Annotated in this window: 52 protein-coding genes (2 of these 52 only partly in view); 35 read left to right on the forward strand and 17 right to left on the reverse strand. The window is 71.4% G+C overall.

Features of this window, described 5'->3' with window-relative positions:
- On the reverse strand, window positions 1–1,331 hold the 5' portion of the coding sequence (locus tag QI633_RS03470) for a beta-propeller domain-containing protein (RefSeq protein WP_282428086.1). The gene continues 670 nt to the left of window position 1, outside the view; only the first 1,331 of its 2,001 coding nucleotides appear in the window; it begins with the start codon at window positions 1,329–1,331; its stop codon lies off the left edge, out of view.
- Window positions 1,328–1,846, reverse strand: a complete 519-nt coding sequence (locus QI633_RS03475; protein ID WP_282428087.1) for a SigE family RNA polymerase sigma factor — start codon at window positions 1,844–1,846, stop codon at window positions 1,328–1,330. Before QI633_RS03475 ends, QI633_RS03470 begins: the two co-directional genes overlap by 4 nt.
- A 67-nt stretch (window positions 1,847–1,913) precedes the next feature.
- On the opposite strand from QI633_RS03475, the gene QI633_RS03480 reads away from it, so the two are divergent.
- Window positions 1,914–3,113, forward strand: coding sequence for a saccharopine dehydrogenase NADP-binding domain-containing protein (locus QI633_RS03480; protein WP_282428088.1), 1,200 nt, complete (start codon window positions 1,914–1,916; stop codon window positions 3,111–3,113).
- A 167-nt stretch (window positions 3,114–3,280) separates the two neighbouring features.
- On the opposite strand, the gene QI633_RS03485 is transcribed toward QI633_RS03480, so the two are convergent.
- Window positions 3,281–4,984 carry a sigma-70 family RNA polymerase sigma factor gene (locus QI633_RS03485; protein ID WP_282428089.1) on the reverse strand — a complete coding sequence of 568 codons (1,704 nt, stop codon included), beginning with the start codon at window positions 4,982–4,984 and terminating at the stop codon, window positions 3,281–3,283.
- A 132-nt stretch (window positions 4,985–5,116) separates the two neighbouring features.
- Here QI633_RS03485 and QI633_RS03490 point away from each other — a divergent pair, with 132 nt between their 5' ends.
- Entirely contained in the window at window positions 5,117–5,698 is a 582-nt protein-coding gene (locus QI633_RS03490; protein ID WP_282428090.1) for a dienelactone hydrolase family protein, read from the forward strand.
- 6 nt (window positions 5,699–5,704) lie between these two features.
- On the opposite strand, the gene QI633_RS03495 is transcribed toward QI633_RS03490, so the two are convergent.
- The gene (locus QI633_RS03495; protein WP_282428091.1) at window positions 5,705–6,946 is read right to left on the reverse strand and encodes a hypothetical protein; all 1,242 of its coding nucleotides are present in this window, start codon (window positions 6,944–6,946) and stop codon (window positions 5,705–5,707) included.
- A gap of 53 nt (window positions 6,947–6,999) precedes the next feature.
- The gene (locus tag QI633_RS03500; protein ID WP_141800359.1) at window positions 7,000–7,845 is read right to left on the reverse strand and encodes an LLM class F420-dependent oxidoreductase; all 846 of its coding nucleotides are present in this window, start codon (window positions 7,843–7,845) and stop codon (window positions 7,000–7,002) included.
- Between the two features lie 89 nt (window positions 7,846–7,934).
- Between QI633_RS03500 and QI633_RS03505 the strand changes: the two genes are divergently transcribed.
- The 16 genes from QI633_RS03505 to QI633_RS03580 all read left to right on the forward strand — a co-directional run bounded on the left by QI633_RS03505 (window position 7,935) and on the right by QI633_RS03580 (window position 25,823).
- Complete coding sequence (locus QI633_RS03505) at window positions 7,935–8,489, forward strand: TetR/AcrR family transcriptional regulator (RefSeq protein ID WP_282428092.1); 555 nt, start codon at window positions 7,935–7,937, stop codon at window positions 8,487–8,489.
- Entirely contained in the window at window positions 8,489–9,742 is a 1,254-nt protein-coding gene (locus tag QI633_RS03510) for a cytochrome P450 (protein WP_282428093.1), read from the forward strand. Before QI633_RS03505 ends, QI633_RS03510 begins: the two co-directional genes overlap by 1 nt.
- The gene (locus tag QI633_RS03515; RefSeq protein ID WP_282428094.1) at window positions 9,742–10,527 is read left to right on the forward strand and encodes an SDR family oxidoreductase; all 786 of its coding nucleotides are present in this window, start codon (window positions 9,742–9,744) and stop codon (window positions 10,525–10,527) included. The genes QI633_RS03510 and QI633_RS03515 overlap by 1 nt, the downstream gene beginning before the upstream one ends.
- Entirely contained in the window at window positions 10,524–11,906 is a 1,383-nt protein-coding gene (locus QI633_RS03520; protein WP_282428095.1) for a cytochrome P450, read from the forward strand. The genes QI633_RS03515 and QI633_RS03520 overlap by 4 nt, the downstream gene beginning before the upstream one ends.
- A complete protein-coding gene (locus tag QI633_RS03525; RefSeq protein ID WP_282428096.1) occupies window positions 11,903–12,100 on the forward strand; it encodes a ferredoxin in 198 nt (65 codons plus the stop codon). Before QI633_RS03520 ends, QI633_RS03525 begins: the two co-directional genes overlap by 4 nt.
- A gap of 1 nt (window position 12,101) precedes the next feature.
- Complete coding sequence (locus QI633_RS03530) at window positions 12,102–12,719, forward strand: hypothetical protein (protein ID WP_282428097.1); 618 nt, start codon at window positions 12,102–12,104, stop codon at window positions 12,717–12,719.
- Window positions 12,716–14,173 (forward strand): aldehyde dehydrogenase, encoded by a 1,458-nt coding sequence (locus QI633_RS03535; RefSeq protein ID WP_282428098.1) that lies wholly within the window; start codon window positions 12,716–12,718, stop codon window positions 14,171–14,173. Before QI633_RS03530 ends, QI633_RS03535 begins: the two co-directional genes overlap by 4 nt.
- Before the next feature lie 117 nt (window positions 14,174–14,290).
- Window positions 14,291–15,046: an SDR family oxidoreductase gene (locus QI633_RS03540; RefSeq protein ID WP_282428099.1), complete on the forward strand. Its 756-nt coding sequence runs from the start codon at window positions 14,291–14,293 to the stop codon at window positions 15,044–15,046.
- Window positions 15,043–15,861 carry an NAD(P)-dependent oxidoreductase gene (locus tag QI633_RS03545; RefSeq protein ID WP_282428100.1) on the forward strand — a complete coding sequence of 273 codons (819 nt, stop codon included), beginning with the start codon at window positions 15,043–15,045 and terminating at the stop codon, window positions 15,859–15,861. Before QI633_RS03540 ends, QI633_RS03545 begins: the two co-directional genes overlap by 4 nt.
- A complete protein-coding gene (locus QI633_RS03550) occupies window positions 15,858–16,247 on the forward strand; it encodes a carboxymuconolactone decarboxylase family protein (RefSeq protein ID WP_141800352.1) in 390 nt (129 codons plus the stop codon). Before QI633_RS03545 ends, QI633_RS03550 begins: the two co-directional genes overlap by 4 nt.
- Before the next feature lie 57 nt (window positions 16,248–16,304).
- Window positions 16,305–17,048, forward strand: coding sequence for a 4'-phosphopantetheinyl transferase superfamily protein (locus tag QI633_RS03555; protein ID WP_282428101.1), 744 nt, complete (start codon window positions 16,305–16,307; stop codon window positions 17,046–17,048).
- Between the two features lie 234 nt (window positions 17,049–17,282).
- The gene (locus tag QI633_RS03560; RefSeq protein ID WP_282428102.1) at window positions 17,283–19,289 is read left to right on the forward strand and encodes an LPXTG cell wall anchor domain-containing protein; all 2,007 of its coding nucleotides are present in this window, start codon (window positions 17,283–17,285) and stop codon (window positions 19,287–19,289) included.
- Between the two features lie 369 nt (window positions 19,290–19,658).
- Entirely contained in the window at window positions 19,659–22,025 is a 2,367-nt protein-coding gene (locus QI633_RS03565; RefSeq protein WP_282428103.1) for a hypothetical protein, read from the forward strand.
- A gap of 116 nt (window positions 22,026–22,141) precedes the next feature.
- Entirely contained in the window at window positions 22,142–24,214 is a 2,073-nt protein-coding gene (locus tag QI633_RS03570; protein ID WP_282428104.1) for a tetratricopeptide repeat protein, read from the forward strand.
- Between the two features lie 45 nt (window positions 24,215–24,259).
- The gene (locus QI633_RS03575; RefSeq protein WP_282428105.1) at window positions 24,260–25,225 is read left to right on the forward strand and encodes a hypothetical protein; all 966 of its coding nucleotides are present in this window, start codon (window positions 24,260–24,262) and stop codon (window positions 25,223–25,225) included.
- Window positions 25,226–25,232: 7 nt separating this feature from the next.
- A complete protein-coding gene (locus QI633_RS03580; RefSeq protein WP_282428106.1) occupies window positions 25,233–25,823 on the forward strand; it encodes a flavin reductase family protein in 591 nt (196 codons plus the stop codon).
- 47 nt (window positions 25,824–25,870) lie between these two features.
- Here the strand turns inward: QI633_RS03580 and QI633_RS03585 are convergent, their stop codons facing one another.
- Window positions 25,871–27,508: a long-chain fatty acid--CoA ligase gene (locus tag QI633_RS03585; RefSeq protein ID WP_282428107.1), complete on the reverse strand. Its 1,638-nt coding sequence runs from the start codon at window positions 27,506–27,508 to the stop codon at window positions 25,871–25,873.
- Between the two features lie 130 nt (window positions 27,509–27,638).
- Between QI633_RS03585 and QI633_RS03590 the strand changes: the two genes are divergently transcribed.
- Window positions 27,639–29,006, forward strand: coding sequence for an NAD(P)/FAD-dependent oxidoreductase (locus QI633_RS03590; RefSeq protein ID WP_282428108.1), 1,368 nt, complete (start codon window positions 27,639–27,641; stop codon window positions 29,004–29,006).
- Between the two features lie 146 nt (window positions 29,007–29,152).
- Here the strand turns inward: QI633_RS03590 and QI633_RS03595 are convergent, their stop codons facing one another.
- The 6 genes from QI633_RS03595 to QI633_RS03620 form a co-directional block, all read right to left on the reverse strand.
- Complete coding sequence (locus tag QI633_RS03595) at window positions 29,153–30,625, reverse strand: APC family permease (protein WP_282428109.1); 1,473 nt, start codon at window positions 30,623–30,625, stop codon at window positions 29,153–29,155.
- Window positions 30,626–30,725: 100 nt separating this feature from the next.
- Window positions 30,726–31,841, reverse strand: coding sequence for a Zn-dependent alcohol dehydrogenase (locus tag QI633_RS03600; protein ID WP_282428110.1), 1,116 nt, complete (start codon window positions 31,839–31,841; stop codon window positions 30,726–30,728).
- 14 nt (window positions 31,842–31,855) lie between these two features.
- The gene (locus QI633_RS03605; protein ID WP_282428111.1) at window positions 31,856–33,205 is read right to left on the reverse strand and encodes an NAD-dependent succinate-semialdehyde dehydrogenase; all 1,350 of its coding nucleotides are present in this window, start codon (window positions 33,203–33,205) and stop codon (window positions 31,856–31,858) included.
- A complete protein-coding gene (locus tag QI633_RS03610) occupies window positions 33,202–34,587 on the reverse strand; it encodes an FAD-binding oxidoreductase (RefSeq protein WP_282428112.1) in 1,386 nt (461 codons plus the stop codon). Before QI633_RS03610 ends, QI633_RS03605 begins: the two co-directional genes overlap by 4 nt.
- A complete protein-coding gene (locus tag QI633_RS03615; protein WP_282428113.1) occupies window positions 34,584–35,966 on the reverse strand; it encodes a flavin monoamine oxidase family protein in 1,383 nt (460 codons plus the stop codon). Before QI633_RS03615 ends, QI633_RS03610 begins: the two co-directional genes overlap by 4 nt.
- Window positions 35,963–36,664, reverse strand: a complete 702-nt coding sequence (locus tag QI633_RS03620) for a hypothetical protein (RefSeq protein ID WP_282428114.1) — start codon at window positions 36,662–36,664, stop codon at window positions 35,963–35,965. Before QI633_RS03620 ends, QI633_RS03615 begins: the two co-directional genes overlap by 4 nt.
- Window positions 36,665–36,892: 228 nt before the next feature.
- Here QI633_RS03620 and QI633_RS03625 point away from each other — a divergent pair, with 228 nt between their 5' ends.
- From QI633_RS03625 to QI633_RS03635, 3 genes are read left to right on the forward strand one after another with little or no spacing between them, the layout of a single operon-like run.
- Window positions 36,893–38,404, forward strand: coding sequence for an NAD(P)/FAD-dependent oxidoreductase (locus QI633_RS03625; protein WP_282428115.1), 1,512 nt, complete (start codon window positions 36,893–36,895; stop codon window positions 38,402–38,404).
- Complete coding sequence (locus tag QI633_RS03630) at window positions 38,397–39,335, forward strand: alpha/beta hydrolase (protein ID WP_282428116.1); 939 nt, start codon at window positions 38,397–38,399, stop codon at window positions 39,333–39,335. Before QI633_RS03625 ends, QI633_RS03630 begins: the two co-directional genes overlap by 8 nt.
- A 53-nt stretch (window positions 39,336–39,388) precedes the next feature.
- Window positions 39,389–40,624 (forward strand): helix-turn-helix domain-containing protein, encoded by a 1,236-nt coding sequence (locus QI633_RS03635; protein ID WP_282428117.1) that lies wholly within the window; start codon window positions 39,389–39,391, stop codon window positions 40,622–40,624.
- A gap of 158 nt (window positions 40,625–40,782) precedes the next feature.
- On the opposite strand, the gene QI633_RS03640 is transcribed toward QI633_RS03635, so the two are convergent.
- Window positions 40,783–40,917 (reverse strand): hypothetical protein, encoded by a 135-nt coding sequence (locus QI633_RS03640; protein WP_282428118.1) that lies wholly within the window; start codon window positions 40,915–40,917, stop codon window positions 40,783–40,785.
- Between the two features lie 195 nt (window positions 40,918–41,112).
- On the opposite strand from QI633_RS03640, the gene QI633_RS03645 reads away from it, so the two are divergent.
- The 5 genes from QI633_RS03645 to QI633_RS03665 all read left to right on the forward strand — a co-directional run bounded on the left by QI633_RS03645 (window position 41,113) and on the right by QI633_RS03665 (window position 45,183).
- Window positions 41,113–41,286 carry a hypothetical protein gene (locus QI633_RS03645; protein ID WP_282428119.1) on the forward strand — a complete coding sequence of 58 codons (174 nt, stop codon included), beginning with the start codon at window positions 41,113–41,115 and terminating at the stop codon, window positions 41,284–41,286.
- 11 nt (window positions 41,287–41,297) lie between these two features.
- The gene (locus QI633_RS03650; protein ID WP_282428120.1) at window positions 41,298–42,554 is read left to right on the forward strand and encodes an aminotransferase class III-fold pyridoxal phosphate-dependent enzyme; all 1,257 of its coding nucleotides are present in this window, start codon (window positions 41,298–41,300) and stop codon (window positions 42,552–42,554) included.
- Between the two features lie 34 nt (window positions 42,555–42,588).
- Complete coding sequence (locus QI633_RS03655; protein ID WP_282428121.1) at window positions 42,589–43,497, forward strand: phytanoyl-CoA dioxygenase family protein; 909 nt, start codon at window positions 42,589–42,591, stop codon at window positions 43,495–43,497.
- A gap of 2 nt (window positions 43,498–43,499) precedes the next feature.
- On the forward strand, window positions 43,500–44,522 hold the full coding sequence (locus QI633_RS03660; RefSeq protein WP_282428122.1) for a hypothetical protein: 1,023 nt from the start codon (window positions 43,500–43,502) through the stop codon (window positions 44,520–44,522).
- A gap of 64 nt (window positions 44,523–44,586) precedes the next feature.
- Window positions 44,587–45,183, forward strand: a complete 597-nt coding sequence (locus tag QI633_RS03665) for a TetR family transcriptional regulator (RefSeq protein ID WP_282428123.1) — start codon at window positions 44,587–44,589, stop codon at window positions 45,181–45,183.
- A 166-nt stretch (window positions 45,184–45,349) separates the two neighbouring features.
- Here the strand turns inward: QI633_RS03665 and QI633_RS03670 are convergent, their stop codons facing one another.
- Complete coding sequence (locus QI633_RS03670; protein WP_282428124.1) at window positions 45,350–45,955, reverse strand: TetR/AcrR family transcriptional regulator; 606 nt, start codon at window positions 45,953–45,955, stop codon at window positions 45,350–45,352.
- 140 nt (window positions 45,956–46,095) lie between these two features.
- Here QI633_RS03670 and QI633_RS03675 point away from each other — a divergent pair, with 140 nt between their 5' ends.
- The 8 genes from QI633_RS03675 to QI633_RS03710 are packed head-to-tail and all read left to right on the forward strand — an operon-like array spanning window position 46,096 to window position 53,222.
- Complete coding sequence (locus QI633_RS03675; RefSeq protein WP_282428125.1) at window positions 46,096–47,310, forward strand: acetyl-CoA C-acetyltransferase; 1,215 nt, start codon at window positions 46,096–46,098, stop codon at window positions 47,308–47,310.
- Window positions 47,307–48,086 carry an SDR family oxidoreductase gene (locus QI633_RS03680; RefSeq protein WP_282428126.1) on the forward strand — a complete coding sequence of 260 codons (780 nt, stop codon included), beginning with the start codon at window positions 47,307–47,309 and terminating at the stop codon, window positions 48,084–48,086. The genes QI633_RS03675 and QI633_RS03680 overlap by 4 nt, the downstream gene beginning before the upstream one ends.
- Entirely contained in the window at window positions 48,083–49,066 is a 984-nt protein-coding gene (locus QI633_RS03685) for an NADPH:quinone oxidoreductase family protein (protein WP_282428127.1), read from the forward strand. Before QI633_RS03680 ends, QI633_RS03685 begins: the two co-directional genes overlap by 4 nt.
- Window positions 49,063–49,722 carry an HAD family phosphatase gene (locus QI633_RS03690; RefSeq protein WP_282428128.1) on the forward strand — a complete coding sequence of 220 codons (660 nt, stop codon included), beginning with the start codon at window positions 49,063–49,065 and terminating at the stop codon, window positions 49,720–49,722. Before QI633_RS03685 ends, QI633_RS03690 begins: the two co-directional genes overlap by 4 nt.
- Window positions 49,719–50,480 carry a 3-oxoacyl-ACP reductase FabG gene (gene fabG, locus QI633_RS03695; RefSeq protein WP_282428129.1) on the forward strand — a complete coding sequence of 254 codons (762 nt, stop codon included), beginning with the start codon at window positions 49,719–49,721 and terminating at the stop codon, window positions 50,478–50,480. The genes QI633_RS03690 and fabG overlap by 4 nt, the downstream gene beginning before the upstream one ends.
- Window positions 50,477–50,929, forward strand: coding sequence for a MaoC family dehydratase (locus QI633_RS03700; protein ID WP_282428130.1), 453 nt, complete (start codon window positions 50,477–50,479; stop codon window positions 50,927–50,929). The genes fabG and QI633_RS03700 overlap by 4 nt, the downstream gene beginning before the upstream one ends.
- Window positions 50,930–50,949: 20 nt before the next feature.
- The gene (locus tag QI633_RS03705; RefSeq protein WP_282428131.1) at window positions 50,950–52,134 is read left to right on the forward strand and encodes an acyl-CoA dehydrogenase family protein; all 1,185 of its coding nucleotides are present in this window, start codon (window positions 50,950–50,952) and stop codon (window positions 52,132–52,134) included.
- A complete protein-coding gene (locus QI633_RS03710) occupies window positions 52,131–53,222 on the forward strand; it encodes an acyl-CoA dehydrogenase family protein (RefSeq protein WP_282428132.1) in 1,092 nt (363 codons plus the stop codon). Before QI633_RS03705 ends, QI633_RS03710 begins: the two co-directional genes overlap by 4 nt.
- A gap of 81 nt (window positions 53,223–53,303) precedes the next feature.
- Here the strand turns inward: QI633_RS03710 and QI633_RS03715 are convergent, their stop codons facing one another.
- The 3 genes from QI633_RS03715 to QI633_RS03725 form a co-directional block, all read right to left on the reverse strand.
- On the reverse strand, window positions 53,304–54,683 hold the full coding sequence (locus QI633_RS03715; RefSeq protein ID WP_282428133.1) for an MFS transporter: 1,380 nt from the start codon (window positions 54,681–54,683) through the stop codon (window positions 53,304–53,306).
- Between the two features lie 364 nt (window positions 54,684–55,047).
- Entirely contained in the window at window positions 55,048–55,953 is a 906-nt protein-coding gene (locus QI633_RS03720) for an NAD(P)-binding domain-containing protein (RefSeq protein ID WP_282428134.1), read from the reverse strand.
- 93 nt (window positions 55,954–56,046) lie between these two features.
- Window positions 56,047–56,408: the 3' portion of a TetR/AcrR family transcriptional regulator gene (locus QI633_RS03725; RefSeq protein ID WP_282428135.1), read on the reverse strand. 277 nt of this gene lie beyond the right edge of the window; the window shows 362 of its 639 coding nt (coding positions 278–639); its start codon lies off the right edge, out of view; its stop codon occupies window positions 56,047–56,049.

The following is a 56,408-nucleotide window of genomic DNA, read 5'->3' on the forward strand; positions in this document are numbered from 1 at the left end:
CCGGCCTCGTCCAGCGACCACCGGTCGCGGATCGCGCCCTCGACCTCGCCGGAGGCGACGTGGGTGGCGCGGGTGCCGTCGAGCGCGAAGTCGAAGAGGTACGACGACCCGGCGGTCCCGCCGCCGGGGAACACCCGCATCGTCCGGTCCACCGCGGCACCGCACCAGTCGGTGCAGCCCCACGCGCCGGCGCCCGCGCTGGCGAGGTAGAGGTGGTCGGCCGACTCGTAGGCGATGTCGGTGAGGCCACTCAGCCCGATCGCGTCGAGCCGGTCCGCGGAGCCGGCGTCGAAGCCGACGACGCTGGTGGTGCCGAGGGCCAGCTCGTCGGGCGCGAGCGCGACGTCGCGGCAGTCGAGCAGCTGGCGGGGCTTGGCGTCGCCGGCGGTGACGGTGGGCAGCCAGTCCTCGAGGGTGCTGTCCTCGACCGCCTTGCGGTTGTGGGCGAGCGCCTCGTCCTCGCTGCGCTTGCCGGTCGGCTCGACGAAGTCGAGGTCGGGCAGGCCGCTGGCGAGGACCAGGCGGACCGTTTCGCCGTGCTGGCGCACCGAGAGCCGGTCGGCGTCGTAGCTGACGTCGTCGACGACCTTCGGCGCGGCCGGGTCGGCGAGGGAGACCGTCAGCACCCGGGTGCCGGGTGTCTCGGGGGTGCTGCCGGCGTCACGGCCGAGGGCGACGACGGTGTCGCCGGCCAGCAGGATCTCGGTGTCGTCGACGCGGGGGAGGGAGACCGAGGAGACCTTCGCGGTCGAGGAGCCGGCGACGTCGTACACGTCGAGGCGCTCGTGGCGCACCACGACCATGATCTTGCCGTCGGTCTTGACCGTGTCGGGCTCGTCGACGCCCGCCTCCTGCACGTTGGTGCCGGTCTCGCTGCTGGTCTGCCGCTCGGTCTGCGGGGTCCGGGCAGCGCCCGAGGCAGCCGAGTCCGCCATCTCGGGCACCTCCACCTGCTTGCGCAGGAGGTCGCCGCCCTCGGCGTACATGATCGGGCCGCCCCAGCCCCACGGGCCGACGACCTGCAGTGCCCGGTCGACGTACGACGTCCGCAGGTCCTCGCACGACGCCGCCGGCTCCAGGTCGGCCTGGAAGGCGACATGGCGGGGCAGGGTGCCCGGGCCTCCCGGTCCCGCGGCCGGCCCGTCGCCCCCGCCGCCGTCGACGAGCGTGCCGGCGACGAACGCGCCGGCGAGGGCCATCACCGCGGCGGCGGTCAGCACCGGGCGCACCAGCAGCCGGCGGTGCGGTCGCGAGGCCGTGGCGGCGAGGATCGCGCCCACCGGCGCGGGGTCGGTGGGGTAGTCGTCCCAGAGTCGTTCGAGGTCGGTCACCTGGTGCCTCCGGTGAGGTCGAGGAGGTGGTCGTCGGCGGCGAGGTGCGCCAGCGCGCGGGACAGCCGGCTCTTGACCGTGCCGGCGGGGATGCCGAGCGCCTCTGCGGTCTGGCGCTCGGTGAGCTGGACGAAGTACCGCAGCACGACCACCTCGCGGTTGGGCTTGCTCAGCGCGCCGAGGGCGCGGTGCACGGCGTCGGCGACGGCCACCCGGTCGGTGGCGTCGGGCTCCGCGGTGCGCGGCCCGTCGAGGGGGGCGTCGTACTGCCGGTCCTTCCACCAGCGGGTACGACGCACGTCGCGCAGGCAGTTGAGCAGCATCCGGTAGACGTACGCATCGCGGTTGTCCGCGCTGCTGACCTTCCCCCAACCGGTGTAGCAGCGCACCAGCGTGGTCTGGGCGAGGTCCTCGGCCTCGTGCGGGCGGGCGCCGAGGAAGACCGCGGCGCGGACCAGGCTCGGCCAGCTCTGCCGGACGTACTCGGCGTACGTCGCCTCGGTGTCGGGTTCCACGTGCCTATGACGGGCGAGGGGACCGGGAGGGTTCCATCGGGTTCGGGGGCGATGGAAGAGTGGGGGCATGGCTGACAGCACGCGCCCGTACGACGTCGTCCTGTTCGGAGCCACCGGCTTCACCGGGGGACTCACCGCCGACTACCTCGCCGAGCACGCCCCCGCCGGGCTGCGCTGGGCGCTGGCCGGACGCAACGAGCAGAAGCTCGCCGCCGTCCGCGACCACCTCGTCGCCGCCAACCCGGCGAACGCCGCGCTCGCCGACCTGCCGCTGCTGGTCGCGGACGCCGCCGACGCGGACGCGCTGGCCGAGGTGGTCGCGACGACGAAGGTGGTGGCGACCACGGTCGGCCCCTACCTCGAGTACGGCGGCCCGCTGGTCGCCGCGTGCGCCAACGCCGGCACGGACTACGTCGACCTGACCGGCGAGCCGGAGTTCGTCGACCGCACCTACGTGGAGCACAACGCCGCCGCCGAGGGCTCCGGTGCGCGCCTCGTGCACTCGTGCGGCTTCGACTCGATCCCGCACGACCTGGGCGCCTACTTCACGATCAAGGAGCTGAGCGAGGAGGTCGGTGGCGAGATCACGACCCCGGTCACGATGCGCGGCGTCGTCCGCGCGGGGGCGGGCTTCTCCGGCGGCACCTTCCACTCCGCCCTCACCGCGTTCTCCCGCGCCCGGCAGATGAAGGAGGCCTCGACCGCACGCCGCCGCCTCGAGCCGCGCCCCGAGGGGCGCCGCTCCCGTGCCGTCGCCGGACGTCCGCGCCGCGACCACGAGCTCGGCTACTGGCTGCTGCCGCTGCCCACCATCGACCCGTTCGTCGTGGCCCGCAGCGGCGCCCACCTGGCGTCGTACGGTCCCGCGTTCAGCTACTCCCACTTCGCCGGCACCAAGACCCTGCGGTACGCCGCCGGCGGCGCGGTCGGCGTCACCGGCCTGACCCTCGCCGCCCAGGTGCCGCCGCTGCGCAACGCCCTGCTCAAGCGGGTCCCGCAGGGCGAGGGCCCCTCCCCGAGCCGGCGCGAGAAGTCCTGGTTCACCGTCGACTTCGTCGCCGAGACGGACGGTGCGAAGGTCCGCACGAGGGTGTCGGGCGGCGACCCGGGCTACACCGAGACTGCCAAGATGCTGGCCGAGTCCGCGCTGTGCCTGGCCCTCGACGAGAACCCGAACGTGGCCGGCCAGGTCACCACCGCCACCGCGATGGGGGACGCGTTGCTCGGTCGGCTGCAGCGGGCGGGGATCACATTCGAGCGGCGCTGAGCCGCCGCGACGTTGCTGATCCGGCCCGCTGTAACACGCTGTCCACCGCACTGGCCGCCGGTTCTCAGCACGACACGCCGACGACACGCCGTGGCTGCTGCTGACAACGCTCGGGTAGTCGGGTGGACAGCGTGTTACAGCAGTGATGGACGGCCGCGGCAGGCTGGTCAGCCCGGGCAGGGGAGCGTGGTGAACTCCGTCGAGCGGGTCGTGGTGTGGCCGGCCCCGTCGACCGCGGTGACGGTGGCGGTGACGGTGCCGCCGATCGGGAACGGGCCGATGCTCGCCGTCCAGCCGCTGCCGGACCCGGTCATCGCCTTCTGGCCGTTGCCGCTCGGTCCGCTCCAGGCGACCCGGACCGACCGGAGCGTCGCGTCGCCGACCGTGGTCGTGAGGTCGCGGCCCGAGCAGTCGGTGGGACCACCGACCTGGATCGCGCCGATCACGGGCGGGTTGTCGACCGTGACGTGCACGGACACCAGGACCGTGCCGCCGGACCACGCGATCGCGACGGTGCCGGTGCTGCTGCCCTCGGCGAGGGTGGCGCGGTCAGCCGTGACGGACAGGCCGGAGTCCGCGCCGGGCTGCAGGGACCCCTTCGACCGCGACACCGACAGCCACGCCACCCGCGACTTCACGGTGTAGTCCAGCGCGGTGCCGCCGGCATTGCGCAGCTGCACGGTGCCGCTGGACCTGGTGCCCAGGCGCAGGGTGCGGGTCGAGACGCGGAGGTCGCCCGGGGCGGCCACGGTGGCGTCGGTGGTGGCGCTGGTGGGATCGGTGGGGGTCGCGTCGGTGGTCGCGGGAACCGACGGATCCGCGGGTACGACGGTCGTCGGGGTCGCCGTGGCGATCGCCGTCGTCTCGCTCGCCTGCGTGGTCGGGAGCGAGCTGCTCGTCGCCGGGTCGGTCGCGATCGCCGACTCCTCGTCGGGCCACCAGGCCAGGCCGGCGGCACCGCCGAGGCCGAGCAGCAGCACGACCAGGCCCACGACGAGCAGCACGCGCCTCGTCGTACCGCCCGCTCCGGCTCCGGCCGGACCGGGCAGCACCGGGTCGTCGACGTAGTAGGCGACCAGCCGCTCGTCCTCGAGGACCCGCTCGCGCAGGGCCGCGGGGGCGGCGAAGGCCGGGACGCCGGCGAGCAGGGCGAGCGGGCTGACCATCAGCCTGCGGCGGGTCTCGCAGGTCTCGCAGCCGTCGATGTGGCGGGCGACGCGCTTGCGGATCAGCGGTGAGAATCGCCCGTCCCAGTCGCCCAGGATGCCGGACAGCTCGCCGCACAGCTCGCTGCCGCGGCGCGCGATGAGCAGCGCCCCGAGCGAGCGCTCGACCTGGTCGCGGGCGCGGCTGAGCATGACGTAGGAGTTCTGCGTCGTCACGTCCATGGCGGCCGCGAGCTCGGCGCCGTCGAGGCCCTGGCGCAGGTGCAGGTCGAGGAGGGCGCGGTCGCGGTCGTTGAGACCCTCGATCGCCGCCCAGACCAGCTCGCGCAGCTCGTCTCGGACCGCGGCGTCGGTGACCTGCTGCTCCGGCCCGCTCCCGAGGTCAGGCATGGCTTCGAGCCACTCGTCGTCGTGGGCCTCCCGGGCCCGGCCGCGCAGGGTGCGCAGGCACTCGTTGCGCACCACGGAGTACAACCACGGCCGCAGCCGTGACGGATCGCGCAGCTGACCGACCTTCTCCGCCATCAGCACGAACGAGTCCGCCACGCAGTCGGCCGCCTCCTCGCGGTTGCGGAGCATCGAGTACGCGAAGTCGTGCAGCCGGTCGGCGTAGCGCTCGTAGACCCCGGCGAAGGCGTGCCGGTCGCCCGCGAGGACGCCCGCGACCAGGGTCGCGTCGTCCGCGGGCGGGCCCGAGACAGTCATGGCGTGATCGTAGGGACACAGGGGTGTGAGCGCCTACGGATCGAGAACTTGCAGGTTTTCCGGGACCGGGTTGTCCCCGGTCGCCACTAGCGTCCTCAGGGTCCCCCACCACCGATCGTCAGGAGTGAAGAGATGGCCGAGGTCGTCCTGTTCCACCACGCCCGCGGGCTCACCGACGGCGTCCGGGAGTTCGCCGAGGCGTTGCGCTCCGCCGGACACGTCGTGCACAGCCCCGACCTGTTCGACGGCACCCTCCCCGACAGCCTCGACGCCGGCCTGGCCCTGATCCGCGAGCTCGGTGACGAGCTGGACGCGCGCGCCGACCGCGCCGTCGAGGCCCTGCCGCCCGAGCTGGTGTACGCCGGGTTCTCCGTGGGCGAGGCCGCGGCCCAGCGCCTCGCCCAGACCCGGCCGGGCGCGCGCGGGGCCCTGCTCTACGAGTCCTGCATCCCCGTCACCGGTGAGTGGGCCTTCGGTCCCTGGCCGGCCGGCGTGCCGGTCCAGGTGCACGGCGGCGAGGGCGACGAGTTCTTCGCCGAGGACCTGCCCGCCGCCAAGGAGCTGGTCGAGGCGGCCGGGCCCGAGCTGGGCGAGCTGTTCCTCTATCCCGCCGACGGTCACCTGTTCACGGACAGCTCGCTGCCGACGTACGACGCCGCGGCGGCCGGTGTGGTGCTGGAGCGGTCGGTGGCGTTCCTCGCGCAGCTCGGTTGAGTCGCCTCAGGCCGGGGTGATCGGGATCGACCTGCGCGGCTCGAACACGAACGACGCACCCGTGCTGAACCGGGTGACCGCGACCTCCTCGGCCTCGGGGCGCTCCTCGCCTGCGACGACCTCGACCTGCCACCCGCCGCGCGGCGACGCGGTGACCCGGGCGTCGAGGTGGGGGTCGACGGCGCCGGCGATCGCCCGGAGCGCGTCGGGCCAGTCGGGGCCGCACAGGGAGATCCAGGCCGCGTCCTCGTCGGCAGGTCCGGGGGCGACGGTGATCGCGGCCGCGTCGGCGGATGCCGCGACGTACGCCGCCGGGTTGAGCAGCGGGTGCAGCCAGATCGCGCGCAGAGCGCCTGCGGGGTCGCGAGGCAGGTCGAGGGCGCGGGCCAGCCGCTCGGCGCCGATGCCGGCGATGCCGGTCAGCTGCTTGCGGCGCAGCTTGAGCAGCTCGGCGTCGGTCTCCACGCGCTCGGCCACCGCGAGGGTGAAGCCCCGGTCCAGCAGGTGCATCTGCAGGCAGACCTCGTCGGCGATCCGGACCAGCGCGGAGTGCGAGAACGCGGCGAAGTCGACGTCCGACAGCAATGGTCCGGCGTAGTCGGCGAGGCCCTCGTCGGAGGGGTCGATCGGCGCGAGCTCGAGCAGCGCGGCCCGGGAGCGCTCGTTGACGGCCAGCGCCGGCACCGGCGCCGGCTCGGGGAAGGCGGGGTCGATCGTCACGGTCCAGGCGCAGTGCGGGCTGCGGTCGGCGGGCACGCGCGGCGGCCGGTGGATCGGACGGACCTGGGCGTGCGGGTTGGTGGCGATGGCGGTGGCGTCGAAGGTCGGGTCCTCGATGTCGTGACACATGCCCCGCACGTAGTCGGCGCCCATCGGCTCCACGTCGACCAGCGCGCCGCAGTGGTCGAGCCGGAACTCGCCGTGCCACGGGTCGTGCACGGTGTAGCGGAAGTCCATGAACTGCGGCGGAGCGCCGATGTCGAGCTGCAGGCCCTTGAAGATGGTGACCACGTCGCCCTGCCCGGGTACGGCGGGCGCGTACCCCAGCGCCTGCTGCATCCGCCGCGTGTAGATGGGCGACGCGGCCGCCCACTCCTCGATCGCGACCTGCAGCATCTCCTCGCGCCCGAAGGCCGCGATGCACCACGCCATGCCGGAGCGGTCGATCAGCTGGCCCATGAGCAGCAGCTCGGGAACCAGTGTCGCCAGCTCGGCGCGGCTCAGCTCGGCGTACCGGCTGCACCCCATACGAATCGGCTGCGATTTGCCCGGTTCGGGGACCAAATCGAATGGGGTGCCGTTCATACGAGACCCAGCCGGGCGGCCATCTTGTCGAGGTAGGTCAGCACGGCGGACTCGTCGGAGTCGGGCACGCCCCAGATCAGCTCGGACGCGCCGGCGGCCATCCAGTCGGCGAAGTCCTCCTCCGTGGGCCGCTTCGCGACCAGCACCCGGACGTCGGGCTCGCCCTCACGACCGGCCTCGGCCCACTCCTTGCGCAGCAGGCCGGCGCTGGCGGCGACGTCGGTCGAGGTCGGCGTGGTCATCCAGCCGTCGGCGTGGGTGGCGATCCACTTCATCGTCTTCGGTCCGGCGCCGGCGCCGATGATGACCGGGATCCGGCCCTGCGGGGGCTTCGGGTAGGCCCAGCTCGGGCCGAACGAGACGAACTCGCCGTCGTACGACGCCTCGTCCTGCGTCCACAGCGCCCGCATCGCGCCGAGGTACTCCGCCAGCACGGTGCGGCGCTTCGCGGCGGGCACGTGGTGGTCGGTGAGCTCGTCGGTGTTCCAGCCGAAGCCGGCGCCGACGGTGACCCGGCCGCCGGAGAGGTGGTCGAGGGTCGCGAGCGTCTTGGCGAGGGTGATCGGGTCGGACTCGACGGGCAGCGAGACGGCCGTGGACAGGCCGATCCGGGTGGTGACCGCCGCGCAGGTCGCGAGCGAGACCCACGGGTCGAGGGTGCGCAGGTAGCGGTCGTCGGGCAGTTCCTCGCCGCCGGTCGGGTGGAGCGCGTCGCGACGGACCGGGATGTGGGTGTGCTCGGGCACGTAGATCGTGTCGAAGCCCCGCTCCTCGGCCGCCTGGGCCAGTCGGGCCGGCGTGATGCCGCGGTCGGAGGTGAAGAGGACGATCCCGTTGCGCATGCCCACAAACTAGAACGAGTTCTAAGAAATGTCTTGCGCCCGACGGATGCGTCTCCTATGTTGGACATGTGTCCAGTCAGGTGTTCGAGATGCCACGCCAAGGGTTGAACCCCCGGCAGGCCGAGACGGTGGAGAGGCTGCTGGCCGCCGGGCTCGAGGAGCTGCGGGCGGTCGGCCACGAGGCGTTGACGGTCCGTACGGTCGCCCAGCGGGCGGGGGTCTCCCCGGCGACCGCATACACCTACCTCGCCTCCAAGAACCACCTCTTCGCCGAGCTCTTCTGGCGCCACCTGACGGCGACGGAGATCGCCCAGATCGCCGCAGGTTCGGCGACCCAGCGGCTCCAGGCCACGATGCGGGCGCTCACCGCGCGGATCGTCGAGGAGCCCGAGCTGGCTGCGGCGGTGACCCCGGCGCTGCTCGGCACCGACCCCGACGTCGCGCGACTGCGGCTGCGGATCGGCGCGGAGTTCCTGTCCCGCTTCGAGACCGCGCTCGGGGACGAGGCCGACCCCGATGTCCTCGAGGTGCTGGTGCTGACCTTCTCCGGGGCGCTGCTCCAGGCCGGGATGGGACTGATGACCTACGACCAGATCGCCGAGCGGCTGGTCGCCGCCGTCGACGTGATCATGCGAGGCAACTGATGGTTTCGACAGGCTCAACCACCGGCGACCGGTCGACCACCTCGGAGCTCGTCTTCGACCCCTACGACTACGCCTTCCAGGACGACCCCTACCCGACCTACCAGCGGCTACGCGACCAGGCGCCCGTCTTCCACGCGCCAGCCGACGACATCTGGGTGGTCTCGCGCCATCAGGACGTCTTCGACGTGCTGCGCAACGACGAGGTCTTCTCCAACCGGATGGGCGTCTCCCTCGATGCGTCGGCGTGGAACCCCGAGGCGCACCGGGTGATGAGCTTCCTCGGACTCGACGGCGCCGAGCAGTCGCGGATCCGCAAGCTGGTCTCGGCCGCCTTCACCCCGCGCCGGGTCCGCGAGCTGACGCCGCAGGTGCAGGCGCTGACCGAGCGCTACCTCGCGCGCACGCTCGCCGCCAACGCCGAGCACGGCGAGGCCGACTGGATCGCCGACTTCGCAGGCAAGCTCCCGATGGACGTCATCTCCGAGATGATGGGCGTGCCGGTGACCGACCGCGACGAGGTACGACGACTCGCCGACCTCGTCGTGCACCGCGAGGACGGCGTGCGCGACGTACCGCAGGCCGGCATGGAGGCCTCCTTCGCGCTCTTCGGCTACTACGGCGAGATGGTCGCCCAGCGCCGCACGGCGCCGACCGCGGACCTCACCTCCGCCCTGGTCGCGGCCGAGGTCGACGGCGACCGGCTCACCGACGGCGAGATCATGGCGTTCCTGTTCCTCATGGTGGTGGCCGGCAACGAGACCACCACCAAGCTGCTCGGCAACGCGCTCCTCCACCTCTCCGCGAGCCCGGCGCAGAAGGCGCAGGTCCTCGCGGATCCTGCGCTGGTGCCGGCGTGGATCGAGGAGACGCTGCGCCACGACACGTCCAGCCAGATGCTGGCGCGCTACGTCGTGGAGGACGTCGAGGTCGGCGGCGTGCTGATCCCCGGGGGCTCGAAGGCCCTGGTCCTGCTGGGCAGCGCCAACCGCGACGAGCGGGTGTTCACCGACCCGACCGTCTTCGACATCGGCCGCGAGAAGGCCGAGCTGTCGCAGATCCTGAGCTTCGGCACCGGCCGGCACTTCTGCCTCGGCGCCAACCTGGCGCGGCTCGAGGCCCGGGTGGTGCTCGAGGAGCTGGTACGACGCGTCGCCGACCTCGAGGTGCACGCCGACCGCGCGGTCCGGGTGCACTCCACCAGCGTGCGGGGCTTCGCCTCGCTGCCCGTCACGTTCACGGAGAGGAGCGCCTGATGGGAGCCTCACGCAAGCCCGTCCACCCCGACCGCCGCCCCGCCGTGGTCGCCGGAGCGTCATCGGGGATCGGCGCCGAGACCGCCCGCGCCCTCGCGACGGCCGGCTTCCCGGTCGCGCTCGGTGCGCGTCGCGTCGACCGGCTCGAGGAGCTGGCCTCGGAGATCCGCGGCGACGGCGGCGAGGCCTTCGTGCACCCGCTCGACGTGGCGTCGACCGAGTCGGTCGAGAAGTTCGCCGCCGCGGCGACGGCGGTGCTCGGCGACATCGAGGTCGTGGTCAGCAACGCCGGCCTGCTCGCCCCCGGCTCGATCCTCGACGCGACGACCGACCAGCTCGCGGCCGAGTTCGACGTCAACGTGCTCGGCGCTCACCGCCTGGTCCGCGCCTTCGGAGCCGGGATGGTCGAGCGGCAGCGCGGCGACCTCGTCTTCGTCTCCTCCGACACCGCCCTGCGAGCACGGCCGTTCATGCGCGGCTACAGCGCCACGAAGTCCGGGCTGGAGGGGCTGGTCGAGGCGCTGCAGATGGAGCTCGAGGGCTCCGGCGTCCGGGCCTCGGTCGTGCGGCCCGGACCGACCTGGTCGGAGATGGGCTCCGACTGGGACGCCGAGGCCGGCGCGAAGGTCCTCACCGAGTGGGTCAGGTGGGGTCACGCCCGCCACTCCCACTTCCTCAAGGCCACCGCGATCGCCGACGCCATCACGACGGTCGTCAGCGCGCCCCGCGGCGTGCACCTGAGCCCCGTCGACGTGAACCCCGAAGCGCCCCTGGAGAAGAAGTGACCCTCGCCGACATCCCCGAGGTCTCGACCGTCCTCGACGACCAGGGCGCCGACGTACCCGCGCTCATCAAGGGCACCGGCCACCTCCCCGAGATGCGGGTCGACCCGATCGCCCTGTTCCACCGGGTGCGCGAGGAGTGCGGCGAAGTCGGCCGGTTCCGGCTCGCCGACAAGCAGGTCGTGCTCGTCACCGGCGCCGAGGCCAACGAGGCCTTCTTCCGGGCGCCCGACGACGTGCTCGACCAGGCGGCGGCGTACCCGTTCATGACCCCGATCTTCGGCAAGGGCGTGGTCTTCGACGCCTCTCCCGAGGAGCGCCAGCAGATGCTCAAGAACCAGGCCCTGCGCGGCGACATGATGCGTGGGCACGCGCAGACGATCGAGGCCGAGATCCGCCGCATGGTGGCCGACTGGGGCGACGAGGGAGAGATCGACCTGCTCGACTTCTTCGCCGAGCTGACCATCTACACGACCTCGTCGTGCCTGATCGGCAAGCCCTTCCGCGAGCAGCTCGACGGGTCGTTCGCGGAGGTCTACCACCGCCTCGAGCACGGCACCGACGCCATCGCGTACGTCGACCCGCACGCCGACATCGACAGCTTCCGGATCCGCGACGAGGCCCGCGAGGAGCTGGTCGCGAAGGTGCAGGCGATCATCGCGGCGCGGATCGCCCGGGCCGAGTCGATGGGGGGTGAGATCCCCAAGCAGGACAGGGATCTGCTCGACGTCCTCATCGCGGTGGGGTACGACGCCGAGATGGTCACCGGCATCTTCATCTCGATGATGTTCGCCGGCCACCACACCTCGTCGGGCACGGCCTCCTGGGCGATGATCGAGCTGCTCCGCAACCCCTCCGTGATGGACGACGTCGTCGCCGAGCTGGACGCGCTCTACGCCGACGGGTCCGAGGTCTCGTTCCAGGCACTGCGGTCGATCCCGGTGCTGGAGGCGGCGCTCAAGGAGACCCTGCGGCTGCACCCGCCGCTGGTCATCCTGATGCGGCTCGTGCAGGAGGACTTCGACCTGCTCGGTCGCACCATCCCGGCCGGCACGGTGCTCGCGGCCTCGCCGCGGGTGTCGAACCGGATCGAGGCGGACTTCCCGAAGGCCGACTCCTTCGACCCGGGGCGGTACGTCGACCCGCGCCAGGAGGACCTGCAGAACCGCTGGACCTGGATCCCGTTCGGCGCCGGCAAGCACCGCTGCGTCGGCAACGCCTTCGCGATGATGCAGATGAAGGCGATCTTCTCCGTCATCCTGCGCGACTTCACCTTCGAGCCGGTGCAGGAGCTGGACTCCTACCGCGACGACTTCACGAAGATGGTCATCCAGCTCGCCCAGCCCGCCCGGGTCCGCTACCGCCGCCGGGCGTCGCGATGAGGGTCGTCGCCGACACCGGGCTGTGCCAGGGGCACCAGCTCTGCCAGGGCGAGGCCCCGGACGTGTTCGGGTTCGACGACGACGCCGACGTCGTCACGCTGCTCGACCCACACCCGGCCGAGGAACGTCGTACCGATGTCGCCACCGCCGTGAAGTACTGCCCTGCTTTCGCCCTTTCGATCGAGGAGGACTGACATGAGTGACCTGACGCGGGCCGAGATCGAGGAGTTCTGGGACTCCTGGCTGCAGATCAACCGGGAGGCCGAGCAGAGCGGCGACTGGCGAGTGATGGCCGAGTGGTTCGCGCAGGACGCGACGTACGGCTGGATGTACTCGCACGACGAGCACTTCATGGCCGTCGGCCGCGACCAGATCCGGGACTGGGCGATCGGCATCGAGATGGACGGCCTCGACGGCTGGCACTACGACTACGTCTGCACCGTCATCGACGAGCAGAAGTCGATGATCGTGGGCTTCTGGAAGCAGCGCTCCGGCATCCTCGACGACAACGGGGAGGAGTACGAGATCCTCGGGCTCGGCGGCTCCTGGTTCGGCGTGGAGCGCCAGACCTCCGGTGCGGACGCCGGGCAGGTCAAGATCGCCTGGCAGCGCGACTGGTTCGACATGCCCTCGACCGCGCACACCTTCTTGTCGATCATCGAGGCCGGCAAGGCGCCCGACACCCTGCTCAAGCGGATGTCGGTGACCGGCCACGACGTGCCCGGTCACTACCGCCGCAAGGACCTGCCCTCGACCGTCTGGCCGCCGCCGGTGGAGCGCGGCGACTACGTGACGCAGGAGCCGGTCTCGTGACGCTGCCCCCCGCTGCTCAGCAGCTGATCGACGGAAAGCTGGTCGCGGCGTCGTCCGGGGCGACGTACCCGATCGTCAATCCCGCGACAGGACAGGAGATCGGCGTCGCACCGGACGGTACGGCGGCCGACGTCGACGCCGCGATCGCCTCCGCCCGCCGCGCCTTCGACGAGTCGACCTGGTCGACCGACCGCGAGCTGCGGGTGCGCTGCCTGCGCCAGCTGCACGCGGCACTGCTCGAGAACGCCGACGCCTTCCGGGCCCTGACGACGGCCGAGGTCGGGATGCCGGGGTTCATGATGGGAGCGGCCGGCTTCGACGTACCCGTGGACGGGTTGAAGTGGGTCACCGACCTGCTGGAGTCCTACGCGTTCTCGACCGACCTGGGGGTCGCCTCGCCGATGGGGATCCCCTCGCGCCGGACCGTCCACCGCGAGCCGGTCGGTGTCGTCGCCGCGATCACGCCGTGGAACGTCCCCACCCAGATCAACCTCGCGAAGGTCGGCCCGGCGCTGGCCGCCGGGTGCACGGTCGTCCTCAAGCCCGCGCCCGACACCCCGTGGGTGGCGGCCGAGCTGGGCCGGCTCGCCGCCGAGCACACCGACCTCCCGCCGGGCGTCCTCAACGTCGTCACGCCGCGCTCCAACGAGGTCGCGTCGGTGCTCTCGTCCGATCCCCGCATCGACATGGTGTCGTTCACCGGCTCCACGGCGGTCGGGAAGGCGATCATGGCGGCCGCCGCACCCACCTTGAAGAAGGTCTTCCTCGAGCTCGGCGGCAAGTCCGCCGCGATCGCCCTCGACGACGCCGACGTCGCCGCCGTGGCGGGAGGTACGGCGTTCGCCGCGTGCATCCACGCCGGCCAGGGCTGTGCGATCACGACCCGGCTGATCGTGCCGCGCGACCGCTACGACGAGGCGGTCGCCGTCGCGGCGTCGACCATGGAGTCGATCGGTGCGCGCGATCCGCAGGACCCGGGGGCGATCTGCGGCCCGGTGATCTCCGCCGTGCAGCGCGACCGGGTGGCGGCGTACTTCTCGATCGCGCTGGAGGAGGGCGGCACCTTCGCCACCGGCGGCTCGGTCATCGACCAGGACGGCTTCTGGGTGCAGCCCACCGTCGTCGCCGGCCTCGACAACTCCTCACGCCTGGCGCAGGAGGAGATCTTCGGGCCGGTGCTGGTGGTCATCGCGCACGACGGCGACGACGACGCGGTGCGGATCGCCAACGACTCGGCGTACGGGCTCTCGGGCTCGGTCGACTCCGCCTCGCTGGACCGGGCGAAGGCCGTGGCGGCACGGATCCGCACCGGCACCCTCGCCGTCAACGGTGGCGTGTGGTTCAGCCCGGACGCGCCCTTCGGCGGGTACAAGCAGTCCGGCATCGGCCGGGAGATGGGCGTCGCCGGGTTCGAGGAGTACCTGGAGACGAAGACCGTCGCGGAGCCGGCGTGAGCATCGTGGGAGTTTCACCGGCCGGCCGGTGAAACTCGCGCTTGGACGATGAAACTTCCTCGTCCAAGCATGAGAAACACCGGTCAGCCGGTGAAACTTGTGATGGATGGGGATGAAGTGAACAAGCGGTTCGAGAACAAGGTCGTCGTCGTGACCGGCGCGGCCCAGGGCATCGGTGAGGCCTATGCGCGGGCGCTGGCGAACGAGGGGGCGGCGGTCGTCGTCGCGGACCTCAACGCTGAGGCGGGGGAGCAGGTCGCGAAGCAGATCGAGGCCGACGGCGGTCGCGCGATCTTCGTGCCCTGTGACGTCTCCTCGGCCGAGTCGGCCGACGCGCTCGTCGCAAGGTCCGTCGATGAGCTCGGCGGCATCGACCACCTGGTCAACAACGCGGCCATCTACGGCAGCATGGAGTTCAACCTGCTGATCAGCGTCGACTGGGACTACTACAAGAGATTCATGGCGGTGAACCTCGACGGCGCGCTCGTCATGACGCGCGCGGTGTACCCCGAGATCGCCAAGCGCGGTGGGGGAGCGATCGTCAACCAGAGCTCGACGGCGGCGTACCTCTACTCCGGCTTCTACGGCCTCGCCAAGGCCGGCATCAACAGCCTCACCCAGCAGCTCGCCCACGAGCTCGGCGGACAGCGGATCCGGGTCAACGCGATCGCCCCCGGCCCCACCGACACCGAGGCGACCCGCACCCAGGCCGGCGACGCCGCGAAGGACATCGTCCGCAACAGCCTCGCCATCAAGCGGATGGGCTCGGTCGACGACATGGTCGGCGCCCTGCTGTTCCTGCTCTCCGACGACGCGTCGTGGGTCACCGGCCAGATCCTGGCGGTCGACGGCGGCCAGACCTTCCGGCTGTGAACCGGCCCGTGACCCGGGTCGGGTTCGTCGGCCTCGGCAACATCGGCAAGCCGATGGCGTTGCGGTTGGCGGCGGCCGAGTCCGTCGACCTGGCGGTGTACGACGTCGCGCCCGACCCGGTCGCCGAGCTGGTCGCCGCCGGGGCGCGTGCCGTCGGCTCCGTCGCCGAGCTCGACGTGGACGTGGTGTGCGTGATGGTGCGCGACGACGACCAGGTCCGGGCGGTCGCCGCCGACGTACCTGCGGGGACGGTGGTGGTGATCCACTCGACGGTGGCGCCCGAGACGCCGGCCGCCCTGGCCGCGGACGGACGCCGCGTGCTCGACGCGCCCGTCAGCGGCGGCCCGATGGGTGCTGCCGACGGCAGCCTGGCGATCATGGTCGGCGGCTCGGAGGCCGACGTCGCGGTGGCCCGCCCGGCCCTGGAGGCGATGGGCAGCACGGTCGTGCACGCCGGCCCGGTCGGCTCCGGCACCCGGATGAAGCTGGCGCGCAACCTGATCCACTTCGTCGCGTTCACCGCCGTCACCGAGGCGCAGCGCCTCGCCGAGGCCGCCGGCCTCGACCTGGTCGCGCTCGGCGAGGTCGTCCGCCATACCGACGCGATCACCGGCGGACCGGGCGCGATCATGCATCGCACCACCACGGCGCCGATCGCCGAGGACGACTTCTGGCACGGCGTCTTCTCCCACGTCGCCGCGCTTGGGGAGAAGGACCTCGGCTTCGCGATCGCCCTCGCGGACGAGCTCGGGGTCGACGTACCAGTGGCGCGCGAGGCGCTGCCACGACTGGGGAAGGGACTGGGAGTGCGATGAGTGACAAGTTCGACGACCTGCCGGAGCTGCGGGCCAAGGGCCTGCGCAGGATGGAGCAGGTCTACGGCTTCGACATGACCGACGGCACCGGCGACTTCTTCCGCTACACCGCCGACCACCTCTTCGCCGACATCTGGGAACGCCCGGGGCTGAGCGACCGGGACCGCCGGCTGCTGCTGATCGGCATGCTCGCCGGCCAGGGCGCCGCCGACGTCCTCGGCATCCAGGTCCCCGCCGCCCACGCCGCCGGCGAGCTCGACGACGACGCGCTGCGCGAGATCGTGGTCTTCCTCAGCCACTACGCCGGCTGGCCGCAGGGCGCCCGGCTGAACTCGATCGTCGAGGACACGATCGCGAAGGCGAAGCGCAACAGGGCCGGGTCCTGAGAACCGGCGGATGGGCGCGGTGAGCCCGCTCACACCCACTTGTTAGCCTCAGGAGTGATGACGCGCGACGTGGCGAAGGCCGTACCGGACCAGCAGGCCGAGCCGGTGACCCCGGACGTCCTCGACTCCCTTCTCAACACCTCGGTGGCCCGGGGTGCGGGTCCGGTCGCGGTCTGGCGGGTCCCGACGGAGTCACTGGCCGACGCGGAGCTCGCGGTCGCCCGCGACTGGCTCGATGAGGGCGAGCGGCGGCAGGCGTCGTCGTACGTCCGCGCGGAGCTGCGTCGTGCCTACGAGATCGCCCACGCGGCCGCCCGCCTGGTGGTCGGCGCCGTGTCCGACACCCCGCCGGAGAAGGTGGTCTGGGGCCGGCACGCCTGTCCCGGCTGCGGCGAGCCGCACGGCCGTCCGCGCGCCGAGGGCTCCGGTGTGGAGTTCTCGCTGAGCCACACCCCCGGCCAGGTGCTCGTCGCCGTGGCCGACGTCGCGGTCGGCGTCGATGTCGAGCGGCACCCCGACGACCCGGTGGCGCTGGCCAAGCTGCTCCACCCGCGCGAGCTCGAGGAGATCGAGGCCGCCGCGCACGGCACGCTCGACGGCGGCCGGGCCACCGTGCGGTTCACGCGCGCCTGGGCGCGCACCGAGGCCTACCTCAAGGGGATCGGGATCGGCCTGGGCCGCGACCCCCACCTCGACTACCTCGGCACCGACGGCGCGCCGAGCCGGAGCCTGGGCGCCTGGACGGTGCGCGACGTCGTCGTACCCGAGGGATACGGCGCCGCGCTGGCCCTGCTGGTCTAGACCGCCCCGGAGGATCTCCGCGTGACGACAGCCCGTTGAGTTAAATCTTCGGCCGGGCGCGTGTCCTCGTGAGACCTTCCGGTCCGCGAGCCGTTGATCGGTCGTCCGGCCACCGTGCTGCTCGGGACGTGGGGATGGCCTGGCGGGTTGCGCACGACTCGGGTCCGCGGTGGGGCGCGGGCAGGACCGGCGCTTCCCGTGGCTGTCCGATCCACCCGATCCATGATGGCGGTCGTGGCCCCCCTCGCCCTGGCTGCCGGGGGAGTCCTGCCCATGTCTCGTTCGCCGCGCCGCTCCCGGCGCCACCTGATCGCACTCGCACTACCGGCAGCCGTGCTGCTGAGTACGGCGTTCGGCGGCCCTGCGCTCGCTGACGACGTCGGCGACCCGTCGACGCCCGTCGACACGGCGCAGTCCGCACCGTCGCCCGACCCGGCGTCTGAGCCCGAGCCGACGCCTGAGCCCGAGCCGGCGCCTGAGCCCGAGCCCGAACCGGCCCCCGAGCCCGAACCGGCCCCCGAGCCCGAACCGGCCCCCGAACCCGAGCAGCAGCCCGCGTCGCCGACCGAGGAGGCCGCCCCGGCCGCGGCGCCCGAGGACGAGGTCCCGGCCGGGAAGGAGGCCGACGAGGGCGCCGACCTGGTCACGGCGGCCGCGCCCGTCGCGGCGGCGCCGTCGGGCAAGAAGGCGGCTCCCTCGCTGGCGGCAGCCGTGGACCCGATCAACACGAAGAAGTGGGTGGTCTGCAAGTACTCCGCGACCCCGGTGACGGGTGAGAAGGCCCAGACCGTGCTGATCAACGACGTCCCGAAGAACTTCGACGGCACCTTCCCGGAGTACTTCAACGACGCGCAGGGCGCCTCGATCGCGATCCGCTACTCCAAGCTGGGCGAGCAGTCCAAGGACCTGACCCCCGACAACTGCCCGCTGTACGGCGACCCGATCCCGGCCGACCCGCCGTCCCCGGTCCCGTTCGACCCCTGCGGTCCGGCGAACGCGTACTTCCCGCAGGACGAGGTACCGGTCACCGGCGAGCAGTACACGGTCGTCACCGAGGGCTCGCCCGTCACCAAGATCACCGTGACCGTCAAGGACGGCTTCATCTTCCCGGGCGGCGTGACCGAGCTCGTCTTCCTCGCCTCGGACGGCGAGTCCGGAGCGCCCTGCGACGCGACACCGCCGCCCAAGCCGCCCGTGAACGACCCCTGCGGTCTCGCGAACGCCTTCTTCACCGCGGTCCCGCCGAGCACGCAGGCCTACACGGTCGTCCCGGAGGGCGACCCGGTCACGAAGATCACGATCACCGCCAACCCGGGCTTCGAGTTCGACCCCGACGAGCCGGTGGTCTACACGGCGCCCGACTCCGGCGACCTGTGCGTCGCCGACGTACCGCCCGCTCCGGAGCAGACCGACCCGTGCGGCCTGGCCAACGCGTACTTCTCGAGCGACGCGGTCACCGCACTGCAGGACTGGGTCGCCGACGAGGAGGACGCCTGGGACGCCGACGTGTACGACGTCGTCACTGACGGCCCTCCGGTCACGAAGATCACCATCACCACGACGGCGGACTTCGAGTTCCCGGACGGGACCACGAAGCGGGAGTTCATGGTCGACGACGCGGGTGCCCTGTGCCCCGCGCCCGTGCCGGCGAAGCCCGTGGTGAGCGACCCGTGCGGCCCGGCGAACGCCTTCTTCGCCGACGCGGACCTCGCCGCCATCAAGGCGCTGGACCCGGCGGTGTACGTCGTCACGCTCAGCGGGAACCCGGTGACCAAGGTCGAGATCAGCACCACCGCGGACTACGAGCTCGAGGGCGGCGTCACCCCGCCGCTGGTCTACGAGGCCACCGACTCCGGCACGGCATGCCTCGTGGCCCCCGCGCTGGCGCCGAACGACCCCTGCGGTCCGGCCAACGCCACCTGGGTCGTCCCGGCGCCGACCGCGGACTTCACGGTCTCGATCGTCGACGGCGTGATCAAGCTGATCGCGGCGACGGGCAAGGCGTTCGAGGGCAACCAGCCGACGTACACCTATCCGGCCACGGCGCCGGTCGACACCAACGCCGCGTGTGCCGTCGGAGGCGTGGAGGAGACCAAGGACCCGCCGAAGGACGAGGTCGCCGCCGCGGCCACCTCGCTGCCGAACACCGGCGGCCCGGCGGGGTGGCTGATGCCGCTGGGTGTCGGGCTGGTCCTGGCGGGTGCCGGCCTGGTGCTCGGCAGGCGCGGCCGGCAGGCCTGATCCGGGCCGGGCGCCCGGGCCGGGGCCACCCCTCGGCACGGGCGCCCGGACCCGAGCAGGTGCGTCGCGCCAGATCCTGTGGCGCCGGTCACGTGCGAAGGTTAAATCTCCGGTCCCCGTGGCTGTTTTACTCGAAATCCGCCCGACCGGGACTTTGGTCCTGCTTAGGCTGCTGGCTTGGGTTCTGGTCGCCCTTCCCGCTCGGGAGGTGCGGACGACCGGAGCGACGAGAGCTGGACCCGGGTTCGCGGTGGGGCGTGGACATCGGGTCTCCAGTCGCTGTCGTGCGTCCTCGGACCGCCCGTGTCCTCACCTTTGCAATGGTCGCGACGGCCCCCCTCGTTGCGACGCAATGGGGGTAACCCGCAGATGTCCAGTTCCTCGCGCCTCTTCCGGCGCCATTCCGAGCCGACGAAGGTCGAGAAGACCCGTCGGCGTCGGCACCAGCTCGCACTCCTGCTGCCGGCAGTCGTGGTGGTGAGCACTGTCCTCAGTGGTCCCGCGTACGCCGACGACGTGAACGACCCGGCGCCCACGACGCCGGACACCGCGCAGTCCACGCCGACGCCCGACCCGGCGCCGAGCGCGGACCCGAAGCCGGACCCGAAGCCGGAGCCCACGCCGGACCCGAAGCCGGAGCCGAGCCCGGACCCGAAGCCGGAGCCGAAGCCGTCGGCCGACCCGACGCCGTCGGACCAGCCGTCGGAGCAGTCGTCCGGCCAGTCGTCGGACTCCGGAAAGCCGGACGAGGCGAAGTCGTCCGAGGACGCCGCTGCGCAGCCGGAGGCCGCGACCGGGCAGGCTCCTGAGCAGGTGAAGGTGCCGGTCGCCAACAAGGCGCCGAGCACCTCGTTCGCCGCCGCAGCGGCGGCGGTCAACACCAAGAAGGTCGTGGTCTGCAAGTACGTCTCGACGCCTCCGGGCGTGCTGCACCACATCGTCATCCCCAGCGTGAGCTCGCTGCCGGGCTTCCCGGGCACCTTCCCGTGGGCGTTCGCCGACGCGCAGATCTCGGTCGCGATCCGGTACGCCAACGACGGCGAGCAGGCCAAGGACGTCGCGCTGTCCGAGTGCCCGCAGCAGATGCCGGTCCCGCAGGTCCCGGTCGACGACCCCTGCGGTCCGGGCAACGCGGTCTACGGCCAGGTGCCCGCGGGCAACTACATGGTCGTGCGCAACGGCGACGGCTCGATCACGCTGGTCGCCAACGCCGGCTACCTGTTCTTCGGCGGCTCGCCGACGGCGACCCTGCCGCCGCCGACCGAGACCTTCACCGCGCCCTGCCCGACGCCGATCCCGGTCCCGACGGTGCAGTGGCAGGACCCCTGCGGGCCCGACAACATCCACGCGCTCTCGCCGGTCCCGTCGACCCAGCAGTACGACGGCGTGATCGAGGCCGACGGCTCGGTGACCTTCACGATCAAGCCGGGTGCGGGCGTCACCTTCCCGAACGGCCAGACGTCGGTCAACGTGCCGAAGCCCGCTGACAGCGGTGTCGCCTGCGCCCAGGGTGAGATCCCGGTACCGGAGATCCCGGCCACGGACCCCTGCGGCCCGAACAACGCGGCGTACACCCTGCCGCTGCCGACCGCGCCGAACGGGGAGTGGACCGCCGTCCTCAACCCGAACGGCTCGGTGACCATCACGGCCGGTGCGAACACCACGTTCCCCGGTGGCGACACCGAGGTGACCCTGCCGAAGCCGACCGACACCAACTCCGCGGCGTGCCCGAAGAAGATCGTGGTGTGCAAGTACGTGTCCACCCCGCCGGGTGTGCTCGACCACATCATCATCGTCAGCGTCAACGCGGCGGACTGGCCCGACGGCACCGTCTTCCCGACCCCGTTCAACGACGAGCAGAACTCGATCGCGATCCGCTTCGCCGAGCCGGGGGAGCAGGCCAAGGACGTGGACGTGGCCGAGTGCCCATCGGAGGCGACGGTCCCGAACGTGCCGAAGGTCGACCCGTGCGGCCCGGACAACGCCACCTTCGGCACCGTGCCGCAGGGTCCGTGGACCGTGACGACCAACCCGGACGGCAGCATCACGCTGACGGCCACCGGCAACGCCTGGTTCCCGAACATGCAGAAGCAGGTCACGATCCCGGCGCCGACCGACAGCAACATCGCGTGCATCGTGGTCCCGCCGCTGGACAAGAAGGACCCCTGTGGCCCGAACAACGCCACCTGGGTGCTGCCGGCCGAGACCGACGAGTACTCGGCGGCGATCGTGCAGGGCCAGATCGTGCTGACCGCCAAGGACGACTACCGCTTCGACGGTGACGCGACGACGTACACGTACCAGGTGGCGGCGACGCCGACCGACAGCGGTACGGCGTGCCTGGTCGCACCGGCCATCGCGTCGAGCGACCCGTGCAACCCGACCGGCGTCACGGCCAACGCGAGCTGGGTCCTCCCGACCGAGACCGCGGACTACACGGTCTCCGTCGTCAACGGTGTGGTCACCCTGATCGGCAAGCTCGGCAAGGTGTTCGACGGCGACAAGCCGACCTACACCTACGACCTCGCGGCCACCCCGCCCGACTCGGGCGTCGTCTGCGAGGTCGGTGGGGTCGAGGAGACCAGCCACCAGTCGACGGACGAGGTCGACAGCGCGCAGGCCGCGACGGGCCTGCCGAACACCGGTGGTCCCGTGGGCTGGCTGATGCCGCTGGGCGTCGGCCTGGTCCTGGCCGGTGCGGGCCTGGTGCTCGGCCGGCGGAGCCGGTCGGCCTGAGACCGGACGGCCCTGAAGGGCTGACGGCCTGAACACGGAGCCCGTGCCGAGGAATCCTCGGTACGGGCTCCGTGCGTTCGCCGTACGATGCTCGGAGCCGGGCGAGATGGGGGTCGATGGACACGGCGGTGCGGCAGGCGTTGCGCAGCGGCGAGGCCGCGGCAGTGCTGGCTGCCCTCGTCGAGGAGACCGAGGAGGTCCTGCTCACCGCCGATCCCGAGATCCTGCTGCGCGCACGAGAGGTCTGCGCCGACGACGCGGACGGGCTGCCGGTGGCGGCCGCTTGGCGGCTGGGGCTCGGCCTGCACTTCAACGGCCGGTTCGCCGAGGCGCTGGAGACCTTCCGCCGGGCGCGGGTCGAGGAGAACGCCGATCCGGCCGACCGGGCCGAGCTGCACGCCGCCCTGGCCTCGTCGCTGTGGGGCCGCGCGGAGGTCGACGAGTGCGTCCGCGAGGCGGACCTGGCCCGGCAGGAGGCCGAGGTGGCCGGCCAGCCCCGGCCCCGTGCGTCGGCCTGGATCGCCCGGGCGCTCGTGGCCGCCCATGCCGGTGACCGGACCGCCAGCCGGACGGCGTACGAGCACGCGCTCGCGCACGCCGAGGTGGCCGGAGCCCGCTCCGTGCTGATCCGGGTGCTGACCAACCTCGCGTCGCTGGAGAACGAGGAGGGCCGGTACGACGCCGCGCTGGCCTGGGTCAACCGTGCCCTCGACCTGTGGGGTGCCGACGACGGCCCGATGCGCTGCATCACCGCCTACAACCGGGCCGACGCGCTGCTCGCCCTCGGACGGCTGGAGGAGGCGATCGCCGACCTGCGCAGCTCCCAGGCGTCGGCGCGGGCGGTCGACGCCCCGTTGCTGGCGGTCGCCCTGCACGGACTGGGCGAGGCCTACCGACTGCGGGGTGACGCGGCCCGCGCCGCTGCGGCGTACCGCGAGGCGGTCGCGACCGCCGAGCGCACCGACCAGGCGCAGGTGATCGGCGACGCGCTCGCCGGCCTGGCCCGCACGACCGTGCTGGAGGGCCTCGACGCCGCCCGCGCCCTCGCCGAGCGCGGCAGCCAGGTGCCGACGGCCCTCGGCCGGGTCGCGCCGCTGCTCGCGTCGGGCTGGATCGAGCTCCTGGCCGGCCGGCCGGCGCTCGCCCAGGAGCACGCCGCGCGGGCGGTGCTCGAGGCGGGCCGGCGCAGCGACCCGGTCGGCCTCGCCGAGGCCCTGGAGCTGCAGGCGCTCGCGAGCGACCCGGTGCCGCTCGACCCGATCCGGGAGGCCGCCGGGCTGTGGGCCGAGGCCGGGCACCGGATCGGGACGGCCGACAACGCGGTGATCGCCGCGGTCCTCACCGGCGACCGCGAGGGCGAGCGGACCGCCCGCCGGCACCTGATGGAGCTGGGGGTCCGCGACGACGCGACCCGGATCGCCGGTCCGCGCCAGGCGGTGCGCGGCCGGTCCGTGCCACTCGTGTCGGTCCACCTGCTCGGCTCGTTCGCGGTGCTCGTGGGGGAGCGACCGGTGCCGGCGTCGGCCTGGGGGTCGCGCAAGGCCCGCGACGCCGTGAAGTATCTCGCCGTGCGCGGCGGGCGTCCGGTCAGCCGCGACGCGCTCGCCGAGGTGCTCTGGCCCGGCCAGCGCGGTACCTCGGCGCGGCTGTCGGTGGTGCTCTCGACCCTGCGCTCGGTCCTCGACCCCGACAAGGCCCACGACCCCGACCGGTTCGTGGTCGCCGACCGGGCCACCGTCCGGCTCGACGCCGAGGTCGTCGAGCTCGACGCCGTCGCCTTCGAGACCTCCGCACGCCGCGCCCTCGACCTCTCCGACCGGCCCGGCACCGACGCCGTCGAGGCCCTGCAGGAGGCGATCGCGCACTACAACGGGCCGCTGCTCGACGACGACCAGGACCAGCCGTGGACCGACGAGCCGCGCGAGCACCTGGCCCACCTCGCCCGTGAGGTACGCCGCCGCCTGGCCATCCGGCTCGGCGCCGACCAGCCCGAGCGGGCGGTGCCCTGGCTGGTCTCCCTGCTCTCCGAGGACCCCTACGACGAGCCGTGCCACCTGCTGCTCATCACCTCGATGCTCCGCCTCGGGCGCTACGGCGAGGCGCGGCGCGCGCACACGGCGTACGCGAGCGCGATGGCCGAGCTCGATCTCCCGGTGACCCCGCTGGCGGACCTCGCCCGCGACCTCTAAGGCTTCCCGAAGGATTCCGGAACGGGTGCGCGCGACCCTCGGCGCATGTCCGGTCTCACGCCCCGTGTCGATGTCGATCTCACCCGCGCCGTCGAGGCGCTGGGCGGCCTGCGGGACGCCTGTCCCGACGCCGTCGTCCACTACCGGGTCGCCGCGAACGACTCGCCCCGGCTCCTGACGGCCTTCGCCGAGGCCGGCTGCGCCTTCGACGTACGCAGTGCCGAGGAGCTGCGGGCCGTCGTGCACCGGGGCGTGGCGGGGGACAGGATCCTGTCCAGCCATCCCGTGAGCACCCGCGCGGCACTGGCGCAGGCCGCGGGGGCAGGGGTGCGCGGATTCGTCGTGGACTCGCTGGCCGAGGTGGCCAAGCTCGCCGAGGTCGCACCAGGCGGTGGGGTCCTGGTGCGGCTTCTGGCGAGCGGGTCGCGCTGCCCCTCGGAGCGCCGCAAGTTCGGGTGCCCGGCGGACCTGGCGCCCGACCTGCTGCTGCGCGCCGCCTCCTGCGGCCTGCAGCCGAGAGGGGTCTCGGTCCCGGCGGGCTGGGCCGCCACCGAGGCCGCGGTGCGGACCGTCGACGAGGTGCGGTCCCGGGCCGCCGCCCTCGGCATCGACCTGGCCGTCGTCCACGTCGACGACGTCCGCGCGGGCGCAGCGCTGCCCGCCCGTGGCCTCGCCGGCTCCTCGGCGCTGTGGGTGTCGGCCGGCCACTCGCTGGCCGCGCCCGGCGGGGTGCTGGTCGCGAGCGTGGTCGCGGTCGTCGAGCGCGCCGGGCGCCGCTGGGTCCACCTCGACGGCATCGCGGCCACCGAGTCGGTCGAGATCCGCACGACCCGCTCCGGGCCGGTGGTTCCCAGCGTCCTGGCCGGACCGGCCGACGCCGGCGACGACGTGCTGTTCGCCGCGCACGCGGTCGCGCTGCCGGCCGCGCTGCGCGAGGGCGACCACGTCCGCTTCACCCATGCCGGCCCGCGCCCGTGGTCCCGCCCGATCGAGGAGCGGGTGACGGCATGATCGACCCATGGCCCACGAGCACCGCGTCCTGCGTCCCGGCGTCGACGGAGTCAACGGCTACCGCCTGCTGACCGCGCTCGTCGCACCTCGTCCGATCGCCTGGGTGTCCAGCACCTCCGCCGCCGGCATCGGCAACCTGGCCCCGCACTCGTTCTTCACCGTCGCGAGCGCCGATCCGCCGATCGTGCAGTTCACCTCGGTCGGCGCCAAGGACACGCTGCGCAACGTCCTCGAGACCCGCGAGTTCACCATCAGCCTGGCGAGCCGGCCGCTGATCGACGAGGTCAACGCCTCCAGCGCCGCGTTCGAGCACGGCGTCGACGAGGCGCGGGAGCTGGGGATCGCCATGGCCGCGAGCGTCGAGGTCGGACCGCCGCGCGTCGCCGCCTCGCCCGCCTCGCTGGAGTGCCGGCTGCACGACACCGTCGCCGTGGGGGACTCGACCCTCGTCCTCGGTCTGGTGGTCGCGGTGACACTCGACCCCGACGTGCTGGTCGAGGGCCGCCCGGCGTTCGACCTGTTGGCGCCGCTGTCCCGGCTCGGCGGGAACGAGTGGGGCCTGCCGCCCGAGGTGGTCAGCCGGGCGCGTCCGCGCTGACCGCAGGACGTCCGCGACGTGGCGCCCGCGGCCGCGCCGGGCGCGGGTCAGCCCGCGACGGCGATCTCGAGGTCCCCGCTCGCGTACCGCCGGCGTAGCACCTTCTTGTCGAACTTGCCGACGCTGGTCTTGGGGACCTCGCCCACGAACGCCCAGCGCTCGGGGAGCTGCCACCTCGCCCAGCTGGTGGCGAGGTGGGTGCGGAGGGCGTCGGCGTCCCCGACCGCACCGGGGCGCAGGACGACGGCCACGCAGGGGCGCTCGTCCCACTTGTCGTCGGGTACGCCGAACACGGCTGCCTCCGCCACGTCCGGGTGGGACATGACGTCGTTCTCCATCTCCACCGACGAGATCCACTCGCCGCCGGACTTGATGACGTCCTTGGCGCGATCGACGAGCGTGAGGTAGCCGTCGGGAGTGATCCTCCCGATGTCGCCGGTGCGCAGCCAGCCGTCGTCGAAGGCCGACGGGTCGACCGGCTCGGAGCCCGGTGTGTAGTAGGAGCCGGTGATCCAGGGACCGCGGACCTGCACCTCGCCGAGCGAGGTGCCGTCGAGGGGGACCTGCGCGCCGGCGTCGTCGACGAGGCGGTGCTGCACGAGCGGCGGGAACTGCCCCTGGGTGACGCGGTAGTCCCACGCCTCCTCCTCCGACGCCCACGCCGGGGGGTGTGCGACCGAGCCCAGGGCGGAGGTCTCGGTCATGCCCCAGCCATGGACGATCGTGACGCCGTGGCGCTCCTCGAAGGCCTTCATCAGCGCGGGCGGTACGGCGGATCCGCCGACGACCGCCTCGCGCAGGTGGCTGATGTCCTGCGGGTGCTCCTCGAGCCGGGCCAGGATGCCCGACCAGACCGTCGGTACCGCTGCGGCGCAGGTGGGACGACCCTGCGCCATCAGGGCGAGCAGCGGCTCGGGCTGGAGGTACTGGTCCGGCATCAGCAGCGAGGCGCCCGACATCAGGGCGGCGTAGGGCAGGCTCCACGAGTTCACGTGGAACATGGGCACGATCGCGAGGCAGGCGTCCCTGGTCGACAGCCCGAGGGCGCTGGGCGTCGTCACGTGCATCGCGTGCAGGTAGAGCGAGCGGTGGGAGTACACGACCCCCTTCGGGTCGCCGGTGGTGCCGGACGTGTAGCACATGGCAGCGGCGGAGCGCTCGTCGATCACGGGGAAGTCGTACGACGGAGCCTCGCTCGCGAGCAGCTCCTCGTAGTCGTGGACCACCACGCCCGCGGGAGCATCGATGGCCGCGAGGTCGCCGTCGACCACGACGACGTGGCGCACCGTCCGCAGCTCGGGCAGGAGCGGCGCGAAGGAGCCGACGAGCGAGCCGTCGACGACGACGACCCGGTCCTCGGCGTGGTTGGCGATGTAGACGACCTGCTCGGGGAACAGCCGGATGTTGAGTGCGTGGAGGACCGCGCCCATGGCGGGGACCGCGCTGTACACCTCGAGGTGCTCGTTGTTGTTCCACATGAAGGTGGCGACCCGGTCGAAGGGCCCGACGCCGAGGCGCCTCAGCGCGTTGGCGAGGCGGGCCGCTCGCGCGGCGACCTCGTGATAGGTGCGGCTACGGGTCCCGGTCCCGGTCCAGGTCGTCACGGTCGACCTGCCGTGCGCCTGCCCGGCGTACTGCAGCAGGCGCCCCAGCGACAGCGATTCGTCCTGCATCGTGCTCAACATTGCTGCCTCCTGTGATTGACGAACGACCCGGGCGGTCCTAGTGTGATCAAACGATCAAGTCGTATGACTGTAGTCACGTTTGCGACACGGGGCAATAGGTCCGGCCGGTCCGGACAGGAGCAGTCGGCGCATGGAGCAACGTCCTGAGCAGCACGACGTCGTCATCGTGGGAGCGGGCCTGTCCGGCATCGCCGCCGCGGTCCAGCTGAGGACCGACCATCCCGAGCGCTCGTTCGTGGTGCTCGACCAGCGCGCTGACCTCGGCGGCACCTGGGACCTGTTCCGCTACCCGGGGATCCGCTCCGACAGCGACATGTACACGCTGGGCTACGCCTTCAAGCCGTGGACGTCGGAGAAGGCGATCGCATCGGGTGACGCGATCCTCGGCTATCTCCACGAGACGGTCGCGGAGCACGACCTGGCGTCGCACCTGCGTCTGGGCCGACGGGTGCGCTCGGCCGACTGGTCGGAGGGGACGCGGAGCTGGACGCTCGAGGCCGAGGGGCCCGACGGTCCGGAGTCCTTCACCTGCTCGTTCCTCTACCTCGCGTCCGGCTACTACGACCACGACGGTGGTCATCGTCCCGAGCTGCCCGGCGTCGAGCGGTACGGCGGCCTGCTCGTCCACCCGCAGGAGTGGCCCCTGGACCTCGACTGCTCGGGCAAGCGGGTGGCGGTGATCGGCTCCGGGGCGACCGCGATCACCCTGGTGCCGGCGCTGGCCGAGGTCGCCGAGAAGGTGACCATGGTGCAGCGCTCGCCGACCTACGTCGCCATCGACTCCGACGTCGACGACGAGGCGCAGCGCCTGCGTCACGAGGTCGGTGACCGGGCCGCGTTCGAGATGGTTCGGCTGCGCAACCTGCAGAACCAGCAGGAGCGCTACCAGGCGGCGCGTGCGTACCCGGAGGAGTTCAAGAAGCCGCTCTTCGACGCCATCGAGGAGATCGTCGGCCGGGACGTGCGCGAGCAGCACTTCACGCCGTCGTACCAGCCGTGGGACCAGCGCCTGTGCCTCGTGCCGAACGGCGACCTCTTCCACGCCATCGCGAAGGGGCAGGCCGAGGTGGTCACCGGGCACATCGAGACCTTCACGGCGTCCGGGATCCGGATGGAGTCGGGCGAGGAGGTCGAGGCCGACGTGGTCGTCACCGCGACCGGGCTCGAGCTGGTCAACTTCGGCAAGATCGACGTCCGCTTTCGGGGGCCGGTCGGTCGACCTCGCGGGCAGGTTCACCTACAAGGGCGTGGGCTTCAGCGGCGTGCCCAACCTGATCAGCGCCTTCGGCCACCTGAACTCGTCGTGGACGCTGCGCCTGGAGATGGTCAACCGGTTCTGGAGTGCGCTCCTGAGCCGGATGGACGAGATCGGCGCCACGGAGGTGGTGCCGGTGCTGACGGCCGAGGAGGAGGCGACGATGGAGCGCCGGCCCTGGATGGAGGGCGTCACCTCGGGCTACCTGTTGCGCCACCTCGACTCCTTCCCCGCGCAGGGTGACCATGCGCCGTGGGTCAACCCGCAGGTGAACGAGTCGACGAAGGAGCTGTTGGCCGACCTCGACGACGGAGCCCTGCGCTTCCGCTGACCAGGCGGTGAAGCAACGAGCCCCTCCGGTCTCCGACCGGAGGGGCTCGTTCGTCGGTTCACGACTCCTGATCGTGAAGATGCTCGAATGCGACCGGGTTGGTGCGCTTCATGCGAGCCGCCACGAAGATGCCGACCACGAACGAGGCCACGAGGATCGTGAGGAGGCTCGCGGTCGCGCCGGGGCTAGGAATCAGCAGCTCGATGTTCATCAGGCCGATGACGACGACAGCGACGAGGCCGACGGTCGCCAGGACCGGGGCGATGACGGTGGGCAGGACGTTCTTGTCACCGCTGTGGCGACGGAAGAACGCGATCACCGCCACGCTCGTGAGCGCCATCAGGGTGAGCAGACCGAGGATCGCTGCTCCGGAGAACCAGGTGTAGATCTCGAGCACCGGGTCGAGGCCGGTGACCATCATCGCGACGAGCATCGCGCCGGAGATGACCGTGACGACGAGGGAGGAGTACGACGGCGCGCGGTGCTGCGGGTGGACGGTGGCCAGCTTCGTCGGCAGGACCTTCAGGGATCCAAGCGTGTACTGGTAGCGCGTGAGCACGTTGTGGAACGTCAGCACGCACGCGAACGTGCTGCTGACGAGGAGCACCGCGGTCAGGTCGTTGATGACCGAGCCGGTGTACTCCAGGTAGAGATTCGGCGTCATGACCGCCGGGTCGGTGGTGGCGACCTCGAGGGCCTTGTCCGCGCCGGCGCCCAGGACCACGGCGAACGCCGAGATCGCGTAGAGCGCGGCGACCGAGATGACGGCAACGTACGTGGCGCGCGGGATGGTCGTGTCGGGGTCGCGCGCTTCGTTGCGGAAGACGGCGGTCGCCTCGAATCCGATGAACGAGAACAACGCGAACATCAGGCCGAGGCTGGGCGCTCCGTGCGAGAGCTGTGAAGGGTCGAACGGCTCGGCGGACCACCCATCGGCTCCGCCGGTCAAGAAGATCGCGCCGTCGAGGATCAACACCGCGGACGTCTCGGCGACCAGGGCGACGATGAGGACCTTCGAGCTCAGCTCGATGTCTCGGTAGCCCAGGAGGCTGACGATCGCGAACGCGACCAGAGCCCAGATCCACCACGGCGTGTCGATGCTGAAGAAGCGGTCTATCGCGCCCGTCAGCGAGATGCCCACATAGGCATACAGGCCCACCTGCAGGAGGAAGTACGAGACCAGGGCCAGGGTGGCAGCGCCGAGACCGGCGAAGCGGCCGAGGCCGGCCTGGATGTAGGAGTAGAACGCGCCGGAGTTGCGCACGTGACGGGCCATCGACGTGAAGCCGACCGAGAAGAGCACGAGCAGGACGCCGGCGATGACGAACAGGAGGGGGGCGGCGATGCTGCCGCCGAGCGTGATCACGATCGGCACCGTGAGGGAGACGACGGCGAGAGGGGCGGCGCCCGCGACGACCATCGCCACGATCGACGAGACGCCGAGTCCGCGGTGAAGTGCGACGTGGTCGAACGTCGATGCTGACGCTACGCCGGACGGGCTGCCGACCGAACCGGATCGTTCATGTGACATGTGAGGCTGTTCTCCTGAGTGTGCGGCCGAGATCTTCAGATGAGGGGCTTCGACGCCTGCGTACCGCTGGCCGACATCGCTGCGCCGTCAGACGGGCAGGTCAGAAACGGATGACGGAGCGGATTCCCTTGCCTTGCTTCATCTCGTCGTAGCCGTCGTTGATCTCCTCGAGGGTGATCACCCGGGTGACGAGCGCGTCCAGGTCGATCCGGTCGTTCATGTAGTGGTCGACCAGCTGCGGGAAGTCGATCGCCGGCCGGCTCGAGCCGTAGTTCGATCCGATCAGCTTGAGCTCGGAGTCCGACATCACGAACGGATCGATCGTGATCGTCATGCCGTCCGGCACCTGGCCGGCGACGATGGCGCGCCCGCCGCGGGCCAGGGAGGCGTAGGCCGCCTCGATCGTCGTCGGGAGGCCGATGGCCTCGATGGCGACCTCGACGCCGCGGCCGTCGGTGAGCTCGGCGATGCGCTCGGCGAGGTTCTCCTTGGCCGAGTTGATGACATCCGTGGCGCCGAAGTGACGGGCCTGCTCGAGCCGCTCGTCGGAGAGGTCGACGGCGATGATCTTGCGCGCGCCGACGAGGCGGGCGCCCTGGATCGCGTTGAGGCCGACACCGCCGCAGCCGAAGACGACCACGGTCTCGTCCGGCCGGACGTTGGCGGTGTTGATCGCCGCGCCGACACCGGTGGTGACGGCACAACCGACCAGCGAGGCCTGCTCGAACGGCGCGTCCTTGCGCACGGGGATCGCACCCGACTCGGGCACCATGGCGTACTCGCCGAAGGTGCCGGCGCCGGCGAAGCTGTAGACCTCCTCGCCGTTGGCGTCGGTGATGCGCGTCCTGCCGTCGAAGGACAGGTGGTTGGCCGAGTGCTCGGCGACCTTGTCGCAGAGGACCGGCCGGCCGCTGACGCAGTAGCGGCACCGGCGGCACGGGGGAGTCCACGTCAGGACGACGTGGTCACCGACGGCGAGGCCCGTGACGCCCTCGCCGACCGCCTCGACGACGCCCGCGCCCTCGTGGCCGAGGATCATCGGCGTGGGCACCTCCCACTCGCCGACGATGACGTGCAGGTCGCTGTGGCACAGCCCACTGGCCTTCATCCGCACGAGCACGTCGCCGGGCGGCGGGGTCGACGGGATCGAGACGGTCTCGATCGACATCGGCTCGTTGGGGGCACGGAAGACCGCGGCCTTGAATTCGATGGTCATGTTCGGTTGCCCTCTCAGTTGGCGACGCGGATGAGCTTCTTGTTGGCGAACTCCTCGATCCCCGCCCGGCCGAGCTCGCGACCGAATCCGGAGCGCTTGATGCCGCCGAAGGGCAGCTCGACTCCCTCGATCCCGACGCCGTTGACGAAGACCATGCCGGCTTCGATCCGGTCGGCGACCCGCATCGCCTGCTCGGGGTCGGTCGTGAAGACGTAGGAGCCCAGACCGAAGAGCGTGTCGTTGGCCAGCGTGACGGCCTCGTCCTCGGACGCGACGCGGTAGACGGTCGCCACCGGGCCGAACAGCTCCTCCCGTGCGGCGGGCGACGTCGGCGGCAGGTCGGAGAGCACGCCCGGCGGGAAGTAGGCGCCCTGGCGCTCGCCCGTGGTGTCCAGCCGGGCACCTGCTGCCACGGCCCGGTCGACCTGCTCCGCGAGGCGCTCGGCCGCGGCGACCGACGAGAGCGGAGCGAGCCCCTCGGTGCGGCCGAGGACGCCCTGCGTGAACTTCTCGAGGAAGGGCTCGTAGAGGCCGTCGGCGACGATGAACCTCTTGCCGGCGTTGCAGGCCTGACCGGTGTTCTCGAAGCGCGCGTCGAGCGCGGCCGCGACCGTGGCGTCGAGGTCGTCGGTCGACAAGACGATGAAGGGGTCCGACCCACCGAGCTCGAGGACCACCTTCTTGAGGTTGCGCCCCGCCGTCTCCGCGATCGCCGCACCAGCGCGCTCGGAGCCGGTGAAGGAGACCGCCTGGATGCGCGGGTCGGCGATCATGTCGGCGACCTGCTGGTTGGTGGCGTAGACGTTGACGTAGGCGCCGGTGGGGAACCCGGCATCGGCGAAGATCCGCTCGAGGGCGGCGGCCGACTCGGGGCACTGCGGTGCGTGCTTGAGCACGATCGTGTTGCCCAGGACCAGGTTGGGTCCGGCGAACCGGGCGACCTGGTAGTACGGGTAGTTCCAGGGCATGACGCCCAGGAGCGCGCCGATCGACTGCCGGCGGATCAGTGCGCGGCCTTCGCCGTCGAGCAGCTCGATCGGCTCGTCGGCGAGGAAGCTCTGCGCGTTGTCCGCGTAGTACCGGTAGATCGCCGCGCTGAACTCGACCTCGCCCACGGCTTGGTCGAGCGGCTTGCCCATCTCGCGCTGGATGATCGCGGCGAGCTCGTCGACGCGCTCGTTGTGCAGCGCGGCCACCTTGCCCAGGAGGTCGACGCGCTCGGCGGCGGTGGTCCTTCGCGACCACTCCCGGTGGGCGGTCGTCGCGGCGTCGAGTGCGCGGTCGATGGTCGCGTCGGTCGCGGTCGGGTACTCGGCCGCGACCGTGCCGGTGGCGGGATCGACCACGGCGTAGCTGCTGGTCATGCAGGTGCTCCTTGCGTGATGGCCTCGGCGGCGCGACGGGCGCGGCGCTTGTGACCGTTGAACAGGTCGTTGAAGCGGTCGAGGGCCCAGATCGTGCGCATGCCGGCCTTGCCCATCATGAAGAACGGCGGGAACTTCGGCTCGTCGAGCCAGATGCCGGCGAGGTCGTCGTGCATGGTGCCGTCGACGATGTGGTCGGCGATCAGCGAACCGATGTAGGGCGCTTGGGCGAGGCCGTGGCCGTTGCAGCAGCAGGAGTACCAGACGTTGTCGGCGAGCTTGCCGGCCAGCGAGATCCACGACGACGTGATCGCGATCCAGCCACCCCAGGCCTGGGCCACCTTGACGTCCGAGAGCGACGGGAAGCGCGTGTGGAAGGCGTCCTCGAGCTCCTGGACCAGGCCCGGGTCGGGCGCCTTGTCCTTGGGCAGGGGGTAGCTGGTGCCGCGCTCGATCCGGCGTACGCCGATCACGATCGTGCCGCGCTCGGTGACCCGGAAGTGCTCCATGATCTGGTGCTGGCTGATCGTGCCGGTGCGGCTGGTCCAGCCGAGCGCCTCGATCCGCTCGGGGACGATCGGCTCGGTCTCGGCCTCGATGAGGTAGGCGGGGACCGAGAGACGCTCGGGGATGATGTCCCACTCGCCGGAGTAGGCGTTGGTGGAGAGCACGACCTTGTCGGCGATCACGGTGCCGCTCGGTGTCGTGATGACGACCTTGCCGTCGTCGCGGCGCCTCACGTCGTTCACCTTGCTCTGCTCGTGGACCCGGGCCGAGCTGGCGATCACTGCTGCGCGGAGACCACGGCTGAGCTTGCCGGGGTTCAGCATGCCGCCGACGCCTTCCAGCATGCCGCCGACGAAGGCGCGCGGGATGCCGAGCTCCTCGGCCGTGCCCACCTGACCGCGGCCGCCGGCCTTCCTCAGGATCTTGGCGCACGACTTGACGCGCAGCATCTGGATCGGCGAGATGGCGACCATGGCGAGGCCGTTGGGGACGAACTCGCACTCGATGTCGAGGTCGCGGATCTTGCCCTGGAGGTACTCCGCGGCGTGGTCGGCCAGCATCACCATGCCCAACATCTGCTTGGGGTAGAAGAGCTTGAGCATCCGCAGGTCGCCGCCGGGGGCTCCGGAGATGTGGCCGCCGTTGCGGGAGCTGGAGCCGTAGCCGCAGAACTCCGCCTCGATCAGTGCCACGTCCTGGCCGCGCTCGGCCAGGCGCAGGGTCGTGCCCATGCCGCCGACGCCGCCGCCGATCACCGCGACGTCACAGGTGAGCTCGCCGCTGACCGCGGGCTGGAGGTCGGTCGGCGGGTCGATCCAGCCGCTGAACGTGCGGAGCTTGACCCTGCTCATCTGGTTCGTCATGTCCTTCGTCACGAGAACGCCTTCTTCCGGCCGTGGGTCTCGGTGGCCGCGAGAAGCTGCGCGACATCTGCTGCGGCGCGCTGGCCCGACAGGACGGCGCCGTTCATGCTGCCCGTCCACTCGCCCGCGGTCTCCGTGCCGGCCCAGTGGATCCGGCCATGAGGCTCGGCCATGACGCTGCCGTAGCGCGTCGAGGCGTAAGGGGCGACGACTGGGTTCGGGCCGCCGGAGGCGAAGGTGTCCTCGTTCCAGCGCTGGTCGATGTAGTCGATCGGCTGGGCGGCCTCCGGGCCGAAGAGGTCGGTGAGCTGCTTCACGACCTGGTCCTTGCGGACTTCCGGAGCATGGGCGTCGAAGACGATCGGGTCGCAGAACGCCATCAGGATGCCGGGACCGTCGGCGCTCGGCGATACGTCGAACGTCGCGAACACGGTCGCGGTGTCGGTCGCGCTCTCGCCCGAGAGCCCGTTGGCTCGCCAGAAGGGCTTGTCGTAGGCGACGAAGGCCTTGCTCAGGGCGCCGAGGCCCCACGACTTGATGAGTCCCTGGGCCGGCTCGGACAGGGACGGCTCGAACTCGATGCCGCCGCGGTGCTCGGTGGAGGTCGTGACGATGACGTACTTCGCTGAGATCTGGTCGGCATCGGTGCTGACCGTGACACCGTCGCCGTCCTGCGTGATGCGGCGCACGGGAGCGCTGGTACGCACCCGGTCGCCCAGCAGCTCGGCGTACCGGATGGCGATCCCCTGCGTCGTCTCGACGTACCGCGACTCCTGCATCCCACCTTCGGCGTCGAGCATGAAGTCGAAGCCGCCGAAGGCGCGGATGGTGCGCAGCACGTGCAACAACGAAACCTGGCTGGGGCGGCACCCCCACTCCACCTTGGTGACGATCGTCAACAGCGCCCGTGTGGTCGCCCGCGCCCCCTTGCGACCGAGCCATTCCTCCAGAGAGATCGCGTCGAGCTCGGCCGCGCGGGGGGAGTTCCACGGAGCGTCGACGTCGATCGTCTTCGCCAGCTTGTCCAGCGCCAGCTGGATGCGGCCCATGTTGACCAGGGCCAGCGGTGAGATCTTGGGGATGGTGCCTGTGTAGGTGCTCTGCTTGCCACCGACCGACAAGACGCTGCGGCCCGTGGTGAACTGCGGCACGAGGGTGGCCCCGACCTGCTCGGCGACCTCGCGGATCGCGGTGTGGCGGTGCGACACCCAGGTCCCGCCCAGGTCGACCTTGACCCCGGCGACCTCGCCGGTGAACACCCGGCCGCCGACGCGGTCGCGGCCCTCGAGGACGACGACGGAGTGACCCTGGCTCACGAGGTCGTGAGCGGCCTTGAGACCGGCGAAGCCGGCGCCGACGATCACGACGTCGACGGACTGTGCCGCGTTCACGACGCGACTCGCGCGATCGGAGCGGACGTGGCGACTGCGGCCTCACGGTGCTCGTGCAGCGCGCGGTAGGCGTGGAACAAGGTGATCGCCTGGCAGCCCCAGACGGTGAGCGCGATCGTGTAGAAGATCGTCCGGTACTCGTCGTCGAAGGAGAACGGGAAGAAGTCGTAGGTCACCGCGACGTACGTGCCGGCCGCGGTCGCCAGGCCCGTGAGGACGGCGACGAGGTGGGCGCCGGCCTTCCAGACCTTCATGGTGAAGTAGGCCAGGAAGACGGTCGTGAGCAGGTTCGTCGCGACGTAGAACCAGGCCACGCTGAGGTGCAGGGTGTCGTGCACCAGGCGGTCGTCGTGGATCGGCCCGAGGATCACGGCCGTCACGGCGGTCAGGGCGACGACTCCGAGCTTGACCGGAAGCGGTGGCTTGTAGCCGTGCGTGACGGTGAGCAGGCCGACGACCAGCAGGAGCGTGAAGCCGAACGAGCGTGAGAACGCGTCGAGGATGTAGGCGAGGTGGTACATCGGGCTGCTCTCGTCTCCGCCGAGGAGTGACCACACCAGGAAGTTGGTGGAGGAGACCGCCACCACGAACCACTCCAGGCAGAGCAGGTGGTTGCGGAAGCGGAGCGCCCTGAATCCGCAGATCCAGGTGGTCGCCATCAGCCAGAGATCGGCGGCCAGGAAGAGTAGTTCCTTCATCGGTGGGTTCCTCTCGCAGAGCGATCAAAAGACTTGATCATTTGAGCGAGTCTGTGACCGAGAACACCCCCTGTCAACGCTCGGAGGGGGTCCTGGGGGCGATCCGTGGGAAGTCGGTGCACGCTGCACAAGGGTCGCTCCAACCAGGTGCGCGCTGTCGTTGTGACCCCCGTCATGGGCGGAGACAGTGGTCGGCATCCGCAAGATGAGCAGTGAGGAGTGGTGGTCATGGCAACAGAGGTGTCGGCGACGGTCGAGGAGCTCGACGTCGTCATCATCGGAGCTGGGATCTCCGGGATCGGCGCGGCTACCTACTTCAGCCGAGAGCTGCCCGGCAAGTCGCTGGTCGTTCTCGAGGGCCGCGCTGACATCGGTGGCACGTGGGACCTGTTCCGCTACCCCGGCATCCGCTCCGACTCGAACCTGCACACCTTCGGCTACGAGTTCAAGCCCTGGCTGCACGAGCACGCCATTGCTGACGCGCACCTGATCAAGGACTACCTCCAAGAGACCCTCACCGAGAACCGACTGACCGACCTGGTTCGGTTCCGCCATCGCGTGGTGGGTGCTGAATGGTCGACCGAGGAGGGCCGCTGGACGTTGACCGTCGAGGCCACCGACGCCGACGGCACCACGACGACCAAGTCGATCCGGGCGGGTTGGGTCTTCGCCGCGACGGGCTACTACCGCTACGACGAGGGCTACTCGCCCCAGTTCCCCGGGCGTGAGGACTTCGCCGGCACCGTGGTGCATCCGCAGCACTGGCCCGAGGGCCTCGACTACACGGGCAAGAAGGTCGTCATCATCGGCAGTGGCGCCACTGCGATCACCATGGTCCCCGCGATGCTCAAGGGTCCCGGCGCCGCGGCGCACGTCACGATGTTGCAGCGGACGCCGACGTACATCGCCTCCATGCCGCGCGTCGACAGCGTCGCGCTCCTGCTGACCAAGATGTTGGGCGACAAGCGGGGCTATGCCGCGACGCGGTGGAAGAACATCTGGCTGGAGCGCGCCCAGGTGCTCCTCCTGCGACGCTTCCCCAAGGTCGGCCGCCGCCTCATTCGTCGCGACAACGTGAAGCGGCTGCCTGTGGGCTATGACGTCGACAAGCACTTCAATCCGCCCTACAACCCCTGGGACCAGCGGTTGTGCCTGGCGCCCGACGGCGACTTCTTCGACGTGATCAAGGCCGGGACTGCCTCGGTCGCCACCGACAAGATCGTCCGCTTCACCGACACCGGGATCCTGCTCGAATCCGGAGAGGAGCTCCCCGCGGACATCATCGTGACGGCGACGGGCCTGAACATGCAGCTCTTCAGCGGGATGCCGATCGTGGTCGATGGCAAGGAGGTCGACATCACCCAGTCCTACGCCTACCGCGGGATGCTGCTGAGCGGCATCCCGAACTGGGCGATGGCGATCGGCTACACGACCTCGTCCTGGACGCTCAAGGTCAGCCTGATGTGCCGCTACTTCATCGACCTGCTCAAGCACATGGACGCCCACGGCTACGACCAGGCCGTCCCGGTCGCTCCCTCGGGCCTGGAGAGCCGTCCGGTGATGGACCTCCAGTCGGGCTACGCCCAGCGCGGCGCCAAGTACCTGCCCAAGCAGGGGCCGGCCGCACCGTGGCGGGTGGCGATGTCGTACCAGGAGGACGCCAGGGCGCTGCGCGGCCCTGTCTTCGACGAGCACCTGAGCTTCGGCAGGACCCAGGAGCGGAGGCCGGCCCATGTCTGAGAGCACCCTGTCGGCCGGCGCCGAGCAGTTCGCGCAGCTCCCCTCGGGCATCCGGGTCTGCTTCCGCGACCACGGTTCCTCGACGGACCCGGCCATCCTGCTCGTCGCGGGCCTCGGAGAGGACCAGACCTTCTGGGGCGACTCCTTCGTCGAGGCGCTCGTCTCCCGCGGCTACCGGGTCGTGACGATGGACAATCGCGATGTCGGACAGTCGTCGTTCGCGACGACACCTCCTCCCGCGATCTGGCGCCAAGCCCTCTCGCGTCCGCGCAAGGACGGCTACACCTTGGCCGACATGGCCCGGGACTGCGTCGGCGTGCTCGACCATCTCGGCATCGACCGGGTCCACCTCGTCGGGCGGTCGATGGGTGGCATGATCGCCCAGACGGTCGCGGCCACCGAGCCCGACCGGGTCCTGTCGTTGACGTCCATCTACTCGACCACCGGCTCGACGAAGGTGGGCCAGCCGGCGAAGTCGACGATCAGGATCCTGGTCCTCGCGCCCGAGGCGAGGAACCGCACGGATGCCGTGCGCGCGCACCTGCGCATCACCCGGCACATCGCCGGGACGTCGTACCCCATGGACGACGCGGCGGAGGCTGCTCTCGCGGCGCGCGGATGGGATCGCAGTGGTGGAGATCCGGCCGCCGGCGTCGCCCGCCAGATCCAGGCGATCCAGCTGTCCGGTGATCGCACGGCGCAGCTTCGCCGGATCACGGTGCCCACGCTGGTCATCCACGGGGACCGCGACCTCATGGTCGCCCCCAGCGGTGGCGAGGCCACCGCCCGGGCCATCACCTCGGCGCAGCACGTCGTGATCCCGGGGATGGGGCACCACATCCCCGAAGAGCTGGTCGATCCGGTCACGCGCTACATCTCGGGTCACGCGGACCGAGTCGGCTCCGGGAACCCCCAGGTCGAGATCTCCTGACGCCCGGGCGCGACGCGGCGCCGGCGGCGGTCGGATACGGCACACTGCCTCTCATGGAGGATCTGTGGCCGGCGCCCTCGCCCACGGCCGGGCAGGTGATCCGCACGGTGTGCCAGCGGCTGCTCGCCGAGAGCGACGAGCTGGCGGAGGCCCTCACCCGGCCGGCCCTCACCGCCCAGAACAGCGACGAGCTCGTCGCGGACGGATCGCTCGCCGACGAGGACCGTCACATCAGCCGTTCGGACCTCGTGCAGTGGCTCACCTCGAACATCCATCGGCCGGGCCAGCGGGTGGAGCCGTACTTCGACTCCAGGACGACGGCGTACATCCACGACCTCGCGACGCGTGGCATCGCGCCGGACTACGCCTCCGCGTGGCGCGTTGCGCTCGCGCTGGCCTGGCGACGCTGGCTCCAGGAATGCCTGGCCCAGCGCGCGGATCCCGATGTCCTCGTCGAGGTCCTCGACGTCGTGGCCCAGTCGATGGTGCAGTACGCCGTCGACTGGGTTGCCGCTGCGCGGGAGACCCGGCTCGCCGATGAGGTGGTCGACGCCGATGCCGAGGCGCTCGCGATGATCCGGATGATCGGGAGCGGGGCTCCGCTTCCCCAGGACGTCGCGGAGGCGCGCCTCAACTACCGGCTCACGCGCTCCCACACCGCGCTCACCCTGTGGGTCGCCGAGCCGGCCCGGGCCGATGCGCTCGAAGCGGCGGTGGCGGCGGTGCGGTCGACCGCGGCGGGCAGGACGGCCCTGGTCGCCCGGGCCAGCACGACCGCGCGCTGGATCTGGGTCTCCGGGCCGGAGTCCGGCGACCTGAACGCCATCGAGAAGGTCCTGGCGAAGGCGGAGCCGGTCCGCTCGGCGGCAGGACGTCCCGGCCACGGGCTGGACGGCTTCCGCTCGAGCCACCGTGAGGCGCTCGCGGCGCAAGCGATGATCATCCGGCTCGGCTCGGAACGGCGCTTCACGGCGTACGGCGACGTCGAGCTCATCGACGCCCTCACCCAGGACCGGGGGAGTGCCCAGCGCTTCGTCACCAGCACGCTGGGGCCCCTGGCCGACGCCGACGAAGCGCTGCGAGAGGCACTGCTCACCTACGTGCAGTGCGGCTTCAACACGACGCGGGCCGCGGCCAACCTCTACGCCCACCGCAACACGGTCGAGCGCCGGGTGTCGCGTGCCAACGAGCTCTCGACCGTGAAGGTCGAGGACAACCCCACGCACGTCGCTGCGGCCCTGCTGGTCCTCGAGATCGCGCCCGACATCGTGACGAGCACGGACCACTAGGCCGTGTCTCCCAAGTCGGCGCCGTAGCGAGCGGCGTTTCCGGCCGATCTGGCAAGGTGGCGGAGCGACGTCGTGCTGGATCGCCCTTCGAGCGACGCCAACGCAGCCAGATCGAGTCGGAAACGTCGCGTAGTAGGCGGGGACTTGGGTGACACGGCCTAGAGCTCTTCGAGCTGCCGGTACCTGGCCAGGGCGGGCAGGGCCAGGACCAGGCCGGCGTCGGACTCCGTCACGCCGGCGGGCTCGAGCATCGCCTGAGAAGCGGTGGCCATGAGGCAGTACGCGAGGATCACGGACCAGCGGCTCCTTGCTGGCCGCGCGGGTTGATCGGTGATCGAGCGACTCGTGGTGGCCGGTTCACGCTGCATCGGTGCGCTCGGCGTGAGTGCACGGTGCCCACTGAACAGTTCGGCCAGTCGATGGTGTTCCACCTCACTTGATCATCTGATACGGTCATTTGAACAAGTCGTCCCGAGTAGGAGCCAGCCATGACCGTTGTGCCGGACGTCCCGTCCCTGCCGGCCGTTCCGCGGGACAGGCCCGTGACGGAGATCCTCGAGGGAGTCCTCACCCGCGGCCGGATCGACCGGTTCGACGCCGACGTCGAGCCGGCGCCGGCAACGCTCCAGGCGGGGTCGACCGACCTCGGTCTGGGCGCCTGAGGAGGGCGACCATGGCACTGGAGAGCTCGCGTCTCGCCTTCGAGCGCACCCGGCGCAGCGTCGGAGGGGGAGTGGGGTCCGGCCTGCGTGCCTCGATGCGGCCGCATCCCCTCTTCGTGCGGGAGGCCCGGGGTGCCCATGTGTGGGACCTGGATGGGGACCGCTACGTCGACTACGTCATGGCGTGGGGGCCGCTCGTGCTCGGCCACGGAGATCCGCGCGTCGTCGAGGCGGTGCGTGATGTCGCAGACCGGATGCAGGTCGTCGGCACCGGCCACGAGCTCGAGTACCTCGCCGCTGAGGCGGTCCTCGACGCCGTACCCCATGGCGAGCGGCTGCTGTGGAGCAACACCGGGACCGAGGCCGTCCAGGTCGCGCTGCGCCTGGCCCGGGCGGCGACCGGTCGCCGACGGGTGCTGAAGTTCGCCCGGAGCTACCACGGTTGGCACGACTCGGTGTACGCCGGGCTCGACGAGGCCGACAGCGACCGGCCGGCCGCGGTGGTGAGCAAGGGACAGTCGCCGAGCGCCTTGGACGATCTCGTGGTGGCGCGGTTCAACGACGTCGCGATGGCCGAGCGGATCCTCGCCGAAGCGGTGGAGCGGGACATCGCGGCGGTGCTCGTGGACCCGATCCTGAGCAATGGCGGTGTCGAGGCGCCCGGCCCCGACTTCCTGCCCACGCTGCGCACGCTGTGCGACCGGCACGGGGTCGTCCTGGTCTTCGACGAGGTGATCGCGGGCTTCCGGGTCGCCCGCGGCGGCTCCGCCGAGCGGTTCGGGGTGACGCCCGACCTGTCCGTCTTCGGCAAGGCGATGGCCGGCGGGCTCACGCAGAGCGCGGTGGTCGGCCGCGCCGGCCTCATCGACCAGGTGACCTCCGGGGTGGTCCACGCCGGAACCTTCAACGCCAATCCGCTGGCCCTGGCGGCCGTCGAGGCGACCATGCGCGCGCTGGACGAGCCCGGCCTCTACGAGGCGCTCGAGCGCGTCGCCGCCGACTTCGAGGTCAAGGTCGGAGCGGTCCTCGCCGCCCAGCCGGGCCGCGGCAGCCTGAACCGGGTCGGCTCTCTCCTGCAGTACGTGCCCGAAGGCGGGGGCACCGGCCTCCACGGGACCGGTGGCCACTGGGACGCGATCCTCGACGGGATGCTGCGTCGCGGCTTCCTGTTCATGCCGTCGGGCAAGGTCTTCCTCTCCACCGCCCACACCGCTTCCGACGTCGAGGCGACCGCCGAGGCGCTCGACAAGGTCCTCTGCGAGCTGTGACCAACCCTCTCCTGTCCCGAGAAAGGACGAGCACATGACCACTCTGACCACCTTGGACGCCACGGCGCCGCTCGGCGAGGCGATCGCCGTCGTTGAGCGCGACGGCGGCGTCATCATCCGCGACTTCTTCGACAGTGCGACCCTCGCCGAGCTGCGCGCCGACATCGACGCCGCCATGGCCGCGACCCCGTGGGGCCAGGACGACTTCTCCGGGCACCGGACCAAGCGCCTGTACGGCGTCTTCCAACACACGCAGCACGCCGCGACCGCGGTGCGGCACCCGCACTACGCGGGCATCGCGAGCCACTTCCTGGAGGTCCCCCAGACGGGGTTCTTCGGAGAGGACATGCTCGAGCTGACGCCCAGCTACACCGTCGGCGTCAGCTCCATCATCGACATCCACCCGGGCGAGGGCCCCCAGCCGCTGCACCGTGACGACGGCGTGTGGCAGTGGCGGCACCCCGAGGGCTACCGCCAGGCCCGGGTGCAGGTCATGGTCGCGGTCACCGACTTCACCGCCGAGAACGGCGGCACCATGGTCGTGCCGGGCAGCCACCTGTGGGGTGACGACCGTGGCCCGCGGACCGACGAGGCCGTGCCGACCGTCATGAGCGCCGGCTCGGCGCTGATCTGGGTCGGCGGGACCTTCCACGGGGGCGGCACCAACACCTCCGACAGCAACCGCATCGGCCTGACGATCGGCCTCGACCTCGGTTTCCTGCGCCAGGAGGAGAACGCCTACCTCACCTACCCCGTCGAGGTCGTCAAGACGTTCGACGAGGACATCCAGCAGCTCCTCGGCTGGTCCGTGTGCGCTCCGGGCACCGGCTTCGTCGAGCACCAGGGCGTCATGGCCGACCCGATCTTCCTGCTCCAGGGTGAGGGTGCCGAGGTCACCAACTCGTTCGCGCAGTTCGACGACGCCCTCGCGCAGAAGGCCTGAGGGTGCCCATCGCGGTGGCCGTCGTCGGCCTCGGCGCCACGGGTCTGGCGATCGTCGAGGCGCTGGCCGCCCGCCGGGACTGCCAGCTCGTCGGGGCGCTCGACATCCGGCCCGACCTCAACGGGGTGGAGCTGTCCTCGCTCGTCGCGGGTGCTCCCGGCGTACCGGTCGTGTCGTCGACCGACGACCTGCCGGCGGCCGATGTCGCCGTGGTCGCGACGTCGTCGTGGATCGCCGGCGTCGAGCCCGTCCTCGTCGCCCTGGTCCGGCGAGGGATGAACGTGGTCTCGATCTGTGAGGAGCTGCGTGACCCGGCGGCGCGACACCCGGAGATCGTGGCCCGCCTGGACGCGGCCGCACGCGAGCACGGCGTCTCCGTCCTCGGCACCGGATGCAATCCCGGGATGCTCATGGACACGCTTCCCATCGTCCTGAGCGGCCTGACCACAGAGGTGGAGCGGATCTCGGTGCGCCGGACTGCCGACATGCGCCGCTACGGCGCGATCCTCCAGAAGTTCGGCCTCGGCCTTCCTCCCGTCGAGTTCGACGAACGCAGGGCGGCGGGAGAGGTCATGGGGCACGTCGGGTTCGACCAGAGCATCACGGCGCTGGCCCGCGGACTCGAGTGGACCCTCGACGAGGTCGAGGTCGAACCGGTCGAGCGCGACCTCGTCGCCGCGGCGGACCGGGTGGCCGACCACGTGACCGTGGCCGCGGGCACCGTCGCCAGCGTGGTGCACCGGGCCCGGGGGACCCGGGCGGGCGGGGCCGTGATCGAGCTCGTCACGCGCTTCGGGATCTTCGAGCCCGAGGACGACGTGCCACGGGGTGACCTGCTCACGATCGTCGGCCGCGAGCAGACCATCACGCTCAGCGCGCCCGACGGGTACGAGAGCTTCGCGTCGACCGTGGCGATGGCGGCCAATGCGGTCTCCGGTCTGGTCGAGGCGGCACCCGGCTTCCGCACCCTGCTCGACCTCCCGGTCTCCGCGCTCGCCAGCAAGGGGGCGCGTCGGGTCGGGTGACCCCTCACCAAGGCGCTGCTATCGTCTGACTTGTTCATATGACCCAGTCAGGTTCGGAGGCACCGTGGCCCACATCCCCACCGAAGTCCGCCGCCAGCAGTTCATCGACGCCGCGATCGAGGTCATCGCCCGCGACGGCGTCGACGGTGCGACGACACGGAAGATCGCGCAGGAGGCGGGTGCGCCGCTGGCGACCCTCCACTACTGCTTCCAGACCAAGGAGAACCTGCTCTGGGCGGTCTTCGAGTACCTCGCAGACACCATCCGCACGGAGCTGGAGGAGCGCGTTCCCCAGGGGCAGAGCACCGCGTCCATCGCCGAACAGGTGCTGACCGAGACCCTCCGCGCCGCCATCGACCGCCCTTCGGCCAACCGGGCCCAGCTCGAGATCTGGCTGTGGGCCGAGCGCAACGACCAGGAGGTCGCGCTCCGTCTCTACGACATGTACGTCGAGGTGTGGCGCGAACAGCTGAAGGCTGCGAAGGCGCCCCTTCCCGACGACGAGATCGAGTCGTTGGCCCGGGTCGTCCTGGCCCTGGTCGACGGGCTCAACAACCAGCTGATCGCCCACGGCGACGAGAAGCTACTCCGGCGTGAGATCGACACCGCCACTGCCATGCTCGCGGCCTACCTTGGCCGCCGCAGGCGCCGGTCGGCCTGACTCCTGCGCACCGCGTCGTGGTGGTGAACCTCTGATTGCGGATCCGCTCCGAGCGCGATTGTGGTCACACGTTCTGATCAGATGATCGCTTGTCGCATGTGCGGACAGTCGTCCTCGCCGTCTGGCTCGGACGTCGCCGGCAGGGCCTGACTGGAGCGGGTCGACGTCAGCGGGGGGCGCCGACCATCCGCAGCGCGAGCTCGGCGTAGTACGCCCCGACGTCCTCGGGGCTCCAGTCGCGCTCCTCGCGGTACCAGCGAGCGATGTCGATGCCGAGCGAGAGCAGCGCGGTCGTGGCCATGCGCGGGTCCGGGGTGTCGAAGGCGCCGCCCGCCACTCCCCGCTCGACCACGCCGCGCAGCTCGGCCGCGATCTCCCGGCGCAGGCGGAGGATCTCGGCGAGGTGCTCCTCGCTGAGCGAGGCGAGCTCGTAGTTCACGACGCGCGCCTCGGTGTTGGCCTGCGCGTGGTGGACGGCGAAGGCCCGGACCACCTCCGAGAGCTGGGTGACGGGATCCTCGCTGCCCGCCGTCGCACTACGCACCAGCTCGAGCGTGGCTTCGTGGCCGCGTCGCGAGATCTGGTGGAGCAGCTCCTCCTTCGAGCGGTGGTGCACGTAGACCGCAGCTGGGCTCATGCCGGCGGCGGCCGCGATGTCGCGCGTGCTCGTGGCATGGAAGCCCCGTTCCGCGAAGGCCGTCAGCGCGGCGTCGAGCAGGCGGCTGCGGGTCTGGTTCGCGTGCGGGCGGATCCCCGTGTCGGCGTCGGTCATCTCGTCCTTCCTCCGTCGCCCGAGGGCCGGTGTGACCGGCCCCACAGCCGGTTGCCCGTTGACGGCGCTCGTGATTCCCGTGCATGGTAGAGGTCAACCTAACTAAGCGAGCGCTTAGTTAGTTTTCCGAGGAGGAGCCCATGCCCGAAGCCGTGATCGTCGCCACCGCCCGCTCGCCCATCGGGCGCGCCGGCAAGGGATCGCTCAAGGACATGCGCCCCGACGACCTGACCGTCCAGATGGTCCGCGCCGCCCTCGCCCGGGTGCCCGAGCTCGACCCCGCGCAGATCGACGACCTGATGCTCGGCGTCGGTCAGCCGGCCGGCGAGGCGGGCAACAACCTGGCCCGCGCGGTCGCGGTGTTCGCCGGCCTCGACGAGGTCCCCGGGGTGACGGTGAACCGTTACTGCTCCTCGAGCCTGCAGACCACCCGGATGGCGCTGCACGCCATCAAGGCCGGCGAGGGCGACGTCTTCGTCTCGGCCGGTGTCGAGACCGTGAGCCGCTACTCCAACGGCTGGTCCGACAACCCCGAGGGGCACAACCCCCTCGTCGCCGATGCGCAGGCCCGGACCGCGACCTTCGCGCAGGGTGGCCACACCTGGGTCGACCCCCGCACGCTCGGGACCCTGCCGGACCTCTACATCGCGATGGGCCAGACCGCCGAGAACGTCGCGCAGGTCACCGGCATCACGCGTGCCGAGCAGGACGCCTTCGGCGCCCGCAGCCAGAACCTGGCCGAGAAGGCCATCGCCGACGGCTTCTGGGCGCGTGACATCACCCCGGTCACGCTGCCCGACGGCACCGTCGTCAGCGCGGACGACGGCCCTCGCGCCGGTGTCACCCTCGAGGCCGTCGCCGACCTCAAGCCGGTCTTCCGCCCCGACGGCACCGTCACCGCCGGCAACTGCTGCCCGCTCAACGACGGCGCCGCTGCCCTCGTGATCATGTCCGACACCAAGGCGCGCGAGCTCGGCCTCACCCCGCTCGCCCGGATCGTCTCGACCGGCGTCTCCGGCCTCTCGCCCGAGATCATGGGTCTCGGTCCGGTCGAGGCGTCGCGCCGCGCGCTCGCCCGTGCGGGCATGACGATCGACGACATCGACCTGGTCGAGATCAACGAGGCGTTCGCGGTCCAGGTGATCGGCTCGGCGCGCGAGCTGGGCATCGCCGAGGACCGGCTCAACGTCAACGGGGGTGCCATCGCCGTCGGCCACCCGTTCGGCATGACCGGTGCGCGGATCACGAGCACGCTGATCAACTCGCTGCAGTGGCACGACAAGCAGTTCGGTCTCGAGACCATGTGTGTCGGCGGCGGGCAGGGCATGGCGATGGTCCTGGAGCGGCTCTCGTGAGCCTCGGCGTCGTCGTCACCGGGGCCGGGCACGGCATCGGCCGGGCGCTCGCCACGCGGATGAGCGCCGGGGGTGCGCGGGTCGTCGTCAACGACCTCGACGCCGAGGCCGCCGCCCGCGTCGCGGCCGAGATCGGCGGGTACGCCGCACCGGGAGACGCCGCCTCCCAGGACGGGGTGGCGGCGCTCGTCGAGACCGCTCGCGGTCAGCTGGGCGCCATCGACGTCTGGTTCGCCAACGCCGGCATCGACTGGGGCCACGGCCTGGACGCACCCGAGTCGGACTGGGCCGCCTGCCTCGAGGTCAACGCGCTCGCCCACGTCCGGGCGGCCCGACTCCTGGTTCCCGACTGGGTGGAGCGCGGGTCCGGACGCTTCGTGGTCACCGCGTCGGCAGCCGGCCTCCTCACGCTGCTCGGCAGCCCGACGTACTCGGTCAGCAAGCACGCCGCCGTGGCGTTCGCGGAATGGCTCTCCGCGACGTACCGCCACCGCGGTGTCGTGGTGCAGGCGATCTGCCCGCAGGGAGTCAGGACCCGGATGCTCGCGAATGCGGGTGCCCTCGAGGAGGTCCTCAGCCACGACCGCGCCCTGGAGCCCGAGGAGGTCGCCGAGGCGATGTGGCAGGCGATGGCGGACGACCGGTTCCTGGTCCTGCCGCACCCCGAGGTCGCCGACTACTACGCCCTGCGCGCCACACAGCCCGACCGCTGGCTGGACGGCATGAACCGGTTGCAGCGCGTCATCGAGGAGCACGAGGAAGGAGCAAGCCGATGAAGGCGTGGCACGTCGCCGAGCTCGGCGAGCCCAAGGACGTCCTCGCGCTGGTGGAGGTCGCCGATCCCGTGCCGGGCGCGGGTCAGCTGGTCGTGAAGGTGCTGGCGTCGCCGGCGAACTTCCCCGACGTGCTGATGTGCCGGGGTCTCTACCAGGTCCGCCCGGAGCTCCCGTTCACCCCGGGCGTCGAGCTGTGCGGAGAGGTGGTCGCGCTCGGAGCGGGCGTCACCGGCTTCGCCGTGGGCGAGCGGGTGGTCGGTGGCTCGGTGCTGCCGTACGGCGGCTTCGGTGAGCTCGCGCTGATGGACGCCGCCACGACGTTCCCGGCCCCGCCCGAGCTGGACGACGCTCAGGCCTCATCGCTCTACATCGGCTACCAGACGGGCTGGTTCGGCCTGCACCGCCGGGCCGGCCTCCGGGCGGGGGAGACGCTGCTGGTGCACGCGGCTGCCGGCGGCGTCGGCAGCGCCGCCATCCAGCTCGGCAGGGCCGCCGGTGCGCGCGTCATCGGCGTGGTCGGCGGTCCGGAGAAGGCCGAGGTGGCCCGGGAGCTGGGCGCCGACGTGGTGATCGACCGGCGCGAGCAGGACTTCGTGGAGGTGGTCAAGGCCGAGACCGGTGGCCGAGGCGCGGACGTGGTCTACGACCCGGTCGGCGGCGAGACCTACACCCGCTCCACGAAGTGCATCGCCTTCGAGGGCCGGATCCTCGTGGTCGGCTTCGCCGGCGGGGAGATCCAGTCCGCGGCGCTCAACCACGCACTGGTGAAGAACTACTCGATCGTGGGTCTGCACTGGGGCTTGTACAACCGCTACGACCCGGCCGCGGTCGCCGAGTGCCATCGCGACCTGACCCGGCTGGCAGCGGACGGCGCCGTGCGGCCGCTGGTGAGCGAGCGGCTCGCCCTCGACGAGGTGGCCGGCGGCGTGCAGCGGCTCGCCGACGGCGTGACCGTCGGCCGGGTGGTGGTGCAGCCATGACCCGCTCGATCGACGCCGTGCTCTTCGACTACGGCGGCGTGCTGACCCTGCCGGTGCGCGACTCGATCGCGGCCTGGCTGGAGGCGGACGGCATCGACCCACGGTCGTTCTCGCGCACGCTCAAGGCCTGGCTGTCCCGCGATGCCGCGGACGGCACGCCGATCCACCGGCTGGAGACAGGGGAGCTGCCGCCCCACGAGTTCGACGCACTGCTGGCCGCGGAGCTGAGGACCATCGACGGCCGCGCGCTCGTGCCCGAGGGGATGCTGCAGCGGATCTTCGCCGGGATGCGTCCCGACCAGGCGATGTTCGACCTGATCGACGACCTGCGCTCCGCGGGGGTCCGGGCCGGGCTGGTGTCGAACAGCTGGGGGAACACCTACCCCCGCGAGCGGATCGACGCCCTCCTCGACCCGGTCGTCATCTCGGGGGAGGTCGGACTGCGCAAGCCCCACGCCGCCATCTTCGAGCTGGCCGTCGCGCGCCTCGGGCTGCCCGCCGGCCGGGTCCTCTTCATAGACGACGCCGAGCCCAACATCCTCGGCGCCCACGCCGTCGGGCTGCAGGGCCTCCTGCACACCGACGCCACGACCACCCGTGCCGCGCTCGCAGCGCTCATCCCCGACCTTCCCGTCACGAATGGAGCCTCCGCATGACCACCACCCCCCGTCGCACCGCCGTCGTCACCGGCGCCGCCCGCGGCATCGGTGCCGGCGTCGCCAAGCGCCTGGCCGCAGACGGCTTCGCCGTCGCCGTGCTCGACCTCGACGAGGCGGCGTGCGCCCCCGTCGTCGCGGAGATCGAGGCAGCCGGAGGCGCCGCCCTCGCCGTCGGCGTCGACGTCGCCGACGAGGCAGCGGTCCAGGCTGCCGTCGAACGGATCGCCGACACGCTCGGCGAGCCGACCGTCCTGGTGAACAACGCCGGGATCATCCGCGACAACCTGCTGTTCAAGATGACCGTCGACGACTGGGACTCCGTGATGGGCGTCCACCTGCGGGGCTCCTTCCTCATGGCCCGGGCGGTGCAGGGGTTCATGATCCAGGCCGGCTTCGGTCGCATCGTCAACCTCTCCAGCACCTCGGCGCTGGGCAACCGTGGCCAGGCCAACTACGCCGCCGCGAAGGCCGGCGTGCAGGGATTCACCAAGACCCTGGCCCTCGAGCTCGGCCGGTTCGGCGTGACGGTCAACGCGATCGCCCCCGGCTTCATCGAGACCGAGATGACCGCCGCGACCGCCGAGCGGATCGGGATGCCCTTCGAGGAGTTCAAGGCGGCGGCAGCCGCCGAGATCCCCGTGGCCCGCACAGGTCGCCCCGAGGACATCGCACACGCCGTGTCGTACTTCGTCAGCGAGGGCGCCGGGTTCACCTCGGGCCAGGTCATCTACGTCGCCGGAGGGCCGAAGGCATGAGGACGTTCAACGGCATCGCCGAGCTCGAGGCGGCGGTCGGCACCCACGTCGGCCACTCCGAGTGGCACACCATCACCCAGGCGCAGATCGACGCCTTCGCGACCGCGACCGGCGACCACCAGTGGATCCACGTCGACCCCGAGCGTGCCGCGCAGGGGCCTTTCGGCAGCACCATCGCCCACGGCTACCTGACGCTGTCCCTCGTGCCCATGCTCGTGTGGGAGGTCTACGCGATCGAGGGTGTGCGGATGGGCGTCAACTACGGCGCCGACAAGCTTCGCTTCCCTGCCCCGGTCCCGGTCGACTCGAGGGTTCGTGCGGGCGTCGAGCTGCTCTCGGTGACCCCCGGCGGCGGGGGCCACCAGGTCAGGTCGCGGGTGACCGTCGAACGAGAAGGCGGCGAGAAGCCGGTCTGCGTCGTGGACACCGTGTCCGTCGTCGTCGCGTGAGCCGGGGCGAGGAGACGACGATGAGCATCGAAGGCCTGCGAGCGCTGGTGGCCGACTTCCTGGCCGGCCATGATCCCCGCACGACCGACCGGCTGGAGTTCCTCCGCGCCCGGTACGACGCCGGACTGGCCTGGGTGGCCTACCCCCAGGGGCACGGTGGACGGGGGTTGCCGCAGGCGATGCAGCCGGAGGTGGACCGACTGTTCGCCGAGGCCGGCGCGCCTGACAACAGGCCGGGCACCAACGGCATCGGGCTCGGGATGGCCGCTCCGACGATCTTGTCGTACGGCACCGAGGAGCAGAAGGACCGCTTCCTCCGGCCCCTGTGGACCGGCGAGGAGATCTGGTGCCAGCTGTTCAGCGAGCCCGGCGCGGGCTCCGACCTGGCCAACGTCTCGACGCGGGCGGTGCGTGACGGCGACGGCTGGGTCGTCAACGGACAGAAGGTGTGGACCTCGGGTGCCCACAACGCGAGGTACGCCATCCTCGTGGCGCGTACCGACCCGGACCAGCCGAAGCACTTCGGGCTGACGTACTTCCTGTGCGACATGACCGACCCCGGCGTCGACGTACGCCCGCTGCGGCAGATCACGGGCGAGGCGGAGTTCAACGAGGTCTTCCTGACCGATGTCCGCATTCCCGACTCCCAGCGTCTCGGGGCCGAGGGCGAGGGCTGGAAGGTCGCCAACGCCACGCTCAACAACGAGCGGGTCTCGATCGGCAGGTCCGCCGAGCGCGAGTCCGGGATGATCGGCGTGGTCGCCCGGACCTGGCGCGAGCACCCGGAGAAGCGAACCTCCGAGCTGCACGACCGCCTGCTGCGGCTCTGGGCCGAGGCCGAGGTGTTCCGGATGACCGGTGCGCGGTTGCGCCAGAAGCTCGCCCAGGGCCAGCCCGGTCCCGAGGGATCGGCGATGAAGCTGGCCTTCGCCCGGATCGCCCAGCAGCTGTCCGGGCTGGAGCTGGAGATCCTCGGCGAGGACGGGCTGCGCTACGAGAGCGACCGGGGCTGGAGCATGGTCCGCCCGGAGACGGTCGACTTCACCGGCCGAGATGCCGGGTACCGCTACCTGCGGGCCAAGGGGAACTCCATCGAGGGCGGCACCTCGGAGATCCTCCGCAACGTCGTGGCCGAGCGGGTGCTCGGACTGCCGGGCGAGCACCGCGTCGACAAGACCCTCCCCTGGAAGGAGATCCCCCGATGAGCGACCTCGACCTGCTGCCCACCGAGATCGAGGAGGACCTGCGCGGCAGTGTCCGTGACCTGCTCGGCGATCGCTGCGACCCGGCTGCCGTCATCGCCATGTACGACGGCGACCGCTCCCTGGTCGCACCGCTGTGGAAGGCCCTCGCTGCCGACCTCGGCCTGGCCGGGCTGCTGGTGGCCGAGGAGCACGGCGGGCACGGCGCCACGGCCCGCGAGGCTGCCGTCGTGCTGGAGGAGCTCGGCCGGCATGCCGCGCCGGTGCCGTTCCTGACCAGTGCGGTGATCGCGACCTCCGTGCTCGAGTCCGACTCGGTGACCCCCGCGGGTCGGGAGCTGCTCGCGGCCCTGGCGTCGGGGGAGCGGACGGCGGCTCTCGTCGTGCCGTGGTCGACCGGGCCGGGCAGCCCGGTCGTCGGCCGTGCGGGAACGGTGACCAGCGTGGCCGGCGCACTCGACGCCGATGTGCTGCTGGTGCCGGTGACCACCACGTCGGGCCTGGAGATCCGGGCCGTCGCGGCCGAGCGCGCCACCGTCACGCCGGTCGTCTCGCTGGACATGACCCGCCAGCTCGCCGATGTCACCGTCCCCGTCGGGGAGGGGGAGGTGGTCGTCGCCGACGCGGAGGGCGCCGTACGCGACGCGCTCGAGCTGGGCGCCGCGCTGCTGGCCTCCGAGCAGGTCGGCGCGGCGCGGTGGTGCTTGGACACGACGCTCGCCTATGTCAAGGTCCGTCGCCAGTTCGGTCGCGTGGTCGGCGGCTTCCAGGCGATCAAGCACCGCCTCGCCGACCTCTACACGGGCGTCGAGTCCGCCACCGCCGCTGCCCGGTACGCCGCGGTCGCCCACGCCGTGGCCGACCCCGACGCACCGGTCTCGACGGCCGTGGCGCAGGCGTTCTGCAGCGACCTGGCCGTCCTCGCGGCGGAGGAGGCCGTCCAGCTCCACGGCGGGATCGGCATGACCTGGGAGCACCCCGCGCACGTCTACCTCAAGCGGGCCAAGGCCGACCAGGTCGCGCTCGGTACGCCGGGCCGCCACCGCGCCCGACTGGCGACACTGGTCGACCTGCCGGGCGTCGGTGGGTGAGACCCCGCGCGCCGGCACCGACCTGCGTACACGGACCGGCCCCTGTCGACGCGGAGTCGACAGGGGCCGGTCCGTCCCCACTCACCCGATCAGGTGATCCGCGCGCCGGCGGGCGCGTGCCCGCGAGATCAGCACGGTGACGGGGATCAGTGCGGCCAGCACGGCCGTGATCCAGTAGCCCGGGGCGTAGAGGTTCTCGGTGGCCACCTCGATCGTCGTGCCGGGGATGGTGATCACCTCGGCGCTGAGGACGCCGGCGACGACGGCGGTGCCGAAGGCGAACCCGAGTGCCATGCAGGTGCCGGCCATGCCGGACGCCATCCCTGCCTTGGCCTCCGGAGCAGCCAGCTGCACGAGCGTGAAGCCCGCGGCGTACCCGACGGCGCAGCCGAGGCCGATGATCCCGGCGCCGACGAGGTAGTGCCACTGCTGGGTGTGGGCGAGCGCCATCCAGGCGACTCCCGCCACGCAGATGAGGGCGCCGACGATCAGGACGCTGCCGCCCTTCCCGCGCTGGACGGGCCCGTCGGCCAGGATGCTGCCGACGAGGAAGGTCACCGCGAAGGGCAGCATCAGCACACCGGTCCGCAGGGCGCTGAGGCCGAGCCCGTAGGCGTCCGCGGCGGGGAGGGCGTCGGCCGGGACCTGCACGTAGGTGCTCATCAGGAGCAGGAAGGCCGCGTTCACCGAGGCGACGAGACCGATGCACAGTGAGGCGGTGACGACGAAGTCGGACTTGAGCACGGTGGCGTCGAACACGGCGTTGGAGGACCTGCGCTCGACCCGCACCCAGGCGATGCCGCCCACGATGCCGACGACCAGCGGGATGATCGCCGCGGCGCCCCACACGAGTCCCTGGGTCATCGACAGCAGGATCGCGCCGACCCAGCCGATCAGCCAGACCGTGCCGAGCAGGCCGATTCGTCCGGACGGCTCGGCGGGCGGGGTGTGCGGGATCGCCACCGCGGAGAGCGCGGTGGTGGCCGCCGCGGCCACGGTGAGCATGACGAAGAAGCTCTGGATGGACAGGTTCTCCACGACCACGCCGCCGCCGATCATCCCGACGACGATGCCGATGCCGGTCGCGATGACGATGACCGCGACTCCGACGGCCAGGCCGCTCTCGCCGAGGTGACGGCGCAGGAACCCGAGGGGCAGCAGCTGTGCGGAGCCGCCGACCCCCATGATCGCGCAGCCGAGCACCAGCGTCGGGTAGGAGTCCCCGATGGCTGGGATGACGGCGCCCACGGTGAGGAGGGCGGAGGCGATGACCGACGCATTGCGGTCGCCGTGGATGTCTGCGATGCGGGGCAGCAGGATGAAGCCGGCACCCCCACCGAGCGTGAGCGCGGTGTAGATCCAGGTCGTGCCCGCCACCGTCGCCACGCCGTACTGGGCCTGGACGATCGGGAGCAGCGGCGGAAGGAGGAAGACGACCGCGTTGGTCAGCACGACCAGCACCGCACCGATGGTGATGAGGGCCGGTCTGTTGGCGGTTCGCTCAGCGCGATCGCCGACGACCGCGGCCGCTGGGGTTGAGCTCGACATGACGACTCCGTTCGGGTGGACGCCGCAGGTTCGGCGCCGCAGGACGTTCGGTGGGCACGGGGGTGGCGATGCGCACCGCGGTGTGCGCAGCGGGTCCGCCGCCGGCGCGGGCCTCGCCTGTCAGCTCAGCAGGTTGTCGGCGTGGATCTGGAGAAACACGATCACTTGATCAAGACGATTGATCGTAACCCGGTGTGACCTACGTCGCAAGGGTCTGGTCTCGTCCTGCGGCGTCCGGTCCCGTGCGCGGGGCGTGGTGTCCGTGAAGCGTGTCCGGTCAGGCGCGAAGGGTCGCGGCGGCCGCGATGTCCTGCTGGCCCAGTCCGGCGTCGACCGCCTTCTGCAGGACCTGCGTCGCGGTCCGGATCATGGCGGCATCGCTGCCGGTGGCGCTGAGGGCATCGCTGAAGACCCTCGCGGCGTCGGCGTAGATGTCGATCGTGGCCTGGTCGGTCGTGAAGTCGTTGGCCGCGATCCGGTCGAGCGCCAGTTTCATCTGGTGCTCGAGCACCGTCAGTGAGTAGCTGCTCAGGTCGACCAGTACGTCGTGGGCGATCCCGAACTCCCGCACGAAGCCGGCCGCCTCGATGAACGAGGTCAGGGACGAGATGTAGAAGGCGCCGGTGAGGGCGGCGTCGATGGCGTTGGCGGCGCCGTGGTCGGTGCCGACGTGCATCGACGCGCCGGCGATCTCGAGGATGATGTCGCGGTGGGCCTCGAAGAGCTTCTCCTCCCCGGCCACCGTTATGCGGGTGTCGGCCTGCCCGAGCTGCTCGGGGTAGGCGCCGATGGCGGCATCGAGGTAGGGCACGCCGTGGGTTCGAGCCCACTCGCCCAGGCGGCGCGCCTCGGCAGGGGTGCCGCTGGTCATGTTGAGGACGGTGTGTGACCTCAGCCGTGCCGGGTCGGCGGCCTCGAGGAGCGGGAGGTCGTTGCCGGTGGTGACGACCAGGATGGCCAGCGGCGCGGAGGCGAGGGCGTCGTTGGCGTCACGCAGTGCCACGGCGCCGTCGGCGACGAGCGCCTCGGCCCGCTCGGGGGTGCGGTTCCACACCGCCACCCGCCGTCCGGCCTCGATCAGTGCGCGGACCATGGCCGTGCCCATGTTGCCGCAGCCGAGGACGGCGACGTCGAAGGAGTCGCCATCGGGAGTCGGGGCCGCCTGATCAATCGATCCAGTCATATGGCCGAGTTTGTGGACTCGGGTCCCTGCTGTCAATGGTCATGTCGACTGCGGGCGCGGCTCACCGTCGGCCCGGTGTCGCACCCGACCCGGTCAGGCAGGACGCGCAGGTGTCGCGTTGACCATCCGCAGGACGAGTCGGAAGTGGTGTTCTGCGACCTCGTCGATGCTGAGCCGCCCTCCGACGCGGAACCAGGTGAAGACGTTCTCGCACATCGTGGAGATGGCGTACGACGTCACCGACATGTCGTCGATGTCGAACGTGCCGCTCTGGACGCCTTGCTGGAGGATCTCGCGGAGCAGCTCGATGTAGGGCCGGCTCAGCAGTCCCAGTGCTCGCTGGTCCTCGGTGGTCAGGGACGAGGCCAGGGCCGAGTAGCTGTGGTTGCGGCGATCGCCGAGGTCCTCGAGCTGGATGCGGACGTAGGCGCGGACGTAGTCGCCGAGCCGCTCGG

This window comes from Nocardioides sp. QY071 (genome assembly GCF_029961765.1).
Classification (GTDB): Bacteria; Actinomycetota; Actinomycetes; order Propionibacteriales; family Nocardioidaceae; genus Nocardioides.

What these genes read in the sequence shown, in the direction of transcription:
- QI633_RS03675 (WP_282428125.1), top strand. Translation starts at nt 46,096, where the DNA reads ATGCCCGAAGCCGTGATCGTCGCCACCGCCCGCTCGCCCATCGGGCGC.
- QI633_RS03670 (WP_282428124.1), bottom strand. Translation starts at nt 45,955, where the DNA reads ATGACCGACGCCGACACGGGGATCCGCCCGCACGCGAACCAGACCCGC.
- QI633_RS03495 (WP_282428091.1), bottom strand. Translation starts at nt 6,946, where the DNA reads ATGGGGTGCAGCCGGTACGCCGAGCTGAGCCGCGCCGAGCTGGCGACA.
- QI633_RS03700 (WP_282428130.1), top strand. Translation starts at nt 50,477, where the DNA reads ATGAGGACGTTCAACGGCATCGCCGAGCTCGAGGCGGCGGTCGGCACC.
- QI633_RS03625 (WP_282428115.1), top strand. Translation starts at nt 36,893, where the DNA reads ATGGCAACAGAGGTGTCGGCGACGGTCGAGGAGCTCGACGTCGTCATC.
- QI633_RS03555 (WP_282428101.1), top strand. Translation starts at nt 16,305, where the DNA reads ATGACGCGCGACGTGGCGAAGGCCGTACCGGACCAGCAGGCCGAGCCG.
- QI633_RS03525 (WP_282428096.1), top strand. Translation starts at nt 11,903, where the DNA reads ATGAGGGTCGTCGCCGACACCGGGCTGTGCCAGGGGCACCAGCTCTGC.
- QI633_RS03635 (WP_282428117.1), top strand. Translation starts at nt 39,389, where the DNA reads ATGGAGGATCTGTGGCCGGCGCCCTCGCCCACGGCCGGGCAGGTGATC.
- QI633_RS03580 (WP_282428106.1), top strand. Translation starts at nt 25,233, where the DNA reads ATGGCCCACGAGCACCGCGTCCTGCGTCCCGGCGTCGACGGAGTCAAC.
- QI633_RS03630 (WP_282428116.1), top strand. Translation starts at nt 38,397, where the DNA reads ATGTCTGAGAGCACCCTGTCGGCCGGCGCCGAGCAGTTCGCGCAGCTC.
- QI633_RS03650 (WP_282428120.1), top strand. Translation starts at nt 41,298, where the DNA reads ATGGCACTGGAGAGCTCGCGTCTCGCCTTCGAGCGCACCCGGCGCAGC.
- QI633_RS03655 (WP_282428121.1), top strand. Translation starts at nt 42,589, where the DNA reads ATGACCACTCTGACCACCTTGGACGCCACGGCGCCGCTCGGCGAGGCG.
- QI633_RS03605 (WP_282428111.1), bottom strand. Translation starts at nt 33,205, where the DNA reads ATGACCAGCAGCTACGCCGTGGTCGATCCCGCCACCGGCACGGTCGCG.
- QI633_RS03645 (WP_282428119.1), top strand. Translation starts at nt 41,113, where the DNA reads ATGACCGTTGTGCCGGACGTCCCGTCCCTGCCGGCCGTTCCGCGGGAC.
- QI633_RS03550 (WP_141800352.1), top strand. Translation starts at nt 15,858, where the DNA reads ATGAGTGACAAGTTCGACGACCTGCCGGAGCTGCGGGCCAAGGGCCTG.
- QI633_RS03720 (WP_282428134.1), bottom strand. Translation starts at nt 55,953, where the DNA reads ATGACTGGATCGATTGATCAGGCGGCCCCGACTCCCGATGGCGACTCC.
- QI633_RS03595 (WP_282428109.1), bottom strand. Translation starts at nt 30,625, where the DNA reads ATGTCACATGAACGATCCGGTTCGGTCGGCAGCCCGTCCGGCGTAGCG.
- QI633_RS03490 (WP_282428090.1), top strand. Translation starts at nt 5,117, where the DNA reads ATGGCCGAGGTCGTCCTGTTCCACCACGCCCGCGGGCTCACCGACGGC.
- QI633_RS03530 (WP_282428097.1), top strand. Translation starts at nt 12,102, where the DNA reads ATGAGTGACCTGACGCGGGCCGAGATCGAGGAGTTCTGGGACTCCTGG.
- QI633_RS03485 (WP_282428089.1), bottom strand. Translation starts at nt 4,984, where the DNA reads ATGACTGTCTCGGGCCCGCCCGCGGACGACGCGACCCTGGTCGCGGGC.
- QI633_RS03705 (WP_282428131.1), top strand. Translation starts at nt 50,950, where the DNA reads ATGAGCATCGAAGGCCTGCGAGCGCTGGTGGCCGACTTCCTGGCCGGC.
- QI633_RS03685 (WP_282428127.1), top strand. Translation starts at nt 48,083, where the DNA reads ATGAAGGCGTGGCACGTCGCCGAGCTCGGCGAGCCCAAGGACGTCCTC.
- QI633_RS03590 (WP_282428108.1), top strand. Translation starts at nt 27,639, where the DNA reads ATGGAGCAACGTCCTGAGCAGCACGACGTCGTCATCGTGGGAGCGGGC.
- QI633_RS03620 (WP_282428114.1), bottom strand. Translation starts at nt 36,664, where the DNA reads ATGAAGGAACTACTCTTCCTGGCCGCCGATCTCTGGCTGATGGCGACC.
- QI633_RS03600 (WP_282428110.1), bottom strand. Translation starts at nt 31,841, where the DNA reads ATGACCATCGAATTCAAGGCCGCGGTCTTCCGTGCCCCCAACGAGCCG.
- QI633_RS03480 (WP_282428088.1), top strand. Translation starts at nt 1,914, where the DNA reads ATGGCTGACAGCACGCGCCCGTACGACGTCGTCCTGTTCGGAGCCACC.
- QI633_RS03500 (WP_141800359.1), bottom strand. Translation starts at nt 7,845, where the DNA reads ATGCGCAACGGGATCGTCCTCTTCACCTCCGACCGCGGCATCACGCCG.
- QI633_RS03510 (WP_282428093.1), top strand. Translation starts at nt 8,489, where the DNA reads ATGGTTTCGACAGGCTCAACCACCGGCGACCGGTCGACCACCTCGGAG.
- QI633_RS03690 (WP_282428128.1), top strand. Translation starts at nt 49,063, where the DNA reads ATGACCCGCTCGATCGACGCCGTGCTCTTCGACTACGGCGGCGTGCTG.
- QI633_RS03575 (WP_282428105.1), top strand. Translation starts at nt 24,260, where the DNA reads ATGTCCGGTCTCACGCCCCGTGTCGATGTCGATCTCACCCGCGCCGTC.
- QI633_RS03505 (WP_282428092.1), top strand. Translation starts at nt 7,935, where the DNA reads ATGCCACGCCAAGGGTTGAACCCCCGGCAGGCCGAGACGGTGGAGAGG.
- QI633_RS03710 (WP_282428132.1), top strand. Translation starts at nt 52,131, where the DNA reads ATGAGCGACCTCGACCTGCTGCCCACCGAGATCGAGGAGGACCTGCGC.
- QI633_RS03515 (WP_282428094.1), top strand. Translation starts at nt 9,742, where the DNA reads ATGGGAGCCTCACGCAAGCCCGTCCACCCCGACCGCCGCCCCGCCGTG.
- QI633_RS03585 (WP_282428107.1), bottom strand. Translation starts at nt 27,508, where the DNA reads ATGTTGAGCACGATGCAGGACGAATCGCTGTCGCTGGGGCGCCTGCTG.
- QI633_RS03565 (WP_282428103.1), top strand. Translation starts at nt 19,659, where the DNA reads ATGTCCAGTTCCTCGCGCCTCTTCCGGCGCCATTCCGAGCCGACGAAG.
- QI633_RS03570 (WP_282428104.1), top strand. Translation starts at nt 22,142, where the DNA reads ATGGACACGGCGGTGCGGCAGGCGTTGCGCAGCGGCGAGGCCGCGGCA.
- fabG (WP_282428129.1), top strand. Translation starts at nt 49,719, where the DNA reads ATGACCACCACCCCCCGTCGCACCGCCGTCGTCACCGGCGCCGCCCGC.